Origin of the sequence: Amedibacterium intestinale (assembly GCF_010537335.1) — a bacterium.
In the GTDB taxonomy this organism is placed as follows: domain Bacteria; phylum Bacillota_I; class Bacilli_A; order Erysipelotrichales; family Erysipelotrichaceae; genus Amedibacterium; species Amedibacterium intestinale.
Genome location: NZ_AP019711.1, coordinates 576,714 through 634,384, shown reverse-complemented (window position 1 = coordinate 634,384; position 57,671 = coordinate 576,714). Strand labels below are relative to the sequence as shown.

The window sequence follows — 57,671 nt, the reverse complement described above, 5'->3', positions numbered from 1 at the left end:
CATCCTTCATCAATAACCTCAATAAAATAATATGCATCTTCTGTATAACTTCTAACTGTTATCGTACCAGTGTCACTGTATTTTATTGCATTACTTAATAAATTCAATAAAACCTGTAATATTTTTTTTGGATCGCAAAATAACAATTCATCTGTCTTTAAATCCGTAGTTAATACAATGTTTTTATCTTGTGCTTTTTTCTTTAAAGAAGAAAATGCTTTTTCTACTAATTTCTTCACATCTGTCTTTTCTCTTTCAAGAATAAGTGTAGAAAGTGATAGACGAGAAAGCTGTAATAAATCCTTAACCAGAATATCTAATCTTTCAATTTCAACTTCCATCTGTTTAAGGAATTCTTTTTGTGTTTCTTCATCATGAAAATCTTCCCTATTTAAAATCTCTATCATTCCCTTTAAGACAGCAATAGGTGTTTTAAGTTCATGAGATGCATCCGCAATAAAACGTTTCTGCATTTTTTCTCCTTCAAGTGTCTTAGATATGTCTTGAAACAGAACTAAACATCCGCTATAGTGCCCTTTTGCCGTAACAGGGACACTAATTGCCTGGTATTCAATATTCTTCACAGAAATGATTTTATCCATGTTTTTTTCAAGAATAAATGCATCTTTAATAAATTCACTTACAGAATGAACAAAATCATTATGTAAATAGGTTATTTTTTCATATGGTTTATCAGAAACACAAATTTCTTTAATTGTATTATGCATAACAACATTGCCAAACTGATCAATTAAAAGCATGGGATATGGAATGCTGGATACAACTGTCAGCAGCTGTTTGTTTTTTAAATGTGCATCTGTCGCAGTTGTACGTATTTCTTCCTGCAGCTCCTTATTTTCCCTTTTACTTAATGTATATTTAAACTGTGCAAAACATTCACTTAATACAAAAGATGAAGTACATACGATAAATAATAAAACATAAACATTTACAGAGAAAAAATACTGAATGACACTAGATAGCACAAACAGGATAACAAACCATAACCATCTAGGCTGCTTCATGAAGTTCCTCCAGCAAATATCCTACACCTCTGCTTGATTTTATTGTAACACTTGCTTTTTGAAGCTTATTTCTAAGCTTAAATACATGTACATCTACGATACGGGTATCTCCATCATAGTCAAATCCCCAAATATCATTTAAAATATTGTCTCTAGATAAAACAACCCCTTTATTTCTTACAAAATATTCCAGCAAATCAAATTCTTTTTTTGTTAATGTGATTCCTTCATTATCAATAAATGCCTCTCTTCTTTTCATATCCATAGAAAGTTTACCAGCCAAAAGTCTTTCTTCTTTCTTCTTTTGACGTTTTAAATGCGCATTTACTCTTGCCAGCAATTCTCTTGGAGAGAATGGTTTTGTAATATAATCATCTACACCATTTTCAAAAGCATATAAAACATCTGCTTCATCATCTCTGGCAGTAAGCATGATTAAAATACTGTCAACATTATTCGCACGTAATGCCTTAACAATATCAATACCACTGACATGAGGAAGCATCCAGTCAATAATATATACATCAAATTCTTCTCTTTTCGCCAGTTCAATTGCTTCTTTTCCATCCGCACATTCTACAATTTCATAATTTGCATTTCTTAAATCATAAGCTGTAATCTTACGAATATTTACTTCATCCTCTATTAATAAGATTCTTGCCATGTTCCTTCCTCCCTTTCATAACGTTCTATAATCTTTTGAACCAATGGGTGACGCACAACGTCCAAACTTGTTAATTCCACAAAAGAAATCCCTTCTATCCCATCTAAAATTGCTTTCGCATTGACAAGTCCACTATCTTTTTTACGTATCAAATCAATCTGCGAAACATCTCCTGTTATGACAATTCTAGAGTGATACCCCATACGTGTCAAAAACATCTTCATTTGTGCACGTGTTGTATTTTGAGCTTCATCCAGAATAATAAAAGCATTATCCAATGTTCTTCCTCGCATATATGCCAATGGAGCAATTTCAATAATTTCTTTTTCTAAAAGTTTTTCTACCTGTTCTTTTCCTAACACATCATATAAAGCATCATACAGTGGTCGTAAATATGGATCTACCTTTTCTTTTAAATCTCCAGGCAAAAAGCCAAGGTTTTCTCCAGCCTCAACCGCTGGTCTTGTTAAAACGATCTTACGAATTTCTCCTTTTTTTAACAATGTAGCCGCATACACAACAGCCAGGTAGGTTTTCCCGGTTCCAGCTACACCACTGGCAAAAACAATTTCCGATTTGCACATGCAGCAAAACAAATTTCTTTGTCCAATTGTTTTAGGATAAATCAGTTTTCCATTCACTGTTTTTCCTATTGGTTTTTGATATGTTAAAGATAAATCAGATAATCGATCCAGCTTTTCCAAACGAGTGATATATTGTATGTCTCTAGGCTGAATTTCATGTAAATGTTCCAACATTTCAAAAATAGCCTGCACAACATGCTGTACATGTATAAAATCTGTTTCTTGTTCACACAAGACTTTACAAACATTATTCCTTACAACAATCTCACAGGAAAAAGCTTCGCATATCATTGATAAATTCTTATCTTGTGAACCGCAAAAAGCTGCAATCCATTCCATTGGATATTCTTCTAAGGGTATTTGGTACTGTTTTTTCATAACTTCTCCTTTATGGTGATGTAATATCTTGAAGCATTGTATAATGAATCACCATCTTTATTTTACCCAGTTCTTTTGTGAATTGCAAAACATTTTCTGCTATGATTTCATCTTCTTTATGAAAATCTTTTGTAACTTCTCTTCTAGCTTCCATAAGCATTTCAAAATAAGAGAAAGCTTTTATATCCTGCGGCTTTGCATAAACTACTACATCTTTCCATGTATAAGCATACACTCTGCCCTCAACATCTAATTCCTGCAAACTCCCTTTACTGTCACTTAAAGAGTTTGCTACAAGCAAGTCTCCTTTATGAACGATCTGGTTTACCTTTGCGATTTTTTCTCCATGTTTAATATCAAATCTTGCAATCATACCATCTTTTAACGCATACAGCTGTTTTCTTGAAGTTTGCTTTATTTGCGCGTGTTCTTTTGGTGTATAAGCAATGTGCAGACTGCTCCCTTGTTTTTCAACTTCCAGCCATGCTACTTTATCAGACAATCTCATTTTCAACTCTTTTTTTATCTCGCTTTCATCTGCGGAAAAAGGAATGTTATAGCCTAAGGAATGCATCGTATCCTGAATTGCTTTTTTACACATTGAATCTTCCCCATGAATTTCCACCGAGAAAACAAACTGTGATAAAAACATCCACAATCCTATAGAAAGTAAAATAGAAATAACAAATGCAGGCTTTTTTAAAGAACGAAAAAAATATCCTAACATCCCTGTTGTATTAAGTAAAACTGCATCAGGAAATGTGTGATGTATATGCATGCGTTCAAATACAGGTGAATAAAAACTTATATGTGAATTCTTGAATGTACAGTCAAATACATCGATAGACTGTTTTTTACATAAATTCAAAAAAGAGCTTGCCTGCATTTGAATCTGCCAGCGATCAAGACCAATTTCTTTCTTATTCATGGAATGTTATCGACTGAAACAAACCTTTTAAAGCTACTTCTTCTTTTTCTAAAGCAGAAACCTGCAAATCTTCCCCTTGAATTTTCACTGTTTTTCCATGTACTTCAAGCACCACCATAGTATTTGTTACAAGACAGATTTTATCATATTGTGCAATCGTCATTTGATTTTTACGTATCGAAAGCATGCCCTCACTCCTTCAATTCAATATATGAAAGAAACAGCAGAATTATGTTTTTATATTGAACCAATCTCAAAAGCCATAAATATAATACTTTTTCAAATTCAACGCTCATAGGCACTTTATGACTTACGCCCAAAATCTCCAATTTATCTATATAATCAATCCATAAAATCACGATATATGCACACTTATGTGAATCCAAACAGATTTTCTTCCTTATCTTCACTAAATCCTCCATCACTCTGAGGACATCTTCTATATAAAGTTTTAATATCATAGATCATACTTAATTATTTTTCTTCTGTATTGATACCACCTAAATACATCTTACTATAATATTTCTCCTTTTCTATATCTCACAATTTTTTTAATTTTTCAGAAACCATTAATTAAATGTGTATTCCTTTCTGTTTCATTATTTAAAAATAGTATTTGAATTTTTGGATTTAAAAAATTGATCTGTGAAATTCCTTGCAAATACTAACCTCAAAAAAATAGACAGCTGATATAAAACCAACTGCCATGAAAAGTGTATGTTGTTTCTTATTTTCATGTTCTTTTATATTAGACAATAGATAAGATATAAAAGCTTTCCCCCTCAAGAAGAGATACTCTCTACCCTAAAACAGGAACTATTTATCTGCTTAAATAACTATTCAAGCATCATCTTATAACACTTTATCTTCCAATAAAAGTTTTTAGTTTATTAATGCCATTTTTCAATATCAAAATATCTTTATTTCCTATTGAAATCGTCTTCTACACGTATTACATCATCTAAATACGGAGTACTTACCTCTATAAATATACTATCTTCTAAGGCTGTTAAACGATGTTTATAATAAGGAAGTGCATGAACGATATCTCCTGGAACATAAATATGTGTTTCTAATTCTTTTTTATCATTATCTTCTTCAATAGAAATTTTCCCAGATAATACATAGCAATGTTCTTCTTTGTATTCATGATACTGTAAAGACGTTCGACATCCTTTTTTTAGAAAGATTTCTTTTAAAGCATAATTTTTCGTAACAGCTATCCATTTCTCATAGCCCCATGGTTTTTCTACAAACTTTTCTACTTCGGACTTCATAATATCACTCCATATTTGCATGACGTCCAAACATCGTATCACTCGTCATGTTTTTTCTTTCCATCAGCATCATAATAGCAATATCCATAAAGATTCCCTCACTTTGTTCAAACAAAGAACCCATAGGCTGAATAGAAACTACATCTCCCTGTTTTTCACTTTTTGGAGATGGTGCACTGATTTCTACTACTACATCCGCCAGTGATGCAATTGTTGATTTTGGATTAATTGTAATTATCGCAACTTTTGCGTTCATTTCTTTCGCTTTTTTTGTATGATTTACCAAACTTTTTGTCTCACCAGATCCGCTGCAGATAACCAATAGCCCTCCCTCTTTAATATTTGGAGTACATGTTTCACCAACAACATAACTGGAAATACCCATATGCATTAATCGCATAGCAAATCCTTTTACCTGGAATCCACTTCTTCCAGCCCCTGCACAGAACACCTCATCTGCCTCTTCAACAAGATTAACAAATGTTTTTGCGCTTTCCTGATCCACAGCTGTCAATGTGTGACGCAATTCATCTAAAACTTTATTTGCATATTCTTTATATAGCATATCGCTCTCTCCTTATTGTAAATGTTTTTTCATTTCTTTTGCAGTTTCGCTTTTATTTTCTGCATTGCAAATGGCTCCTCCAACTACAATGATTTCTGCCCCTTCCTCTACTATCTCATCAATAGTAGATAATTTTACACCACCAGCAACCGCTGATTTCGCATTGCAGATAACTTTGTTTATCATTTTTAATTCATCTAGCGGATCTTTTCCACTTTTCTGTACATCAAATGCAGTATGAACGCAAATATAATCCACTCCCATTGCATCAATCTCTTTTGCACGTTCTACAAGATTTTTAACCGCAATCATATCAATCATAATTTTACCACCATGTTGCTTTGCGGCTTTAATCGCTCCTAAAATCGTTTCATCATTGCTGACGCCTAAAACTGTAACGATATCAGCACCCGCTTTAAATGCACTGGAAGCTTCTAATTCACCTGCATCCATAATTTTTGTATCAGCAAGAATTTCAATTTCAGGAAATCTCTTTTTCAATTCTCTTACAGGCCGCATTCCTTCTTCAATGATAAAAGGAGTTCCTACTTCTGCAATATCAACATTTCCCTTTGTTTGTTCTAACAATATGATACATTCTTCCAATGATAATGTATCTAAAGCAATCTGTAATTTCATTTTTTCATCCTCCCTTTGTTGTCATTAGCATAATCCTTCTTTATATTTAACGTCAATATAAATTTGGTATTTCCTTAAAATAGAAAATAATTTTCTTTGTTTTATAAGAAATAATGCATGAATTTCCAAACAAAACAAATATATTCCCAATTTTTAATTGACGTTTTATAAAACTATTTTACAATAAAAAAGAAAGGACGATGATTATGTCGAAAAATACAGAAACAAGGAGAAATGAAATATATTCTTTACTAGTGTCCAGCGGAAAAGTTAAAGTAAAAGAGCTTGCTCAATATTTCCACGTAACAATGGAGACGATACGTAAAGATCTAAACATAATGGAAGATAGAGGATTATTAATTAAAAACCATGGTGGTGCAGAAGTACTTAACGAATTTTATCAATTGCCCTTAGACATAAAGATAACAGAGCATTCTTTAGAAAAACAAAAGATTGCCAAAGCTGCACTTCCTTTTATAAAAGATAATTCTATTATTTTCCTTGACCCCGGAAGCACAACATTATATTTGGCAAAATATTTGCGACTAAAAAAGGGATTAACCATTGTGACAAACTCTCTTGCAATAGCCCAAATCGTATCAGAAACAAATCATGAATTGTTATTTGCTGGTGGAAAACTGCAAAAGCAAGGAAAATCTTTTGTAGGCCCATTTACGACAGCTATTATTGATTCTATTGTTATTGATACAGCTTTTATGAGCTGTGATGGATTTATGGATGGTCCTACCACTTTCTCACATGAGGAAATGGAAGTAAAAAAGCATGTAATAAATAGAAGTACACAAAAAATATTATTAAGTGATTCCAGCAAATTTTCTAAACATTCAACCTATACTTTCGCAAAATGTAGTGACTATGACTATCTTATTTGTGATGACATTAAAAATCAGGACAAGAAAAGGATAGAAGGGATTAAATCTATAATTATCGCAGAGACATAAAACCTATAAACTTCTAGATAGAAAAAGAGAAGCGTTGATTTTCTAAAATATGAAGTTTTAAGAAACTCTTTTATAAAACAATCGCTTCACGCATAAAAGATACCTATCTAGATGGCCCAAAGATATAAGAAGAATTAGAAATCTAACAAAATCACTTATATAAGAACAACAGCAATATTTTCTGCCATCCTAACTATTTATATATTCTTTATTTATAGTTTTTATAGTGCCTTCGGCACTTTTTATTTTATCACTCCGAAATCTTTTCCTGTAAAACAAAAAAAGAGGCATAGCCTCTTTCCCTTATTTACCACGACGTGCTTTACGTGCAGCTTCTGACTTCAATTTACGACGAACGCCAGGTTTAACGTAAAACTCTCTTTTGCGAGCTTCAGCAAGGGTTCCATTTCTTGACACCTGACGTTTGAATCTACGTAGTGCGTCATCAAGAACTTCGTTTTCTTTTAATACTACTTTCGGCATGACTGACCCTCCCTTCTGATGCAAGCAAGTTAATTATACTGAAAACTTCATGAAAATGCAATAAAAATATTGCATTTTATCATATATTTGACCTTTTTTCTTACGATAGTAACATTTTAGATTTTATTCTTCTATTCCTAAAGTATATTTACGGATGCAATGTCTTGCGACATTATGATCTCCCATCCACTCTTCCCTGCCAAATTCACGATACATAAACACTTCGTCACCTTTTCCAAGTATCAAAACCGTATCGTTTACATTTGCACTTTCAATCGCCTGACGAATTGCCGCATAGCGATCTTCAATGAAAATACTGTTTGTATTTTTTATACCGCTTCGTATTTCATTTGCAATATCTTTTGCGCTTTCATCTCGCGGATCATCTTCTGTCAAAATAATGCTGTCACAATAGCGATCAGCAATTTCGCCAAATACTTTTCGCTTTTTCGTATCACGTTTTCCAGCAGAGCCAAAAACAGCAATAATACTGCAGTTATCAGGTGTTATCCCTTTTGCATATTCAAATACTTTTTCCATTCCATCTGGCGTATGTGCAAAATCTACAAAAACATTAAATGGCTGTCCTTCATCAATTCTTTCCAGCCTTCCTTCAATCTGCTTTAATGTTTCAAGATATGGAAGCATATCTTCCACCTTTATTCCACTTTCACACATTGCCGCAACAGCTGCTAAAAGGTTATAAATGTTATACAGCGCTACAAGGTTGGTAGTTACTTCAAAAGTACCTTCCTTGCATCTTAAAACAAAGCTGGAACCATCTGTTCCCATACGGATGTTATCCGCATGATAATCTGCATCATTTTGAATTCCATAGGTTACAACTTTTGCTTTCGTTGCATCTTTAAGTCTATCAAAATATTCATCATCTGCATTTAAAACAGCAATTCCTTCTGGTTTCAAATTTGTAAATAATTTTTTCTTTGCTTCAAAATAATTTTCAAATGTTCCATGAAAATCCAAATGATCATATGTAAGATTTGTAAAGATTGCAATATCAAAATCGACACTTTGCACTCTTCCAAGTTCCAATCCATGAGAACTTACTTCCAAAGCCACTGCTTCCATCCCATTCTCTACCATATCATGCATTGCATGGTGCAGTATAATAGGGTCTGGTGTAGTTAAATTTGGTGGTAATGTAACATTTCCATAACGAATAGAAATCGTACCGATATATCCGCATGGATGAAAATGAGAATATACATCCTGTATGATATTTGTTACAGAACTTTTTCCATTTGTACCAGTAACTCCAAACACCTTCATTTTTTTGCTGGGATTACCATAAAAACGACTTGCGACTGAATTCAGTGTACGATTTACATTTTCTACTTTAATGTATGCTACACCTTTTCGCATGTTTGATAATTCTTTGGAATGCACAATACATTTGACACCTTTATCTAGAACATCATCAATAAAATCATGTCCATCATGCACGATTCCTTCCATACAGAAATACATATCATTTTCTTTTGCTAGTCTTGAATCCAGACACAGACCTTCTATTTCCATATCTGGTGCATTTTCAAACAACTGGGATAATTTCATCAAATCTCCTCCTTGCCAACCGCAATAAGACGATCCAATTCTTCATCATAAGATACAACACAAACCTCTTGAATCGTATGTAAAAAAGCTTTATCTGCTTTGCAGTAAATTTCCAAATACTCACTTGTATGTCCAAATAAATATCCATCTTTTTCCTTTTCAAACAAAACGGAAACATGTTTCCCAATGAATTTTTGTTTATAAGCAGTATATAACTCTTTTGAGATTTTCGCAAGTCTTGATGCGCGTTCTTTCTTCATCTTATTTTCAATATGTCCGCTCATTTCAGCAGCTTTTGTATGATCTCTTTTTGAATATGGGAAGATATGCATAAAACTTAACTGCATATCTTTAAGATTATTACATGTATCTGCAAACTGTTCTTCGCTTTCCTGCGGAAAACCAACAATAACATCTGTAGAGATGCTGATATCTCCAACCGTTTCCCTTATCTTCTGTACACGCTCTTTAAACCATTCAACATTATATGGGCGATTCATATTTCTCAATACTTCATTATTGGCAGATTGAATAGGAATATGCAGATGTCTAGCAATTTTTTCTTCACTCTTCATCAATTCCAAAAGCTCATCACTAATCTCATTCATTTCGATACTTGAGATACGAATGCGTTTTAATCCTGTTACTTCCTCACACATACGTTTTAACAAATGCGTTAAATTTGTATTCAATCCATTTCCATATCTACCCGTATGAATACCACTTAATACGATTTCTAAATGTCCATTATTTACCAGCTCTTGTGCACTTTGCAGCACTTCATCCTCTGCAAGTGATCTTTCCTGTCCTCTAGCATATGGAATAATACAGTAACTGCAAAACTGGTTACATCCATCCTGAATTTTTAAAAATGCACGTGTCTGATGTTCGAATCGATGAACCGGAATTGCTTCAAAAGCACGCGGAGCACGAGCTTCCTGAATAACTTTGCGAGGACGATGATCTTTTAAAGCATCCTCTATCATATCTGCAAGCTGGCTTTTTCCTTCACTGCCGACTAAGATATCAACATGTTCCATTGTATTTAACGCATCAAATGCCGTCTGTACGTAGCATCCAACAACAACAATCAATGCATCTGGATTCAATGCAATTGCCGCATGAATTTTTTGACGAGACTTACTGCTTGCAGTGTTTGTAACTGCACATGTATTAATAATATAAATATCCGCCTTTTCTTTAAAAGAAACCTCTGTATATCCTCTTTCTATTAATGCACTTTCATAACCTTGAGATTCATAAGTATTCACTTTGCACCCAAGAGTTGCTAACGCAAAGGTTGTCATATTCCTACTCCTTTTCTTTCTTTAATTTTTTCTGTTTCTTTCGCTGGTATTTTTCCAGCCTTCTTTTTATTTTTTTACCCACCAATTCTTCTTTTAGAAGAATATTGATGACAGTATCTTCTTCATCATAAAAAATAGAAACTGCAAGTTTTCGCAAAGCTTCTTCACTACATTCTTTTTTGGGATCAAAAGATAAAACCTTTGCCCATGTATTATTTTTGTTTACATAAAAACGATGCATCAAAGGGTGATACAAAACAAAATCACCATCTTTTTGAAACAAAACTTCAGCAGAAGAAAAATCGTTTTTATAACATTGGGCACCATAAGGATGAAGCTTGATTTCCTGATGGCATGTACGAATATAGCGATGATATTGTTTTAAATCAAGCAATACGATTTCATCCGTATATAAATTGTTAAATCGTTCATCAAAACATGGCAAAAAAATACGCTGCCCTTTACTCATAAAATATGGAAGTTTTGCCATTAGCTTTTCTATCTCCATATTCATTTGTTTTTTTCTTTCCTGATATGTTAAATCATACCAGTAATCATACATAGATACATATGTATCAAAAAACACATCTTCAAACTGCTGTTTTGTTTTTAAAGAATGAAAAATAATTTCTTTTTCAAAACAATCTACATCACTTTTTCCCTCAACCAGTATATCATATGGTTTCAAAAAACGATCCATTTTCTTCACAGCTTTACGATAAGTCTTTGTTTTATAAAATGGTTTATCATATGCTCTATTCAGAATCATCTCCATGTTTTGCATGAAGTTCACCTGCCATTTCATCATAGTAGAATCCTATACGATCTATCATTGACATTGCAGCTGTTTCTGCACGAAGGATTCTAGAACCCAAAGAAACACGCTGATAGCCTGCATGTTCTAATTCTTCTACTTCTTCTAAAGAAAAACCACCTTCACAGCCAATAACTACAACTGCACTTTTCGCATTGGGATGCTGCTTTACAATATCACTAAGTTTACAGGAAACACGATCTGCATTTTCATAAGCAATTAATTTTAAATCCGCTTCTTCATTTTTCAAAGCAGAAAAAGAACATGTATCTTCTAATTCTACAAGGGTAGAACGTTTACACTGTTCACAAGCTTCCAGTAAAATTTTATTCCATCTTTCTTTTTTCTTATCCTGCCGATCCTCTTTTGCTTTTACTACACAGCGAGAACTTACAAACGGCAAAATTCGACTAACACCTAGTTCCGCACATTTCTGTAATAAAAAATCCCATTTTTCTTTTTTAATGAGTCCCTGTGCCAAGGTGATAGAAATGTTAGGCAATGTAATATCTACTATTTCTTCATCTACAACAGCAAACACCTTTTTATTTTTAAACATCACATGTGCCAGATATACATGACCAAAGCCATCCGCTATTCGAATTTTCTCCTCCGGTTTCATACGCATAACATTTGCGATATGATGTGACTGTTCTTTATCCATCTCTAAGACATCATTTATTTGTATAGATTTCATTAAAAAATACTGCTGCATATAAAAATCACCTCATACATCATACTACAAAAATATAATCCTTACAATTGAAAAAGCATTTCCTACGAAAGAGCTGGTATGATTATACGCTTCCTCCCTATTCTATACAAGTCATTTCCTCATGAATTTTAATAAATCTTTTCTAAACTTGATTACAAAAAAGGCATCAGCAAAAGATGCCCATAATCATTTATTTCTTACTTCACTAAATGTTTTTCTTTTCTAATATTCATAATGATATACAATCCAATAAGCAATATGATAAAGCCAATTAAGACTGCATACATCATTTCCATAGAAACTTTATGATCAAAAAAATACAAATTACAGTCTATCGCATCTTGTAAAGACTGTATAACTTTATCTGGTACTGCCTGCGCCTTCATTTCTTCAAAAACCCCATGCATTGCATGATTTCGCACCAAGGAAGTTCCATAGGTACCTGGCAAAAAAGAAATAACATACTGTACTCCTTTTGAAAGCTGAGAGATAGGCATGTAAGCTCCACATAAAAATCCATATCCTGCACTGATAATTGCACTGACTGCAGAAATTTGCCCCTGTGATTTCAAGCAGAAACTGACAACACTGGATATCGCTGTTCCAAACATTGTAAGCAGCACAACATCCAAAAATAACCCAAAAATATCTGCAACACTCATATACCAGCCTGTTACTGCCATAAAGATAAGCCCAGCTATTACAGCACAGAAAGAAACCAAAAGAGTCGTAATAAAATTTGCAAGATAATATCCAAACGCAAGAACAGATGGTTTCACCGGCGTTATCATTAAATCATGAATGCTTCCATTTACTTTGTCCTGTACCATGATCATATTGGCACAAAATGCTACCGACACACAGGATACGGCAAGAATCGAAGAAACAAGCTGTCCTCCTACAAATCCGTTCACAAGTGATTCAGAAAACTCCATCCCTTTTGGAGCAGCAGACAAAAAACTATCACGATATACATTTCCTAAAAATGTCGTATACAGTACCAGCAAAACGATTGGTGTAATCAAGGATGTAAAAAACATACCTTTATCTTTGAAAAACAATTTGATATTACGTTTTATCAGAATTCTTAACATCTTCATACTCATCACCGCCCATCAGCTGTTTTCCTGTAACCGCAAGAAAAACATCATCCATATTTCCTTTCGAAATTTCATAATCATGAAAAACATGTGGATACTGCATAATTAATTTTGTAGCTTCCTGCGTATTTTCTATTTCTATTTTATACGCATCACGAAGCTTTATATAAGGATGTGCAAGCATTTGAACTTCTTCTTCACTCGTATCATAAAGTGTAATGCAATCTTTCGTATAGGTGCTTTTTAACTGCAGTGGTGTTCCTTCCGCAAGAATTTTACCTTTATCCAAAATCACAACATAATCCGCCTCTGCAGCCTCTTCCATATAATGTGTCGTAAGAAAGACACTCATATTTTCTTTTTTCTGCAAATCACGAATAACCTTCCATAACAGTTTTCTTGTTTGTGGATCAAGCCCTGTTGTTGGCTCATCTAAAATCAAAAGCTTTGGTTTATGCAGCAAAGCACGGGCAATATCAATTCTTCTGCGCTGTCCTCCAGATAATTTCCCTAATGTTCGTTTCAACAAATCTTCAAAATCTAAAAGTTTCGCAAGTTCCTTTAATCGCATTTGAAATTCTTTTCCATAAATACCATATAATGCTGCACGACTTTCCAAATTATCATAAACACTTAATGCACTGTCCAGCACACTATTTTGAAACACGATTCCAATGGATTGTTTCATCTTGTTCATATCCTGTTCTAAATCATAGCCATCGACGATAATACTTCCACTGTCCTTACGAAGCTGTCCACAAATCATATGAATGGTTGTTGACTTTCCTGCCCCATTTATCCCAAGAAACGCAAACAGCTCTCCTTCCTTCACATGAAAGCTAATATCATCAACTGCATGAATATCTCCAAAAGATTTTTTTAAATGCTGGATTTCAATACAATGTTTCATAAGTACTCCCTTTTTCTATATAGCTGCACCTTTATTTATAACTTCATCATATCATTCCTTTGCTATTCGTCAAGTTTTTTTTTGATATTCAAAAAGGTTTGCATGACACAAACCTTTCTATCCTATTTATGTTATTTATTTTTTAGTACCCCTTTTTGTGAAAGACTTCTTAACTGCTGTACTTCAAATGGTTTTAATTTTCGATATTCTCCCTGTTTTAAGTCACTGCATTTTAAGAAAGCCAGCTCTTTGCGATGTAAACGGCGCACTTCATACCCTAAAGATTCCATCATACGTTTAATTTGACGATTTCTTCCTTCATAAATTGTCAAATCTAAACTGCACTGATTTTTTTCTTTATCAATTTCTGTCATTTTATATTTTGCAGGAAGTGTTTTGATACCATCATCAAGAACAATTCCTTCCTTGATTTTCTTTTTATCTTCTCCTGTCAAAATACCGTTGATCGTTAAATTATATACTTTTGGAATATGGTAGCGGGGATGAATGATTTCATTCGCAAATTCTCCATCATTTGTTAACAGAAGCAAACCACTTGTATCATAATCCAAACGTCCTACTGTGAAAATTCTTTCTTTGCAATCAATCAGATCTACAACTGTCTGTCTGCCAAATTCATCGTTGCTGGTACACATTGTTTTCTTCGGCTTGTTCATCAGAAAATATACTTTGTTTTCTTTTTCAATTGGATTACCATCTACTTCAATATAGTCTCCACGTTTTACCTTATATCCCATTTCACTTACGATTTCACCATTTACACGAACCCTGCCTGCCGCAATCATCTCTTCTGCTTTACGACGAGAAGCAATTCCTGCCTGTGCAATTACTTTCTGTAACCTTTCCATATGATCACCATCCTGTTATCTCGTACGTTATTTTACATGAAATCTATAACTTTGCAAGCATTATTTAAAGAAATACAGTGCCAGCCTTTTACTTTTGGTAAAGTTTTCAATAAATCTATATTCTTGACAAAATAATTTTTAATCCAATTTAAAATGAATATGTATAATTAAGCTAATTGAAAGTCTCTTATTTATTTGAAGTAATGAACGAATTTTCCATGCTTTTTTTCAGTAGGCAAGTTCATATCTTGAGAAATCCACAAAAATATCTATCAAAAATATGTTTTCTTCCTCATAGGATTTTTTAACTTAACCCTTTATTCACTCTGTATAGAGTTCATTTTCAATATGAAATGTTTTCCTTTTTAAGCATCAAAATTTTACTAATTTCATAAAATGTTTGTGGCTTTGCAAAATAATATCCTTGTATTTCATCACATCCACATATTTTTAGGAATTCGTATTGCTCTTTTGTTTCTACTCCCTCAACAACAATTTTCATATCCAATTTTTTCCCTAATTGAATCGTATACTGAATAATCGCATTTCCAGATGCAGTTCCAATAGCATCAACAAAACTCTTATCAATCTTAAGAATATCAAAATCTAATGAATGTATTGACATCAATGAAGAGTATCCTACACCAAAATCATCTAATAAAACTTTAAAGCCATACTCATGCATCTTAGTAACAGCCAAATTTAATGACTCTTCATTATCTATCATGTAGCTCTCAGTAATTTCTAATTGAATGAATTCACTCGACACACCATATTCATCCATTATCTTTTTAAGATGATTCAATGCACTTAATCCATTTAAATATGCTTGTGATAAATTAACTGAAACTGGTAAAATCGACAATCCTTGCAGCTCCCATTGTTTTATTTTTTTACAGACATCAATAAAAACCAGCTCATCAATATCTTGTATTAATCGGATTTTCTCACTTAATGAAATAAAATAATTTGGTAATAATATGCTGCCATCCTCTTTTTCCCATCGAGCTAAAGCTTCCATACCTGTAATTTTTTTGCTTTTTGCATCAAATTTAGGTTGAAACCATGCTTTAAATTCCTTATTCTCAATTCCTTTTTTAATAGCATCTTCTTTTCGTTTGATTGTTATTTGTTCATTGCCAAGCTCATCACAATAGTAAGTGAACAAATCTTGTCTTTCTTTATTTTCATTTTTCGCAATACTGGCGTAATTATATATTCGTTCAAACATACAATTCATGTTTTTTATTTCATAAATACCAACTGCAAAAGATAAATCAATCGGATAACTTAAATATTGAATATGTTTATTTATTGCCAATATTGATTGAATCCTTTTCTCCAGCTCTTCTTTATGATTATAGAAATATAATACAGCAAATTCATCTCCATATCCACGAACAACAATTTCTAATTCATTTGTTTTATATTGTTTTAGACTATTCGCAAAACTCTTTAGAATATAATCACCTGCCCCAGTACCATATATCTCATTAATCATTTTAAATTTGCGTATATTGTAAATAACTAAAGCACTCTTCTTCTCTGTATTTGCATTTATATTTTGGGTAAGTTTCTCTTCAAGATAGGCTTTATTATGGATTTCAGTTAATTTGTCATAGTAAGCAATTTTCTTTAAATGGCTTTGATATTTATTTTGTTTTAATACTATATAAGCAATCACACCTAATGATACTATAAAGATTGCTATACAGATTGCGATAACACCATAACTAATAGGTAAAATTCGTTGTTCCAATACATTTTTTGGAACAATCGTCACACACCACCAGTCATTGATGTTAAGTGGTGCATAATTGGCATATTTATAACCTTTGTAGTTGTAGCTGATCTCCCCTCCTTGTCCATTTTGAAAGTCTTTTTTCATTTGGTTGACAATTTCCTTATTTTCACTATATTTTTCAAGCGTTTTAAACATATTTTTTGTACCATAAATCTGCGCCTGTGGAGAATCTGAGATAACATTTCCCTTTGAATCTAAAATATAAGAATAGCCTTTCCCATTATAAGATGAAATTCGTAAAAATTTCTTAAAATCTTCATTCTTATAAGTTGTAAAAAAAACACCTTTTATATTTTTGTACTCATCATAGATGGGAACACTGTATACATTTATTTTTACATTAGGATCATAAATATCATCTAATGGTTCACTTACATAGTTTTTACCTTTCATACTCTCTTGAAAATACCTGCGCTGACTAACATCTACGACTTTTTTGTAACTTGTATATGCGGTTCCATCAGGCAAAGCAATACCGACCAATCGAAAGCCGAAAATTTGAGATAGTTTCTCTACTTTTTTATGATTTTGAACAATATCATAGTTTTTCTTATCCCCTACCTCATTTGTGAACATTTGAAGCAAAGAAAACTTATCCTCAATCTGGTGGTTTATAATAACAACGTTTTGTTGTGATAAATTTTCCAAAGAAGTCATGAGCTGGGATTCCAGTTTGTTATCAATATATTTGTTGAATAATAATAATGCATTAACTAATCCCATAATACTCAATATAACCAAAAAAATAATTCTCTTGTGTTTTTTCATATTCTAGCCACCATTCTTTTTTAATCATCAATTAAAAATCAAATTGATTGTATAATGGAAGATTTACTTGCTGCATTATTCGTCGATATTGTTCTTTATTATAAAAAACTTAATTATTAAACATCATTATTTCTTTACAACTTAAATATAACACTTTCTATTTTTAATTCAATTCATTTATCATTAATTCATTGCTTTTATTTAAAGAAATACAGTGCCAGTAAAATTGCCATGCTGATTCCTGCAAAATCTGCGAACAAACCAATGCTTAAAGAATTCTTTATTTTTGAAATTCCTACACTGGAATAATATAAGGTAATCACATAAAATGTAGTATCTGTAGAACCCTGTAAAATACTTGCCATCATACCTGCCAAAGAATCCGGACCATTTTCTTCAAATATATGAGAAAGTATTGCTAAAGAAGCATTTCCCGATATCGGCCGAAAGAAGATCATTGGCCATATATCTTTAGGAATTGAAGGAATTAGATTAGAAAAAAAGCTGCCTGCCATATCCATTAGTCCACTTTCTTCCAGCATGGAAATCGCAAACATCATAGCAAGCATAGCTGGATATATTTCAATAAACAGTCGAATTCCATCTTGTACTCCACATGTAAATGAATGATATGCATTTATCCTTTTGAAAAAAGCAATAAGCAGGATAACAATGACGATGATAGGAAGTATATAAATACTCTTACTCATGATAGTTTCTCCATCGATCCATCAACAAACCGGCAAAAGATGCAAAACAGGTGGCGATGATGGCATAAGGCATAAAGGAAGCAGGGTTTTGAGAATGAAAATTTGATCGTATCGCAAGTAGTGTCGTTGATAAAAGGGTTACACCTGCTGTATTTAATACAAGAAATGTAACCATAGATCGTGTAGCTTTTGTTTTATCATGATTATGCTTCTGCATACCTTCCATTGCTTTTAAGCCCATAGGTGTAGCAGCCGAACCAAGTCCTACCATATTCACAACCACATTGCTGGCAATATAACCTAGTGTTTGACGATCTTCTTTTATATCTGGGAATAAACGTCTTAACAAGGGATGCATGAGTTTTTCTAGAAACAATAAAATACCTGCATCCTTTGCAATATACAAAATACCATTCCAAAAAGCAGTTACACATAACAATGGCAGCACAAAATCAAAAGTGTCCTTTCCTACTTCCATAAACACATGATTTAATACTTCAACATCCCCATGATATAACGCTACAGCAAAAGATAATAAAAGCATTCCCATCCATACTATATTCATTTTCTAACTCCTTTGCCTGCCATATAAGAAAACACCTGCTCATTCCCTTTCTGAAGTACTTCTACATATAATTTTTTCTTATCAATATAAGAAAAGGTTTCTATTTGTTCTTTTGTATCTTTTTTTAAATTCATGGAAATTGCTTCATCTACTGTATAATTCCTTCCTAGAATACGATACGTACCTTTTTCTAGCACTTCCAGATTTTTGTAGTCATTTAAAAAAGCAGTATGTTTCTCTTCATGAAAGGCAAAATCATCTCCTTTATTTAATGTAACAACAATACTGTGCATATCATTGTAACTTGCAGCACTTACCAAGGTTCTTCCTGCCTTTTTCGTAAATCCTGTTTTCCCGCTTATTGTAAACGGATATTCAAACAGCAGTCGATTTTTATTCTTCCATGTCCCATTTTCTTTTGTTTTATAATATTTACTAGAACTAATTTTCACAAAGACTGGATTTTGTATTGCATAGCGCATAAGTATCGCCATATCATAAGCTGTTGAAAGATTTCCTCCATCTTCTTCATCAAGTCCGCTTGGATTTTTAAATACCGTATTTAACATACCTATATCTTTTGCCTTTTTATTCATCCTATCTACAAAGGCTTCTATACTTCCAGATTCATGGTGTGCCAGTTCTACTGCTACATCATTCCCACTTCTAAGCAGCAAGCCATACAGCAGCATTTCAACAGATACCTCTTGTCCTTTTTTCAAATACAACATAGAACCATAAGCTTTATCAATCGCATCGCTGCATTTCCATGTATCATATAAATTTCCATTCTCTATCACAATAATTGCCGTCATGATCTTTGAAATACTGGCAACACTTTGCTGTTTATGCATGTCCTTTTCTTCGATAATGTTTCCATCTTCCCCACTCATGACACAATAAGAATCTGCAGATATACTTGAACAAATGAACAAAATACTAACTACTATACTTACCAGTATTTTCATCATATCACCATTCAAAAATATATGAGACAAAAAGAAAAAGAAGAACTATTCTACGAACAGTTCTTCTTCTGTTTCTTCTTTAAATTCCGGCAATTCCGGCAATTCCTTTAAACTTTCAAGTTTAAAAGTATCCATAAACTCTTCTGTAACTTCATATAAAAAAGGTCTTCCCGGTGCATCACTTCTTCCACATTCTTTAATCAAGTTTCTAGCCATTAGCTTACGCACCATCATATCGCAGTTTACACCACGAATTTCTTCAACCTCAGCTCTTGTAATTGGCTGTTTGTAAGCAATGATGGCCAGAGTTTCCATAGCTGCATTCGATAACGTTGCCACATGAATTTTAGAGAATAACTTTTCCGCATATGGATGTACGATTGCCTTTGATACCAGTTTATATACGCCCCCATAACAAACAAGCTCAAATCCTCTTGCCTGCTCCATATATTCTTTCATCATTTCATCAAGCAGTGTTTCCAGTGTTTCTTGCGTTAATTCATCTTGAAACACCCCTAACAGCTGCGTCATGCAAAGGCCTTCATCCCCACTTAAAAAAAGAAGTCCTTCCAGTATTTGTTTATACTTCTCCATAACTGTTTTCTCCTTTAATAATCCAAATCGTTTCTTCTTCATCTACCGTAAAGGTGATTTCCTTATGTTTAATTAAATCCAATATAGAAAGAAAGGTAACGATAACCATATGCAAATCTGTACAGTCACTGCAAAGCTGTTCAAAGTTCATTTTTCCTACAAACCCCTCTAAACGTTTTTTTATTTGCAAGATACGCTCATCACTAGACAACTCTTTTACAGTCATACGAGTTTCTATCGGGTGTGCCAATGCCATACGGCGAAGCACTTTATTCATCGCTTTGATCAGATCATAAGGATTTCCTTCCAGTTTCTTTTCAATAGAAGTTTTCATCCATTTATTTGTTTCTTCACTGATTGGTTTGCTCATCAAAAGCTGTCGCTCTTCATATTTCTTTTCAAAATCGGCACTAACTTCTTTATAACGCTGATATTCTAAAAGCCTTTTCACAAGACGTTCTCTTTGATCTTCTTCATACTCTTCTTCTATTTCTACTTTTTCTCTTGGAAGAAGTTTTTTACTTTTATATTCCAGCAACCCTGCAAGCTCTGCAAGATATTCACTGGCAATTTCCAGATGCATGGATTCCATGGCATTTAAATATTGTAAATATTGTTCACTTAGCAAATTCATATCCAAATCAAACAGGTCAAGTTTATTTTCTTTAATTAGATGCAGCATTAAATCCAAAGGACCTTCAAACTGTTCAATTGTAATTGTAAATGCCATAAAATTCACCTCGCAAAGCATATTATAACAAGATTTCCTATCTTTTTGTAGGAAAAATAACGGAAATTCGCCTTGAATTGAAGATAAAACGTATTAGAAAACTAATAAATGATAAATCCTGCCTTATCTTTTCATAAGCGATACATAGCTAATTCTTGTATTTTTCATGTCAATTCGTTACTACTTTTTGTTTTTTTCATAAGATGAATCCATTGTTCCACAAGGTTTACCTATTGCACATCATAACACCTCCTTTCTTCTATCGTGTCTTAGCTACACCATCAAAATTAAAAGGTCAATCATCATGACCAACCTTTTACTTAAGTAACATAGTTACTTTTTAAAACATATCTTTAAACTCATCTTTTAAATATTTCTTTATAATATCTTTTTTGACACAAAATTCTGGTGTACCCATATAACCTGGAGAAACTTCATATTTATCAAATGGCACCACAAGATTTCCTTCTTTATCCCAGTAAAAATTATGCTTGGAATCAATCGAAACACAGTCTCCAAAAGTAGCATCTTTTACCCAGTATACCAAATTTTTATCCTCTTTCATTTTTTGCAGCATTTGCTTTTCTATATCCTTTTCTACTACTTCATAAAATGCTTCCTTTTCTACAATATCCCCTAGTTTTATAATTTTATCAGCTCTTTTATCCAAGTGATAATATTCATAGTATGTATTTCCACTTCCCGCTGCTTCAACAACCTGTATCTTCAAGGTAAACCAAAAATCCGTATTGGTAACTACATTATAATCAACATAAACAGAGCTGTGTCCCTTATCTTTGATTTGTTCCAGATCTGCATAAAACCGTTTTAAAACAGTATCCGTTAATTCTGTTATTTCCTCATTTATAGAATCTAATGCGCTGCTGTTTTCATGTTCAACTTTTGGCACTTTAATATCCATTTCATGTTTGTCATCAGAATAGAAATAATTCCTGATCGTAACAACATGGATGATATCCCCAATAAATGGAACTTTTTCCATCGTATCGGCATATACGACACTTACATTGGGAAGCAGGAATACCATCACAAACACCAAACATCCTGCCGCAAATGCAAATCGTGGAAGATGGAGGGATTTTTTTTCATTCGGTGTTGTCTGTGGCAGCGTCTGCAATGTTTCCTCAATTTTATCTTTCACAAGATTTGAAACTTCTCTTTGTTCTTTTGATATTTTATGTCTAAGGTAAGTATCAAATTTTTTCATACATGAAGTCCTCCTTCAAAATTTCCAAGAGTTTTTTCCTGGCACGAGATAATTGCTTCTTCACCGCTATGATATTGGTGTTAGTAATATGTGCAATCTGAGAAAGTGATAAATTTTCATAATAAAACAAAACGGTCACTGTTCGATATGGCTGTTTCAAACTTTCCACTGCTTCTCTTACTGTAATTTTGGTTGTTATGTCATGTTTGATACTTCCTCCAATATCTTCTTTTATTTCATCCATCGTTATAAATTTTGCATTTTTTCTAATCATTTCTACTGCCGTATTGTGTACAATTCGAAGAATCCATGTTTTAAAAGCTTTTTTATTTTTTAAACTTCCATAGTTTTTATAGGCCCGATATATCGATTCACTGATAATTTCGCTGGCATCGGCATCATTTCTTACAATAGAATATGCCAAATGATACATAGATTTTTCATAAAGTCGAATATTTTCACAAAACTCCTCCTTTATATTCAATGTAATTCCTCCTTTGTAAGCGAAGCACTCTGTGAAACAATCCACTTTCCCCAAACTTCATAATATTTGGCATAAAGATGTGTGTTATCTTCTGATTTATCTGCTGATAAATTTCCGTTTTCATCATCAAATATAGGATTTACATCTAAATAATAAATCTTTTTATTATCCGCCATCTTGGAAAGAGCCTTATTCAGTTTATTTATGGAGTGATTATTAAACGTATCATCACTATTAGAACGCTCGCCTGTCACATGTAAATTTGCCTGAAGAAAAATTGTTGTATCCGGTTGTTTCTGCTTTATAAAAGAAAGTAATTCTTTATATTTTTCTATTATCTTATCAAAGCGATATCCCATCTCATTAACTCCCAGCATAATGTATATTTTATCATACTTTTTATTCGTTAATAATTGTGATAAGGTTACATTTCCTACTTTAGGAACACGGGAGTTTGACACATATAAAATTTCATAAATTTACTATGGCGCTTTAAACAGGCGCTTTTCTTTTACTTTTTTTGTCAAATTTTATGTTCTATTATGTGCTATATTGTGCTATATGTGTTATTATTATATTGGGTGATGAATATGTACGTTGCAATCAATGGCACTGGCAATTCCAAAAGCATTTATATTATGAGTTCTTATCGCAAAAACAATGGTAAAACTTCTAGTCGCATTTTTAGAAAGCTTGGTCGATTAAATGACCTGCTTCCTCAATTTGATAATAATGAAGAAAAATTATTGGAATGGGCTCGTTCTGAAGCTAAAAAGGACACTTTATCCCATCAACAGGATACTGCACCTGTTCTCATACCTTTCTCTAGCGACAAAAAAATCAAAAAAAATGAAGTTTTGTTATTTAATGTTGGCTACCTATTCCTTCAATCCATCTGTTCCAATCTTCATTTTGACAATATTTGTCGTAATATTAAGAATCATCATAAATTCGAATATGATATCCATCGCATCCTCTGCGATCTTGTCTACGCTCGTGTTCTATATCCTTCCAGTAAACGCTCTTCTTTCTCTTTCGCTCATTCTCTGCTGGAACAGCCAAAGTATAAATTACAGGATATCTATCGTTCCTTATCTATATTGGCCGAGGAATCTGATTACATACAGGCGGAAGTTTATCGAAATTCTAACTTTCTTCATAAAAGAAACACAAAAGTTCTTTATTATGACTGTACGAACTATTACTTTGAAATCGAACAAGAAGATGAACTTAAAAAATACGGAAAAAGCAAAGAACATCGTCCAAATCCTATCGTAGGCATGGGGTTATTCATGGATGGAGATGGTTTCCCTTTAGCTTTTGATATCTTTCCCGGAAATCAAAACGAACAGAAATCCTTGAAACCATTAGAACATAAAGTTATTCAGGATTTCGACTGTTCCGAATTCATCTACTGCTCAGACAGTGGACTGGCATCACAGAATAACAAACTGTTCAATGATATAGGAGGAAGATCCTATGTCATTACACAGTCATTAAAAAAATTAAAGAAAGAAGATAGAGATATCGCTTTAAATACGAAACAATATCGAAAAGTAGGAAGCAGCACATTCATTGATTTGAAAGATCTTGATGAAAATGACCCAGAGGTATATGAATCCATCTATTATAAAGAAGTACCTATAGAATCTAAAAAGATATCGGAAACTCTTATCGTTACCTATTCTCCAAAATATAAAGCTTATCAGGAAAAGATAAGACAAGGGCAGATAGACAGAGCAAAAAACATGATAAGTAAAAATGGAAAAATCAAAAAGAATAGAAAAAATCCGAATGATCCAAGCAGATTTACAAAGAGGACTTCCATCACAGCGAATGGAGAAGTAGCAGAAGAAGAAATCTACGAAATCGATCAGGAGGCTATAGATAAAGAAGCAATGTATGATGGTTTCTATGCGGTAAGCACAGATATGGAAGGTGATGTAGCGGAGATCATCGCTATCAACAAACGCAGATGGCAGATCGAAGAGTGCTTTAGAATAATGAAAACGGATTTTGATGCACGACCAATCTATCTGCAAAGAGAAGACAGGATCAAAGCGCATTTCCTGATTTGTTTCTTGTCCCTTCTGATATATCGAATATTAGAATATAAATTAGAGAAAAAATATACATCTGAACAAATAATAGATACATTGAGAAAGATGAACGTAACAAAATTAAAAGAAGGATTAGGATATATACCTTCTTACACACGAACAGATTTAACAGATTTACTGCATGAGTTGTTTGGTTTTGAAACAGACAGAGAAATAATAAAACGATCCACAATGAGAAATATTATCAAATACACAAAAGAACATCATATATAGCACAATTCGTTACAAAGACAAAAAGTGCAAAAAAGCTTAATTCTAAAGTCTTTAATGCACTTTTTTCGCTTTCTAACTGTCAAAGACGAGAATGTATATTTTATCATACTTTTTATTCGTTAATAATTGTGATAAGGTTACATTTCCTACTTTAGGAACACTAAGTGCATCATCATATATATTAAAAACACTCATACCTACACTGCAGAAAAAATCTGGTTCTTTCATTTTTCCATATTCCATTAACCCTACTGTTCTGGAATCTCCAATAAACAGTGTATTTTGCATAGAAAAACTGGAAACCTGTTTCTTATCCTCTTCCACTTTGTCCTGCTTCTTTTCTTCTTTTTTCTTTTGCGGTTTTGAAACAGGTTTTTTAACTTTCGCTACAGAGTTTTCTTTCACAACTTTATGTACAGCTTCTTTATTGTAATCTTTGTTCATTACAAAGATACTTCCTGCAATAAACAGTGCAAATATTAGTATGGTGATAAAATTTGATTTTTTCATGTTGTTACCTCTTAAAATCTAAAATATAAAAACGGATCATCCAGTCCTTTATACATGCAATATGTACAGGCAAGAAAAACAAGCAGCAATATCACAGTAATAATGGTTTTATTTTTGATCTTTTTTAGTAATTGAAACGGTATTTTTGTTGAAAAAAGGATTCCCGCAATAAAAAACGGATAGTATAAATTCCAGTATTTTATGTAATCATTTGGAAAAATCGACTCCATGCCTTGCGATAAAAACGGAAATAACCTTGTAAAAAACACACCCATCTGCCCTATATCATCAATCGCAAAAACTGCCCAGGTTAGCGGAATTATGATAAACATATAAAGATGTCCTGCCATCGAATAACGATGCAGCCACTTTCCAATAAAGAATTTTTCTATAACCAAAATAATAAACAGCACGGCACCCCACAAAATAAAATTATATCCTGCTCCATGCCAAATCCCTGTTAACAGCCACACAATCATTAAATTTCTAATGGTTTTTATAAATCCCTTTCGATTTCCGCCTAATGGGATATACACATACTCTTTAAACCAGGAACCTAGTGTCATATGCCACCTTCTCCAAAACTGTGTCATACTTAGGCTTAAATAGGGATAATCAAAATTTTTAGGAAGTTGAAAGCCCAGCATTTTTCCAAGTCCAATTGCCATTAAAGAATATCCCCAAAAATCAAAATAAATTTGAAACGTAAACGCAAATATAGATAACCATGCAAGTGGAGTAGAGATACTTTCAAAACCAATTGCACAGGTTTGCGTCCACAATTTACCAATCGGATTCGCAAGAAGAACCTTTAATCCAAGTCCGATAATAAATGTACCTATTCCCTCCATTACAGATAAGCGATTAATTTTTTTGACATATAATTCCTTTCTAACCTGCTTATACGTAACGATGGGACCGGCAATCAACTGTTCAAACATAGCGATATAAACTGCATAATGCAGAAGACTTCTTTCTGCCTTTATATTTCCTCGATATACATCAACAATATAAGAAATACCTTGGAAAGTATAAAATGAAATACCAATAGGAAGAACGATATTCTTTGTAAAGTTAAAACTTTCCATCTGCTTGCTTAATTCCATCAAAACAAACCCTAAATATTTAAAAACAACAAGACTGCCAACATGAAAGAAAATCCCTGTAAGTAATATTATTTTTTTATACTTAACATGCTTTTCTATCCCTAAAGCTACTATGTAATCTATCAGGATACTTATAATAAAAAGTATTAAGTATTCTGGATTGTTTATCGTTCCAACAAAATAAAAACACAAGCTTCCAATGAGTAAAATATAATTTTTATTACGATTAGGCACCATATAGTAACACCCAAAAAAGATGGGTAGAAAAATAAATATAAATTGTAAACTGCTAAAAACCATGTGATATACTCCTTTCGACGTTACATATAATAGATGAAAGAATAACGCAAAAAGTGACAATATTATTTGTTTTATTTCTTATTTTGTATTTATTACATTTTATAATACGAAAAAAGGTTAATCACTCCGACTAACCTTTCCAACTTATATTCGATTTCCATTAACGGTGATCATAGTTCAACATTTATTTCATACGTATCATCAATAAAGACGATATTCAAATTGTATTTCTTGGCATTTTGTAAAAAATAAGCATTATCTTCTAAAACACTTTCTATTGTGCATCCTTCATCATCCATACGGTATTCAATACTGTTTGCATATTTCTTTATACTGTCAAAATGATGTTTTATATACTTCTCACTCATAACAAGACAAAAGTATTTTATATGTTTCAGATATTCCTTATCAAAATCCTTTGTCCAATCAAAAGGAATATAAATCCCCTCCACAATAAGATTCTGTTTATTTTCTATCGCAGTTTTTATCATCTCGCGAACTATCGGCCACAAATAGTGTGTAAGTTCACTATCATCTTCCACTGTAAGATTGGTATATCCACTACGAATCAAACCCATCTTTATATGATCTATTGATACATATGGGTATTTATATTTTTCTAACAGTTTTTGCGCAAGCAACGTCTTCCCTGTGTGTGATGCTCCTGTTATCAATACAACCATCTTCTAATCCTCCATATACACTTTATTTATTTAGTTTTTCTTTTTAAAAACTCCTGCGAATATTAAGAACATACCAAAAATTGCCACTGGAATATAAATGATATTAGGGATTCTATATACAAATCGATCGATTCCAGATAGGAAAATATAAATTATAATTCCAGCAATCATCCAAATATTTTTATCCTTCATCACACATCATCCTTTCTTGATTTCCTTCTTAACCTTACCTCGATATTTCTTCTTTCGGCAATTTCTTTCATTGCATTTACAACATACAAGGATCGTTCTTTTGCAGGTAACAAAGACAATTCCACATTCGATTGCAGAAGCTTCATGACTTCCTGTAATTCAGATACTTCCAGCAGATTGACCGCTATGCAAAAGAAATTTTTTCTGCGTCCATCGTTATAGTTAGAAAGTAAATAAGATAGAATTTGTATTTTTTCTTTCTGTTCAAGATTGTATTGTTTAATCCCAATGCGTTGCGCTTTTTTTAAGTCTTTTTTTTGATGTTTATGCGTAATAAAGGAGTCGTATTCATCGACATATTGATAATGTGCACAAGGATAATTCTTACATTCAAAACAATATTCAATGTTTCCATGTTCAAGACTGCACTTGGCAATTTTACACGAGGATTTACCGTTTCCACAACCACCGCAGTACTTTCCTAAAAACATTGGACAAAGCCCGCAGTTTAATCCACAAAGAGACAGCAATTGATTTTTCCTTTTAAATTCTTTCATGACAGAACTCCTCTTGATTCCAGCTGATTATTTTAGTATTCGTTTTAGATCTAAAACAAATTGTGTCTGTTGTTTCTTCAAGTATGATTTTACAAATAGCTTCATAAACCATTTTTTACAAATTACATCTTCTGTAAAATCAATTTGCGTTTTCTTATCAACGCAAGTAAAAATTCCTGTCCAATGTCCTTTTATATTACTATTTTCCATATCGAATTCCCATCGTTTATATGGCTCTATAAACGTAGTTGTAAAGGTAGTAGCATAACCCTCATTGTTATATTCAATAAATTTATGATCATCTATGATTTCTGTTTTACTTACATCACTTCGCCATGCACTATACTTATCAACTGCTAAAATAGTTTCCCAAACCTTATGAATATCACTATCTATAATATCTTTCATATACGAAGTTATCATTTTTTCACCTCCGTTCAATACTCACTTTTTTCAACAAACAGGATCTTATTTATTTCTTTTTTTCGTTTTTATGTAATTTCTTCTAATTCCGACAACTGTCCTAAAATAAATTGTAAATATTCTTTGCTTGAAGCCATAGTCCCTCCTTAACTACTTGTTCTCTATATAACTACATCCCCACTATTTTTCTAATCGTATTCGCTGTTCTTATTGTTAGTTTTATGCTTATACCTGCATTTGCTGTCTTAGACCACCAATTTGTTTTTTGATAATCTTTACGATAAAAAGACCAGAATATCACATCTTTATAATTCTCTATTTTTTCCAGTTCTTTTTTAGGTTCACCAATAGCAGCATATACATCTGAAAATTTTGCAGGCGGCATAATAAATATTAAATTATCATAAATTTCTTTGTTATCATTTCCCCACCAGTTAGGGGCATGATTTAAAATATCCTTTAGATTTTCTATTGTTATTACTAAAACAGGGATAGTTAAACCAAACTGCTGTTTTATCATTCCCTCGATTTGTTCTACAAACTCAGGTATATTTTCTTCTTCACTAGAAAATAACACATTGCCGCTGTTTAAATAGGTTTTAACCTCTTTAAATGAAAGTTTCTCAAACCTTTTCTTTAATTCTGCCATTGGCACCTTGTTTTTCCCGCTTATATTAATTCCTCGCAAGAAAGCAGCATATCTTTTCATCGCTATAAAAACCTCCAGATTTTCTCTTATCGTTCTTCCTTTAATAAAATAATGCCACATTTATCACAATAATCCGCTTTTGCATGATGCCCTAGAATTCCATTTTCTTCAATAATTTTATACAATCTTTTGCGTATGCAATTTTTAATAAACTTTGTCTTTTCCCATCAGGAAGCCACTGTGCAGGTATATTATCTGTTGGAATATAACCACTCTGCATTTCTTTTTCACAATAAGGACATTTGATATAGTTATCTCCAAATAAAAGAATATTTCATGTTTAAATTTCATATCTTTTTCCATGAGAAAACAATACTCCATCACTTATTTCAATACATAGAATAATCGTATTTGTATCACTAAAATCATTATGTCCATTATCAATCCAGTCTGAAAAAACATGTTTTAATTTTTCTGCTATTCTTTGATTTTCTTTTTTACAAAAATACCCCATATTCATTCCTTTTCCATGTGCTGTAAACCATTCACCTGCAATCGAAACAATAGGATTGTTTTTTATTTGCTGCATTTTATTAGAAAGAGCATGAGTTATGATATAAAAACAACCATCTTCATAATAAGCATCTACATATCGCACATAAGGAATAGCATTGTCAATCGTTGCAAGTGCCATGACAGTATCTTTTCCAAACCGCTCTACCATTATCTTTTCAGCTTCTTCACTCCATTTTTTCATAAACTATCTCCTCATCTTTTATAAATTATGTTTTATGTAACTTTTCATAAAAATTATACCATTAAAACGCTGTTTCAACTTCATAAAAGAAAACAATCATTTAGGAACATCTATATTTAAACATAACTAAAAAGTAAGATAGTATTTTAATTGATGGTCTTTTTTACCCGCAAATCTCTGTATTACTGTTTTATTTCAAAATAAATACAGTGATGTAATTCGCCTCTATATTCAACATCTTCCGTCTTATCAATAAGTTGCATTCCACTTTTCTCCATTACTCTTTTACTAGCTATATTGCTTTCAAAACAACCTGCTCTTACAACAAAATACCCCATTCTGAAAAGCTCCTGAATAGCTGATATTAGAGCTTCTGTTGCAAATCCTTGATTTTTCATATCAGGGCTAATTACATATCCAACTTCTATCAATTCAGCATCTGTTTCTGTATCATTTATGAAACCTATCAAGTTACCTCTATAATAGATACCGTATACAAAATGATCATCTGAAGTTGAAAAATCTTTTAAAGTACGAAACAATTTAATCACTTCTTCCTCTGAAGAAAAAGTAGGAATCATATAAGTCTTACTAATCTCATTATTACATAAAAGTGATTTCATTACTTCAAAGTCAGTGCTATCGAATGATTTTAAAAGTAGTCTTTTTGTTTTTATCTCTTTGCTTTTTTTCATTATACAAATCTCCCAGAACTTTTATTTTTATTTATATACATTATAATTAAACTGGATTTGATTATCAATCACATATATTAAAAAGGCCAATCATTATGACTAGCCTTTTATACTGAAGCAAACTATCTTATACGGATATATATTCCTGTATTCTTTTGGATAATTCTATAATTTTTGTATGAATTTGCTCTATTGTATATGCAAACTCTTCATCACTTTTCCCCGTAGGATCTTCCAATCCCCAATCTTCTCTGTATTTGCATGGAAGGTTTGGACAATCTACATTGCATCCCATTGTAATCACAACATCCACTGGTGGAATATCTGATAAAAGTTTGGAGTACTGCGTTTTTTCCATGTCAATCTGATACTTTTGTTTCATTAAACGCACAGCATCCTGATTGATTTGCGGTTTTGTTTCTGTTCCAGCAGAATAACTTTCAAACACATCACAAGCCAACCGTTTTCCCAGCGCCTCGGCAATTTGACTGCGACAGGAATTATGCACACATACAAATGCAACTTTCACTACATCTTTTTTCATCGTATCTTTAGGCCTCCATCAAATTTTTTTGATATATGCTTCATATATTCGATGACATCATCTGTCAATATAAACTACCTACTTCTATTGCTATAAGAAATATGGTAAAACGATAGACTTACTTCTTTTCTCTACTACGAAATTTCTTTTGCAGTTTTACACTTAAAATCATTGCCACACCTACAGAAGCCACGATTCCAATACTTAAACTTATGATCCAGTACAGTTTTGTGGAGTCGATATAGTATAGAAAAAGAGTTATTTCAAGGAAAAATAAAAATATGATAAAAAACGTATGGATGATTTTTGTATCTTCTTTCCAGTATCGTTCTTTAACTCCATCATCTAAAGAATCAAAAAATTCATAGCCATTATCCCATATACGCAATTCTTTACGTTTTGAAGTTCGTATTTTATATACTGCATACCATATCGCAAGATATACTGCATTCACAATAAATACCATAAGGATATTCGTTTCCATAACATTTCCTCCACTAACCATAACCTGTAACATTCATTTTCTATCCTAAATACATTACGTATATTTGACAGGGATTCCATTCATCCCATAAAGTAGGAAACACTTCAAACTCTTTAAAACCAAGACTTTTATAAAATTTATTTGTATCATCATAAATATCATAACATCCCATTTGTACGGTCTTAACCTGCATAAAAGAGAATCCTTTTTCCAGTGCATATTGTCTTGCGAGTGCAAATAATTCCTTTCCTATTCCCTGTCGGTGAAATTCTGGTAAAATACCCATCACGCTTACTTCAACCGTATCTTTTCCCGTTTGTTTCAGGCATAGAAATCCAATTGCCTCTCTATCTTTTTCTGCCGCAAAAAAATACTGGCTTTCACAATCTGAAATATATTCCTCTCTTGCCTCTTTAATTCCAAACCAATTAGGAAGTGCTTCTAGTATTTTGCGAGAAATTCTCTTTTTCTCTTCCTTATCTAATATTTCCCTTATCACGTTCATGCTCCTTTTTTAAATTCTTTATCCATATTATAGCATGATTATTCCACCACAACAAAAAAAGCAGCATGCACTGCTTCTATGGTGATTTTTTATGTTTGGATAAATGAATCGGCGTACCAAATAACAGTCGTTTACATTCTTTATAAGAAAAAGGAATGAAAGGATATAAATAAGGATATTTGATTGTTTTGGTTGAAAGCAATATGGAAATATGAATGACAACACTAATACAGAATCCAGGACTTCCTAATACCAGGGTAATCATGGTAGACATTATACGAAACACTTTATTTGCCATAGAGAGTTCATACGAAGGTGTTAACAAGTTTCCTATATTGCAGGCAGCTACCATAATCAAGATTTCTTCACTGTATGCACCAAGAGAAATTGCCATATCACCTAAAAGGAAAACCGCAATAAAGCTCATGATACTGGATAAGATAGATGGTGTGTGAATTAAAGACTGACGAATCCATTCTACCGCAATATCCGCAAGAAGAACCTGTATCGCAAAGGCAAACAGCCGAACTTCCTGAATGGGAATTTTTAACATTGTAGGATTTTGATCCATCATTAGTGCCACCCAAAGCGGTAATAAATATAAGGAAAACAAAATACCGATTATACGAATGATACGGGTAAAAAAAGCAACCAGTGTTGTCTGGGTATATTCTTCTACCTGTTTGATCTGTTCAAAAAAGGTGGTTGGCAAAATGATGATGGAAGGTGAATTATCTACGAAAACAAGCAGATACCCCTGCAGCAAATGGGTTGCGCATACATCAGGACGTTCACTGTAACGAACATGTGGATAAGGATTTAATGTTTTTCCATAAAGCTCTTCTACCAGATTGCGTTCATTTAAGATTTCGGCATCATCCAGCAAAGAAAGTCTTGATGTAAAATCATCCAGTACATCTACATCCACCAAATCTTCAATGTACATATAGGCAATATCACAATGTGTTTTTTTACCCCCCTGACGTAGGATGCACTTTAATTTTGGATCTCGTACTCTTCTTCGAACAAGCCCTACATTCAGCAGGAAATTTTCGACAAATCCATCATGAGAACCACGAACACTTCTTTCTACTTCCGGCTCTGCGGTTGTTCGTGAAGGATACTGTCTTGTTTCTATAATATAGTAGGCATCACTGTTTTCACATAACAAAACGCATTGTCCACTTAATATTGCGATTATCGCTTTATTTTCATCTGCTGTTTTTTCAACAGCCGCAGGATATACCGTCAATTCAACATCATGGGAAGCTGTAATGACAACACTTTCTACCAGATATGATAATAGTTTGCTGTCGGTTAAAGAGGATAAAAACAACAGATATACATGGGTATTTTGTATACAGAGATAGCGTGTCGCAAAGTCAAAAGAAGGGGCAATCTTTTCTTTAAAATCCTGAAATCGCTGATTTAAATCGTTCATGATTTTGGCCGTGCGAATAACGCGACAAAAAATGCCGCAAGAATTGCACTTGTGATACCTGCTGCAGTAAGATCAAACATACCTAATGCAATTCCTAAGATTCCCTGTTTTTCTGCCTGTGCCAATGCCCCATGAATTAAACTGTGTCCAAAACTGGTAATAGGAAGACTTGCCCCCATGCCTGCAATATCCAAAAACCAGTCATAAATACTAAAGGTATCTAAAAAAGCACCGATAACTACAAACAGGGAGGTAATATGGCCCGCTGTCCACTTTGTATTATCATATAGAATCTGTCCCAGCATACAAATCGTACCGCAAAATAAAAAAGCATTGATATATACCATCATACATCCCCTCTTTCATAAACAATCGCATGGGCTATACAGGGGATCGTATCTTTCTGCTGCAGCGCAACTGGGGATAACAGCGCCCCGCTGGCAATCACAAGAATACGATGATATACTCCTTCTTCCAATAGTTGTAATAAATGGGCAATCGTTACGACCATACTGCATGCACATCCACTTCCTCCGCAAAACACATGTTGTTTCTTTCTATCGTATATCAATAAACCACAGTCATTGAAACGATCATCTATATCATAGCCATCTTTTACCAGCAAATCCATCATGAAAGAAAAACCGATTTCAGATAAATCACCACTGACGATACAGTCATAATCCTGCATCGTTCTATTGGTGTCTTTTAAATGTGTCGTTAAGGTAGAAAATACAGCGGGTGCCATTGCCAGCCCCATATCATTGGCATCTGTATGCTGCCAGTCAACAATTTCTCCTGGTGTAAACGCAGTAACTTTTAGATTTCCTGGCTTATTTGATAAAAGTATTGCTCCTGCTCCTGTTACCGTACTTGTGGTTGTTTCTTTTTTTTGAATGCCATATTCATTAGGATAACGAAATTGTCGTTCTGCCGTTGCGACATGGGAACTTGTAAATGCCAATGCATATTGTGCATACCCATGTTCCACCCATATAGCCGCCTGTCCAATGAGTGCACTGCTGGTTGCACATGCGGCATACATACCAAGAAAAGGACGGTGAAAATCGCGAGCTACATAGTGAGAAGATAACAATTGATTTAATAAATCTCCTCCACACAGCAAGTCCACATCTTTCATCACCACTTTGCTTTTACGCATTGTCGCATCAATAGCGCTATACAGCAATTTCTGTTCTGCCTTTTCAAAGCTTTTTTCATTGCAGTACAAATCATCAAAACAAATATCAAATTTTCCTTTTAAAGGTCCGCTTGCTTCCAAAGGGCCTACTGCACATCCTCTTGAAGTTACATATACATTTTGAAACGTAATGGTTGTCATAGTCTACCCTCCAAACAAAAGAAATCGTGCCATACCAAACACAAATGCCGATACAACACCACACGTTAAAACAGAACCGGCCAGTTTAAACATGTTGCTTCCAATACCAAAAATCAAACCTTCACTTTTTCCTTCCAGAGCACAGGATGCCAGTGAATTCGCAAATCCGGAAATTGGTATAAATACCCCAGCGCCAAAAAACTGTGCAATCTTATCATATTTTCCAAGCGCTGTTAACAATGCAGTTACAAAAATAATCAGCACGATCGTCATGGATACTGCCATATCTTTTTTGACATTAAGAAATACCACAAAACTCTGCATAACAAGCTGAGCAGCCACTGCCAAACTTCCTCCGCCTGCAAATGCAACAAGCGCATTTCTTATTTTATGCTGTTTGGGTTTATGTATTTTAGAACGTTCTCTTATGACTTTTTCCTTCATACAAGAAGCCTCCTTCCTAAACGTAGTATGGCCTTTGCTATGGAAAATATAAAAAATCACATAATTTTCACATCTTTTGCTTGAAAAATAACGAAAGTTTTGTGTAAAATTATAAAAGTCATATTTTAAAAAAGATATTTTACATAGCAGTTCATTCAGAAAGGAATACATTTATATGAAAAATATAGTTACATACATGTGGATTACCCTGTTTAGTCTCTGCTTTGTTTATGCCGGTTTCTCTCCGGAGAAAAAGCCGGTAGAAGTGTACAGCAAAGAAACAGCACCTAAAAATACAACGGTAGTAAAAAAAGGAGTAATTACTCTAGATGCTGGACATGGCGGTTATGATGGCGGTTCTCTTTCCAGAAAAAATTTAAAAGAAGCTGACATCGCATTGTCTTTAACAATGAAAACCGGAGAAATACTAAAAAAGAACAATTATGAAGTCGTATACACAAGAACCAGTGATGATGTAGCATGGGAAAATGATAATCGACAGGATTTGTTATCCCGCGTACAAATTGCAAAAGATGCGAATGCCGATTGTTTTATATCCCTGCATTTAAACTATGGAGCTTACTACAATGATGGGGCAAGAGGCTTTGAAATCTATATCAAAGATAAAGAAGAGCTAACTACAAACATGGCGAAGACTTTGGAAACAAACCTGCAGGAGTTAAATTTTACACAAAATCGTGGAATCAAGACAACACAGGAAAACCCACTGCTAGTCATTGACGAAAATAATATTCCCGCAATGCTGGTAGAAATCGGATTTATCAGTGATGATAAAGATGTGGCATATATCACTTCCGAAAAAGGACAAGATGCGATTGCCAATGCATTGGCACAAAGTATTATGAAACATCCTTTATAAGATATCTTGCATATACGTTGATTTTTCGTATAATGGTATTGGTGATCAAATATGCAGAAAAAAATATCTTCAAAAGAAGTGTATCGTGGTTCTATCTTTACCATGAGTAAAGATGAAGTAGAAATCAAAGGCAAGATATATGAACGTGATGTCATTCATCATCATGGCGGTGTTGGCGTTCTTGCGATAAAAGAAGATAAGGTCTTGCTGGTAAAACAATATCGCTATGCGATTCAAAAAACGTCTTTAGAAATTCCTGCAGGTAAGCTGGAACAAGGAGAAGATCCTTATACATGTGGATTGCGGGAATTGGAAGAAGAAAGCGGCTATACAAGTGAGAAGCTATACCCTATCTGTGAAATGTACTCGACACCAGGTTTCTGTAATGAAAAGATTTATTTATATTACAGCAATGACTTGATAAAAGTAGAAAACCCAAAGGCAATGGATGAGGATGAAGAAATCGAGACCCTTTGGTTTTCCTTTGATGAAATCCAGAAGATGTTAGAAAATGGAGAAATTGATGATGCGAAAACGATCATTGCATTGCAATATGCATTGTTAAACAAAGGGGCTGTGACGAGTAAGAGAAATTATAGTTTCTCCGAAAATCACAGCTTTTTTTAATAATTCTTCCTGCTTTTGGGTATTTTAAAAACAACTATCCTTAAAATAGCTATTTTCTACCTTTGCTTTTCAATCTTCCCCCTGCTCATTGTGGAAAACTAATTCATATTTTTCACCTTTTTTCGATTATGGTACTTTCTTAGGTTATATCCTATACATACCAGAATCAATTCTACTTTTACTCCGCTTTCCCCTCGTCGATGAAGTCGCACATATTCAAAGTCCTGCTTGATATCCGCAAATGCCCCCTCTGCCTGTGCGCTGCGTTTCCTCATCAACATCTTTCCTTCTTCGCTCTTTAGATATTCATCTATTTCTGTATGCATCTTCTCTAATGCCGGTACGATCCTTGCACTTCTTCCATTTTTTGAAGTCGTGCATTTATTTCTTTGTGCACACCCACAACAGTTTTTATTTCTATAATACACTGTCATTTTTGGATACTGTCCCTGGAGATTTACTCCGATTCGCTCTTTTTCAAACACATGTCCTGCAGGACAAACTGGTGTTCCATCCTCCATGCGTTCCATATGCCGCAGCTGATAACGGTTCTTGTCAGTTACTTTTTCTTTCTTCTTTTCATATCCGCTATATTTCAATATGCCTTTGATCCCCTTGCTTTTACAGTAGCTGTAGTTTTCATAGCTCCCATATCCTGCATCCGTTACTTCCATCTTTGGATACTGCCCATACAGTTCTTTGTATCCTTCTGTAAATGGCTGCAGGGTTCTCATGTCGTTGGCATCACTGCTGATATACTGATAAGCGATGTACCCATTGTTTACTCCTATCTGTACATTATATCCAGGCTTGAACACATTCGTATGATTATAATAATCATATTTCATATGCATGAATGTGGCATCCGGATCCGTCTTGGAGAAACTGTTTCTTTCTCCAAGTATATCTTCCTGTATGGCATACTGCCACATCTTGACTGCACTTTTCTTCAGTTCATCGCACAATTTTGCGATCTCGTGTTTTCCTCTGCCTTTTCGGATATGTTCTTTTTCCTTCAGCCAGTTTTCAAGTGCTTCATCTATTTTTATCATATATTCGATATTTGGATATTTCAGAATCGAATAATGTATATCGATTTCATGTTTCTTAAAGTATCGGTTTACCTGTCTCAACAGTTCCATGCATTTCTGCCAGTGTCTTGGAAGATAACGCTTGCTCCAGCCTCTCCAGCAGAAAGTCATCTTATTGGCATTGGCCTCAAATTTCGTCCCGTCAATATAAAGAATCTGTTCTTCCAATGCCTTTTCATCTTGTACATACAGATAGATTTCTTTCGCAATGGTTTCTATCGATTCTTTCAGTGTGTTATTGATGAAGCGTTCAAAGCTCTTGTAGCTGGGAATGAAGCCGTTTGTGATACTGCGATAACGGACATCATAGCGGCAAAGTTTTTCCAGCTTGCGTAAAGAAGCGTAGCCGTCTTCAGCGAAGGCCATAAGAATGACGGTCAGCATCATGACAGGATCATAAGAACGAGAATCAAGATGATGGAAATCTATGAACTTACTCAGATCAATCCTCCTCAAGACTTCCAGGATCGTGATACTCAAATCATCCTTAAGGACATCGTTTTGAAAAGAAAATTCAAAATCCAGTAGCATATATGGCTGATATGCTGTATAATTTGGTTGGTTAATTTGAGTAATTGTCATACATAAATTATACCAAAAAAATACACCTTTTTCCTTATAGGATTGGGTGTATTTTTTTACCTTAGAGCTTTGATTTATCTGTCACAGCCCCTTTATGTCTTATACCTCTATTTAAAAACCCGCCATTTTCATTAGCTGTTTGGCATTTGTTGTTGTACAGCGTCCTTCTTTTAACGTATAGTCAAATAGAATTTTATCATCTTCATAATATTCAGAGAAATGATAATTTTCTGCATTCATTGTTTTATCCATATCGCACAATTCAAAATCATGTGTCGATACAAAGGTAATGATCCATGACAAATGCAGTTTTTCCAATGCCGTTTTGGCACATACGATACGATCAGCACTGTTTGTACCTTTAAAAATTTCATCTACCAGCACCAGCATTTTTTCTTTCTTTTCACTTGCCAGCATCATATCTTTAATGCGAAGAATTTCTGCATAGAAAGTACTAATTCCTTCACTTACATTGTCATGCACGCGCATACTTGTATATAGATTCATGGATGTTGCACTTCCAGATACTGCACAAAGTGGTGCTCCTGCATGAAACAAAATCATATTGATACCAATGGTACGAAGAAAGGTTGTTTTCCCAGACATATTGCTTCCAGTAATAATATACGTTTTATTATCTGCATCAAAACTGTTAGCCACTGCACGCTTTTCCTGAATTAGCGGATGATACATTTTTTCAAAACAGAAAGTCGGTGTTTCATGTTCTATAACTTTTGCTTCACAATATGTATCTTTCACTAGACCAATTTGTGCCAAAGAAACCATTGCTTCCATCTTCCCTATGGCACACAGCCATGTACGAACATGACTTCCATAGCGCTCTTTCCAATCTTCCAGTGCGAACACACATTGAAAATCAAGAAGTAAAAAACCATTTACAATGAAATGTAAAATAAAATTATTACGTACCTGCACCATCTGCAAAATATGCTGAAGCTTAAGAATTGCATGATCAGCTTGTGCACAATCTTTTTTCAACTGCTGAAGAAATGCACTTGTTACATCTGCATGCTCAATTTCTTCCAGCATGCGCTGATAATCCTGCATAATGGATGCATACATTCCTGTGGAAGATAACACTGCACTATTTTTCATATAGAATAAAAACGCAAGACATAAACTTCCCATAAAAAGAATAAGTGCATACGCCTGCAGCTGATGAAAGAAAAAAGAAGCAGCGGTTATCCCTACACAACATACAGAAATAAATATGCATATTCTTTTCCATAGTTTCGCATAAAAATGTTCATGAGTTTCCATTGCCTGATAAAAATGCTCCATCTGACATTTTTTCTTTTTCCCTGCATGCCATTCAAAAAGTTTTGACAGTTGCATAAAACGAAGTGATAAATCCGTGGAAGAAATACATTCTTTCACAGCCTCCTGTCGCTGTTTTATTTGCTCACTATCCTGCTGCTTCCAGCTTAACAGTGATGCTAGATATTTTCTTCCCTCCATTGTTTTTGCACAATTAAGATATTGAAACAAACTTGCTTTTCCAAAAATATCCAAATCAACTTCTTGTTTGGCATCTTCCACCAAGAACTCTTCGCCTGTATCTGTATATTCTTTCCAGCGATCATCCTTACGTTTTTCAATATCTTCATATACGAAAAAAAGTGCCTGTGTGTCCTCTATTTCTTTTTTTATACGATTATGTTTAATAACAAGATAAATAAAAACAACACACATCAAGATACTTACTATATAAAAATATGGATGATTTCCATAATATCCCTGATAAATACCAAAGATAAAACCTACAATAGATAGAAACCGCAGAAATGAAAACCTTCCAGATTCCTGTTTCTTTATTTCTATTTCTTTTCTTAATTTTTCTTTTTGTTCATGAATATAAGACAGCTGCATAACATACCTCTTTTCATTTTTTCATCATTATATCGCATATCTTACAAAAAAGAAACAGTGTATTCGTAAACAACTAATCTTGACTTTCAACATTGTACAAGGCACTTCAAATCTACATTTTAGTAAACAGTACATGCCCTATTAATTTTTGGATAAGAAAAAATAAGAACCATACTCTGTTTCATCATGGCCTATTAGTTTTTCTTTGGAAAGATTAAAACCTAAGGATTTCAATGCCTCAATACGCTCTTTTGCTGGTGCAATCGCCTTTGTCGCAATTTTATCACAGTGAAAAAGCGTATAGGCAGGTTCAATGATTAACGCTAGAATTTTAATAATCTCACTTGCAATTTCATAATCACTACGGATGTCCATTCTTAACAAACCACAGTTTGTAAAAAAATCATTCGCATCCCTATGAAAAAGTTCTATCGTACCTATTGCTTCCTTTGTCTTTTTTGAGATAATTGCCCAGCGAACAAACCCTTGTCTATTATACTCCCAAAGCCAGTATTCAATTGCCTCTTTCATTCTATCTTCTGTAGTATAGTGAAAATCATCTCCACCACAATTATCACTGTTAAAGAAAGGTACAGCTTTAGAATCAGAATATACTTTTAATAAGTCCTTCGCATCTTCCTTTTCTACCTTTCTTAACATATAGAATTCATTTTCAAATGTAGGACAATTCATATACACATCTATCATATACTTTCTCCTCATCTTTTTTAAATACATTATTGTTTTCAAATTCCGTAAGTTGTCCGAGCAATCCAACCTATGTATATTAAACTTAATGATTTCCCATATATAAATAATCTATTTTTATTTCTACTCATTTGACAAACCTTTCGTATAAAAATCATATCACGACTTCAATAGAATTAGTAACAGGCTGCATAAATCAATTTATTACAAAGTGTATAAGTCTCTGATTTCAATAAATCAAAGATTAAATAACTGATATTCTTTCAAAATCGTAATTCCTGATTCAATTGCTCTTTTAACTTTCGTACCATAATTTCCATTAGAATATTTAGAAGATCCATCTTCACCAACAACTAAATAATTGGTGTTCTTCTTTATATTTTTATCCACACTACCACCTTTTGATGTAATATATTCTTCAACTTTTGCTTTTGAACCATATTCAAAATTTCCGCTTAAACAAAATGACTTATTTTCAAACTCAATTATTGCATTATTAAGATTTTCTATTGGATTATTCAATTCATCAAATAGTTTCTTTAATTCTTCTTTTTCTTCCAATGTTATAATCTTGTCTTCAACAATTTCTTCGACTTTATGGATCAATTTATCATATGGATAATGCCCTTCCAAATAATCATTATCATATAACCACTTTTGAAGATTATAAATTTCAATATCTTTTATTTCTTTATCAGCTTTTATACCCAAGGTCAATCCTTGTAAAAATTGAGTTGCTAAAGTTTCTCTACTAGATTTTATCTCTTGAAGATACATTGAGATTACAGTTTTCAATGTATCAATTTCTTCCTTTGTGATAATATTGTCTTCCAAAATCATTTTTAATACCTTAATAATATGACCAACAGATTCATAATGAATATAATGCCTATGACTTTCTAACCAGTCCACAATATATTCATGTTCTTCTTGTACTATTTGATTATCTAACTCTATTCCACATAAAACACCATAAAGTGTATTCAATTCTCTCCTAAACTCAACAGAAGAAACATATTCAACAAAATCACCAGTATCTTTTATTTGATATTCTTCCACATAATCTTCTAAATTTAATTCAAATACATTAACAAATTCTTTTAATAAATCTGCACAAGCACAGGCATCATCAAATGCATCATGCTCATTATCAATATCTATTCCGAAATAATTGCACAATGTAGACAGTTGATAATCAGATATCTCAAATGGCTTTACAAGTTTCTTTGATAATTCATATGTATCAACACAATATAAAACAGGAATATCAATGTTATATCTTCTTAGATTCTTTACAATTGCATTTAAATCAGAACTCTTAACATTATGTCCGATAATTATAGAATTTGTAAAATATTTTTCTATTTCTGGCCACACCTCAGCAAAATTTGGACAATCTTTTGTCTTTGAGTTAGTAATATTATGAACCGCTACACAGTTTTCATCAAATTTATCCTCTGGATTAATATAAAGATTTAATTCAGGAAAAATAGGTTCTTCTGTTTCAAAATCTTCTGATACCAATCCTATTTGACAAATGCTTTTATTCTTAGGGTTTGCCCATTCAACATCTAAATATAATACTTTTTTCATACTAAAACTCCTCCGTGATCAATGTTATATTTATTATCTCATTTATTTATACTCTTGACAATAAATGAAACAACTTACCATAATATATATACTAAAAAAGACTAATTCTCGTGTTTTTCAAGAATGCCATAATTTACATCTTCGTCCATGTTATTTTCTCCATCAAAATATCTAATAATATCAAATAAAATCCCTCTCGAATCAATTAAATATATTATTTATGATTTTAATAAAGATACTGTCATAAAACATTTATAAGACTTATGTGCAATCTATATTTGAAAATAACATATCCTACAGTTTCTATAAAACAGGAATCTTTACATAGAAAAAACTGTGGCAATCCACCACAGTTTATTCCTCAAACAAGCTTACTTCTTCAAAGTCATGTTCATGTTCTTTTTTATTTGTATTTTCTGCTTCATGTACTTCTTTTACAACATCAATGCCATTTAATACATAAAAGTTCTGTAATGATTTTAGTGGCATTGAGAATGTGGAATCTTTGCTCATTAAAGAGATGTCTTTTCCAAGCATTTTATGGATTTCTTCTGCCATGATCGTAATTTCTTCATGCAAATCATACAATCCGATTTTTGAAACATAATATGGATTGGATTTTACCTTCTTACAAATCATCGTTCCTCTAGTAGGACGTCCAGTAATATCAATATCACTTGTTTTTATACGTTTTACAGCCCCATTCTCTGCAAAAATGACCAGTTGTTTATTTTGACTAGGAGAAAGTATGCAGGCAGATGCAATGACATCATCGGATAAGTTCATAGCTTTAACGCCTTTGGAACGAGGAGATGTTGCCGGAATTAATGCGATTGGATATCTTGTCATATATCCATTTCGACTGGCAAGAAGCATTTCATCTTTCTCATATGCAATGTAGCTATGAATCACTTCATCGTTTTCCAGCAGTTTCATATTGCTCATGGTTTTGTTGTTTCTGGATACTTCGTATTCAGACAGTTTTGTTTTTTTGATTAATCCATGTTTGGTCACAGAAATGATATATGCCTGTGATGAGAAGTCAGAAACAATAAAGGCATCTGTAATTTTTTCATTTGATGTCATACGAATTAACGAATTCACATGACTTCCAATTTCTTTCCATTTTCCTTCTTCCAGTGCATAAACAGGTACATATCCATAGGTTCCTGCAGTAGTAAAGAATAAAAGATGGTTAATGGTATTGCTTTGTACATAACCAAGAAGTTCATCGCCTTCTTTAATACCCGTCATGGCTTCCCCTGCTGCACCATAGCTTCGTAAAGAAACACGTTTTGCATATCCATCACGACTTATCGTAACCATAACATCCTCATGAGAAATCATCGCAGTTTTATCAATAACGATTTCTTCGATGTTTTCTTCAATCACGCTTAAGCGCGGAGTTGGAAATGCTTTTTTCACTTCGTTTAATTCCTGTATCATTACTTTGCGTAATTTTTTTGGATTGGCAAGTATTTCTTCCAGTTCTTCAATTTCATTGCATAACTGTTTAAATTCTTCATTCAACAAGGTTACATCCGTATTGGATAAGCGATACAAACGCATCGTAACAATGGCTTCTGCCTGTACTTCACTGAAAGAAAAACGATCAATGATATTTGCTTTGGCATCCGCTTTATCCTTGCTGGCACGAATGATCGCAATAATTTCATCCAGTACGGAAACAGCACGAATTAAACCTTCCAAGATATGACAACGCTCTTGTTTCTTTTTCAAATCAAAGCGGCTTCTTCGCTCAATCACGATACGGCGATGATCAATAAAAGCATCCAGCATAGCCGCAAGTCCCATCTGTACCGGACGTTTATTTTCAATCGCAATCACATTGTAGTTATAAGAAACCTGTAAATCCGTATTTTTATAAAGATAATTTAATATCAGCTGTGCATCCACATCTTTTTTTATGTCGATGACAACACGAAGTCCGTTACGATCACTTTCATCACGTACATCTAGGATACCATCAATTTTTTTATTTAAACGTACATCGTCAATTTTCTTGACCATGCTGCTTTTTACAACTTCATAAGGGATTTCTGTTACAACGATTTGCTGAAGCGTTTTTGTTTGTTCAATGGATACTTTACTTCGAACAATAATTCTTCCCTTGCCTGTTTCAAAAGCTTCTCTAATTCCACTCACACCTTGAATAATACCACCAGTTGGAAAATCCGGTCCTTTCACAAGGCCCATCAATTCTTCCAAAGTACACTGTGGATGCTGAATACGATATACACAGGCATCCAGTACTTCATTTAGATTGTGAGGTGGAATATTTGTTGCATATCCTGCCGCAATCCCAGTAATTCCATTTACCAAAAGATTTGGATAACGAGCAGGTAGCAGAGTTGGCTCCATTGCGGTATCATCAAAGTTTGCTGCCCACTGCACAGTATCTTTTTCAATATCTTTTAGTAAATATTCACTAATTTTACCAAGACGTGCTTCCGTATAACGCATCGCGGCTGCCGGATCATCGTCAATTGAACCATTATTTCCCTGCATATCGATCTGCGGTGTACGAATTTTCCATTCCTGTGACATACGTACCATCGCATAATATACAGAAGTATCTCCATGTGGATGGTAGTTACCAATGACAAGACCAACTGTTTTCGCAGATTTACGATATGGTTTATCCCATGTATTGCCATCTTCATACATGGCATACAAAATACGTCTTTGTACAGGTTTTAAACCATCTCTGGCATCTGGCAATGCACGATCTTGAATAATATATTTAGAGTATCTGCCAAAGCGATCTCCCATAATTTCTTCTAATGGAGAGGCAATGATGTTTGCCTGATGCATGCTTTGTTCTTCATTTTCTTTCTTTTTCATTATGCACCCTCCACTTCATAATCATCTTCCAGTGTAAAGGAAACATTTTCTTCAATCCAGTCACGACGAAGATTTGCCTTATCACCCATTAAGACAGAAACACGTTTCTCTGCCACAACTGCATCTTCAATCGTTACCTGAATCAAAGTTCTTGTTTCCGGACACATGGTTGTATCCCATAACTGATCGGCATTCATTTCCCCAAGCCCTTTATAGCGCTGTAATGTATAGCCTTTAGGAAATGTTTTACGCAGCGAATTCAGTTCTTCATCGGTCCATGCATACGCAACACTTTTCCCTTTTTGAAGCTTATATAAAGGAGGAAGTGCAATATACACCATTCCCTTTTCTACAAGCTCACGCATATAGCGATAGAAAAATGTTAAAAGCAGTGTTTGAATATGTGCCCCATCCGTATCGGCATCGGTCATGATGATGACTTTGTGATAATTTGCATCATCCGCATGAAAGTTTGCACCAACCCCTGCTCCTAATGCATGAATGATCGTATTTAACTCTTCATTTTTTTCAATACTGGAAATGCTTGCTTTTTCCGTATTCAGCACTTTTCCTCGAAGAGGAAGAATGGCCTGATAACGACTATCTCTTCCCTGTTTTGCACTACCACCGGCAGAATCCCCTTCGACTAGGTATAATTCTTTTTTACGCGCATCACGAGATTGTGCACTAGCAAGCTTTCCAGAAAGAATCTTTTCGCTTTTTCCTTTTGTTTTTCCTTTACGTGCATCTTCTCTTGCCTTGCGTGCAGCCTCTCTTGCCATGCTGGCACGCTGCATTTTCTTGACAAGTGTTGTCGCAAGCTCTTTATTTTCTTCCAAGAAAAAACTTAATTTTTCACTGACGATCGTATCCACTGCATTTTTTGCTTCCGGTGTTCCCAGTTTTCCTTTTGTCTGTCCTTCAAACTGTAAAAGTTCTTCTGGGATTCTCAAAGATAAAATAATTGTTAGTCCTTCTCGAACATCGCTTCCTTCAAAGTTTTTATCCTTATCTTTTAATAAACCATTTCTTCTCGCAAAATCATTGAATACTTTCGTAAAGGCATTTCTCGCCCCCGTTTCATGGGTTCCCCCATCTTTGGTACGCACGATATTGACAAAAGAAAAAATATTTTCCTGATATTCATCTGCATATTGAAATGCGCAATCTACTTTAATTCCATTTTGTACTCCGCTAAAAGAGATTGGCTTATGAAAAACTTCCTTATCTTCGTGAAGATAATTCATAAAGGCAACAAGACCTTCTTCATAATGATAGATCTCTTCTCTTTCTTTACCTTCTCGCTCATCACGAACGATCAAACGCAAACCTTCTAAAAGGAATGCATCTTCCTGAGCACGTTCTGCAATCTGTGAAAAAGAGAATTTGGTAGTTGAGAAAATTCGTTTATCCGGTAAAAAGCGTACTTTACTTCCAGTTTTTGTCGTTTTTCCCAATACTTTTAATTCACTGATATTTTTTCCTCCATCAGAAAATTTCATCTGATAGATTTTCCCATTGGTATGTACAGTTACTTCTACCCACTCACATAAAGCATTTACAACACTGGCACCGACTCCATGAAGACCACCACTTGTCTTATAACCTCCGGCAGAAGTAAATTTACCACCAGCATGTAAAACCGTAAAAATAACCTGCAAGGTAGGAACTCCACTTGCATGCATGTCACAAGGCATTCCTCGCCCTTCATCTTCTACCGTAACACTGCCATCCTTCTCCAGTGTGATCGTTATTGTATCTCCATGACCATTCAACGCTTCGTCAATGGAGTTATCTACAATTTCCCAAACCAGATGATGCAAGCCTCTGCTGTCAGTAGAGCCAATATACATCCCTGGACGTTTTCGTACAGCCTCCAGTCCTTCAAGAATCTGAATCGAACTTCCATCATATGTCTGTTCTGCCATACCTTCACCTCTTTCTATGCTTAATTACCTTGATTAGTTTACCAAATTCTTTTCATAATCGCAAATAAAAGTCGTAGAAAATCCTAAAAACTTATAATCCTTCTATTTCTTTTGATAACTGTATTTTTTCAGTCTTAGATTTGCAGGATGATACGATATCCTTATATTTTAAAGTATGCTGTATCTTTTCATGTGTATAAAATAATGATAAAATAACAAAGAAGAAACGAGGAGTGAAAATATGAATATATATTGGATTTTATATATCCTTTTAGGATATTTGTTAGGTTCTATTCCATTTGCTTTAGTTATTGGAAAACTTTTTTACAAAACGGATATAAGAAATTTTGGAAGTGGAAACCTTGGCGGTACAAACGCTGGCAGAGTACTAGGTAAAAAAGCTGGTATCTCCGTTATTGCCTGTGACATTTTAAAAGTTGTTGCGGCAGTTGGCATTGTTTCTATTTTTGATCGAGAAGCAAGCATCTGGGCAGGGCTAGCAGCAGCATTTGGACACTGTTATCCTATCTTTGCAGGATTTCGCGGAGGAAAAGCAGTTGCGACAATGTTTGGATTTTTATTAAGTACTTCTATTTTTACCTTTCAAAATGCATGGTATGTCATTGTCCCGCTGATTTTCTTTTTAATCGTATTGTATCTTGGTAAAATGGTTTCTTTAGCAAGTATGATTGCCGCTTTTACAAGCAGTCTTTATATTACTTATATGCAAATGAATACAAGTATTGAAGTTGTTCTAGCAAGCTGGCTGTTAACTGTCTTGGTTATTTATCGTCATCGTTCCAATATTAAAAAAATCCGCGAAGGAAACGAAAATAAAATCACATGGCTATAAATACAAAACACTGGAAACAGCGTAGTCTGTTCTTTCTGAGCGGACTGCTTTTTATTTCTTTAGGTATCAATATCACCATTTCTAGCGGATTTGGAGTTGGTGGTTGGGATGCAGCTGATATTGGAATGGTAAATCATTTTGGTATGAGCATAGGTTTTTGGCTGAATGCATTTTCCTGTATTTATTTGTTAATCAGTTCCATATTAGTAAAAGAAAGATTGAAACTGGAATGTTTTATTACTTCCATTGTTTTAGGATTTGGTATTGATTTATGGAATATTATATTTTCTCACATTCATATTGAGCCTGTATATTTACAGCTGCTTGTATTTCTGATTGGAATCAGCTGTACAAGTTTAGGAGCAGGATTATATTTAGTAAGTGATTTTCCTGTAAATCCAATTGATCATATGATGGTTTGTATCTCTGAAAGATTTCATATATCAATTGCTGTTTCCAAATATATCGTAGAAGGAAGTGGAATGGCTTTAGGGTTGTTATTGAAAGGTCCTGTTGGGATTGGTACGATTTTAATGATCCTTGTATTTGGGCCCATGATTCAGTTCTTTAAAAACAAAAGCGAAGTTTTGCTTCAGAAAATATGTAAATAGAATAGGAGTTATGATGAAAGAATATATAGAGTTATTTAGTACATTTGCAAAAATTGGTACTTTTACCTTTGGCGGAGGATATGCCATGCTTCCATTGATTCAAAAAGAAGTCGTTGAAAAGAAAAAATGGGCCAGCGAAGAAGAAATCATGGATTATTATGCGGTAGGGCAATGTACTCCAGGAATTATCGCTGTAAATACTGCAACCTTTATTGGATACTACCAAAAAGGAATCTTAGGAGGAATTGTAGCAACATTAGGCATTGTATTTCCTTCTATTGTGATCATCTTATTCATCGCTGGTTTTCTACAAAATTTTTCAGATTTGGCTGTTGTACAGCATGCCCTGGCTGGCATAAGAGTTGCCGTATGTGTCCTTGTATTAAATGCAGTAATCAAAATGTTTCATACAGGGGTAAAAGATGTTATCGGTATCTGTATTTTTATTATTTGTCTAGGTATCACCTATTTCAGTAAAGTTCCTACCGTTTTGATTATCGTAGTATCTGCTTTGTTAGGCTTAGGGATACAGGCTATTCGTACAAGAAATGGAGCAAAGAAATCATGAGTATTTATATTATCTTATTTCTAGAATTCTTTAAAACAGGTTTATTTGCCTTAGGTGGAGGATTGGCTACTGTTCCTTTTCTTTATGAAATGATGGAAAAATATCACTGGTTTACCTCTGAAATGCTGACGAATATGATTGCTGTATCAGAAGCGACTCCCGGTGCTATGGGCGTCAATATGGCTACTTATGTAGGCTTTCATACATCAGGATCTATCTTAGGTGGTATTACCACAACATTAGGTCTAGTTGCACCTAGTATTATCATTATTTGTATCATTGCACATTTTCTAAAGAAATTTAAAGATTCCCCCTATATCCAAAATGCGTTTTATGGATTGCGTCCTGCCGTTACTGCCATGATTGCTTCTGCAGGATTAGGTATCTTTATCACAACGATGTTTCAATCAGATGTACAAATAACAAGTTTTTGGAACTATCTGCAGCCTTTATCCATCCTTCTGTTTTTTATCGTATTCTTTATTTCTAAAAAATTTACAAAAATTCATCCCATTTTATTAATATTGGGGTGTGGAATTGCCGGAATCATACTGCAGTTATAAAAAAAGATCTGATGGATTCTTCTTTATCATTGATTCTATATGGAATATATTTAAAAAAGTGAGAAAACTGAAATGAAATGAACCCCGTTATTTGGACACCAAATAATGGAGGTTCATTTTTATTATGGCAAAACTGACAAGAGAACAAAAAATAGAATTATATAAAAAACGAAAACAAGGAGAAACTGTATCGTCTTTATCTAAAGAATATCAAATAAAATCTAGTAAGATTAATTATTTAGTTAGATTAATAGATAGACATGGATTTGATATTTTAAGATCTAACAAAAATAATTATTATTCACCAGAATTAAAATTAGAAATTATTAATAAAGTCCTTATTGACGGTCAATCATCAACGAGTACAGCTATTGAATTTGGTTTGACTAGTGATGGATTATTAAATAACTGGATTAACTCGTACAAAGAGAATGGATATGTTATAGTAGAAAAAAAGAAAGGAAGACCATCTACTATGAACAAAGAAAATCAATTCAATAAAAAATATGAAGATATGTCACCTGAAGAAAAAATAAAATATCTTGAAAATAAAAATCAGTATCTAGAAGCAGAGAATGAATACTTAAAAAAGCTGCGTGCTGCAGTTCAGAAAAGGAAAAATCAACAATCGAAGAAAAAGTAACGATTGTTTGTGAACTGCAGCTTAAATATTCATTAAAGATTCTTCTTAAAATATCAGGATTAAAACGTTCAACTTATTACTACACATTATCAAAGACTAACAAAGATATGAAAAATGATGAAATAATGAATATTATCATCCATATCTTTTATACACATAAGGAACGATATGGGTATCGTAGAATAACTTTGGAGCTAAGAAATATGGGTTATACGATCAATCATAAGAAAGTCAAACGATTAATGTCTATAATGGGATTATATGGACAAACACCAAAAGCAAGATATAAATCATATAAAGGCGATATGAATGGTACAACAAAAAATTTATTACTTAGTAAAGTAGTAGACGAAGAAAAACATAAAACATATTATGATAGAAACTTCAATACAACAAGATGCAATGAAATATGGTCTACAGATGTATCAGAGTTTCATATAGCAGCAGGCAAGCTTTATCTATCACCGATATTAGATTTGCATAATCGAGAAATAGTATCATTCAATATATCAAAAAGTCCAAATTTTGAACAAATAAAAGATATGCTTAAACAAGCATTTGATAAATATGACAATTTAGAAGGATTGAAATTTCATAGCGATCAGGGCTGGCAATATCAGATGCAGTCATATCATGAAATGCTTGAAGAAAAAAGAATTCAACAATCGATGTCAAGGAAAGGGAACTGTTTAGATAATTCACCAATGGAGAATTTTTTTGGAAGGATGAAGAATGAAATGTTTTATGGGTATGAATATAGTTTTAAAACATTAGATGATTTAAAGGTTGCGATGGAAGAATATATTGATTATTATAATACACAAAGAATAACAGCAAAATTAAAAGGACTAACTCCTGTCCAATACAGGAATCAATCCTTAATAACTGCTTAAAAACAAATTTAATTAAGTGTCCAACAAATTGGGTTCACTTCAAAAAATTCTCACTTTTTATAATATTTTTGTTGTCCATTCTTCTAAGTTCCATACTTCATCTACAAGTCCTTCATAGAAATCTGGATCATGGGATACAAGTAGAACTGTTCCTTTATATTCTTTTAAAGCTCTTTTTAATTCATCTTTGGCATCTACATCCAAATGGTTGGTAGGCTCATCCAGAACAAGTACATTGCATGGTCGATTCATAATTATACATAAACGTACCTTTGCCTGCTCTCCTCCACTTAATACACACATTCCAGACTCAATATGATCGGTTGTTAAACCGCATTTTGCCAAAGCTGCACGCACTTCACCATTGGTATAAGATGGATATTCTTTCCAGAAATAATCTAGCGCACTTTCACTTTCCATAGGAGTTTCCTGTTCAAAGAAACCAGTTTCCGCAAATGGATCTACTTCCACCTGTCCAGCTACTCCAGGTATCTTTCCCATTAATGTTTTTAAAAGCGTCGTTTTTCCTAAACCATTTACCCCTTTTATAGCGACTTTTTTATTTCTTTCCAGCTGTAAAGACATTGGTTTTGTTAAGGGTTCATCATAACCGATAACTAAATCTTTCGCATCAAACACGATACGCCCTGTTGTACGTGAACTCTGAAAAGAAAAACTAGGTTTTACCTTTTCTTTCGGCTTGCTGATCAATTCCATTTTATCCAGTTTCTTCTGTCGGGAATGTGCCATATTTCTAGTTGCGACTCTTGCCTTATTTCTCGCAATAAAATCTTCTAAGTCTTCAATTTCTTTTTGCTGCTTATGATAAGCTGCCTCTAACTGTCGTTTCTTCAATGCGTGCTGTTCCAGGAAATAATCATAATCCCCTACATATCTTGTTAATTCGCAGTTTTCGACATGGTAAATAATATTCACAACATTATTTAAGAAAGGAATATCATGCGATACAAGAATAAAAGCATTTTCATAATTGGATAAGAAATTTGTCAGCCAGTGAATATGTTCCTCGTCCAAATAGTTTGTAGGCTCATCCAGTAATAAAATCATCGGATTTTCTAAAAGAAGCTTACAAAGCAATACTTTTGATCGCTGTCCTCCAGATAACATGCTGACATCTTTGTCCAATCCAATATCCATAAGCCCTAAACCATTGGCTACTTCATTGATTTTCGTATCAATCATATAAAAACCGCTATGTTCCAATATATCCTGAATCTCTCCTACATCCTGCATATACTGGTTCACTTCTTCTTCACTGCAATCACACATTTTTTCATACAGTTCCATCATTTCTTTTTCCAAATCAAACAAATGATGAAATGCATCCTGCAAGACTTCCTTTATTGTTTTCCCTTTCTGTAATACCGTATGCTGATCAAGATATCCAACGGTAATACGATTGCACCATTCTACCTTTCCTTCTTCCGGTGTTAATTTTCCAGTAATAATATTTAAAAATGTAGATTTTCCTTCTCCATTGGCACCAATCAAGCCAACATGCTCACCATTCAATAGACGAAATGATACATTTTCTAAAATCTGTCTGCCTCCAAAACTGTGCGATACATTGGATACTGTTAAAATACTCATAAACTACCTCCAAACATATCCAACATTGTAGCATGCTTTCCATGAAAAATATACCTATTATTTATGGAATATTTTTAATAAAATAAAACGATGAATTCATGATCTTATCTTTTCGACAATATTTTCTTTCCTTCAACACATAAAAAGAAAAAAATGTTAAAGTTATCTTAAATATTTCATAAATGTAAGGGCTCTATCAAAGAATTCTGTTATAATAAAGGCACAGGATTTGAGGTGATTGGATGCTGGATGAAAACAAGCATATTGATCTCTCTATAGGATTAAATGATAAACAGGTAGAAGAACGTATCCAAAAAGGATTTATGAATACACAGGAAACAAACATCACAAAGTCCTATAAAGAAATTTTTCGAGATAATATTTTTACTTTATTTAATCTTATCAATGCCATTCTTGCCGGCTTGATTATATTTATCGGCTCCTTTAAAAACCTTTTGTTTTTAGGAGTCGTAATCAGTAATCTTGTAATTGGAATTTTTCAGGAAATTCGCGCAAAACGTGTACTTGATAAACTTTCCTTAATTACACAGCCATATTTAGATGTCTTGCGAAATGGAAAAATCGTACAGCTACATATGGAAAAGCTGGTGCTAGATGATGTCATGTTTTTAAAAAGCGGTTCTCAAGTTTGCGCAGATTGTGTAGTAAAAGAAGGAAAAGTAGAGGTAAATGAATCTTTACTAACTGGTGAATCCGACAGTATTGTAAAAAATACAGGTGACACCTTATACTCTGGAAGTTTCGTAATCAGCGGGAATGCAAAGGTACAAGTTACTCATGTTGGAAATGACAGCTATGCACAGTCCATTTTATCCGATGCGAAAGTTTTTAGAAAACATAAATCCCAGCTGCGTGATTCCATTAACTTTATCATAAAAACAACCGGAATCATCATTATTCCCGTTGGTATTTTATTGTTCACAAAGCAGTATTTCATTTCCGATGCGACATTTGCGGATGCCATTGTATCTACAGTTGCAGCATTAATTGGTATGATACCGGAAGGTCTTGTCCTGCTAACAAGTATAGCTCTTGCCGTAGGTGTTATCAACCTTGCTCGACGTCAAACCCTTGTGCAGGAATTATATTGTATCGAAACATTGGCACGTGTCGATACCTTATGTCTGGATAAAACAGGTACGATAACAGAAGGAAATATGCGTGTAGAAGATGTATTAACACTAATCCCGCATGCATATCCAACTGAAGAAATCCTTGCAAATATGATGGAGGTATTAAGCGATGACAATGCTACCGCACAGGCAATACGCAGCTATGCCCCAAAACCATCACACCTCTATACTGCAAGCTCTTTCCTATCCTTTTCCAGTGCAAGGAAGTATTCTGCTGTTACTTTTGAAGGAAAAGGAACCTATATTTTAGGAGCTTATGAGTTTATATGTGATCACTGTGATGAAGAACTAAGAAAGATGATAATAGAACAATCTTCCTTAGGAAATCGTGTTCTTGTATTAGCTCACAATGATCAAAAGATTGTAAGGGATAGTATTTCTAAACAAAATGATATCATTGCACTTCTTATTTTAAGCGATCCTATTCGTCAAGAAGCTCCTGCTACCTTGGATTACTTCTTGTCTCAGGGAGTCGATTTGAAAATTATCAGTGGTGATGATCCTAAAACGGTTTGTGCGATTGCTCGAAAAGCACATTTAAAAGGTTATGAAAACTTTATTGATATGAGCAGTATTTCTGATGATGAAATTCCCCGTATTGTAAATCGTTATACCATTTTTGGAAGAGTTTCTCCGATACAGAAGAAACTGTTAATCAAAGCATTAAAGAATCATAAACATGTTACTGCCATGATTGGAGATGGCGTAAATGATGTCATGGCATTAAAGGAAGCTGATTGCAGCATCTCTGTTGCGCAAGGCAGTGAAGCAGCAAAAAATATTGCCAATCTGGTACTTTTGGATAACAATTTCGCAAATATGCCAAGAATTGTTGATGAAGGAAGGCGTGTTATCAATAACATTCAAAGAGCGGCTTCTTTGTTTCTTGTGAAAACAACCTTCTCCACTATTTTAAGTATTTTGACATTATTCTTTATCAGCCGCTATCCGTTTGAACCTATCCAGCTGACTTTAATTTCCTCTTTAACGATTGGAATTCCTTCTTTCTTCCTTGCCTTAGAAGCAAATCATGCACGAGTAGAGGGCAATTTCCTGCTAAATGTATTAGGAAGAGCATTGCCTGGTGCTTTGTGTGTTGTATTAAGTATTATTTATGTAAATATCATTTCAATGTTTATTATGCCGATACCACAGGATAACATGTCTACGATGTGTGTGATTTTGACCGGTACAAGTTCTCTTATCGTACTATATAGAGTTTGTCATCCATTTACCACAAAACGCTTATGTATCTTTCTAACAATGAGCATTGGATTTACCTTAGCAATCATCTTTATGCCAAAACTGTTTTCTTTGGTGCGCTTATCTTACATGCAATTTCTATTTACTATTATTGCCATGGTTATCATTCCAATCGCAATGGATTTCTTCTTTCGATGCGGGAAATGGATGAAAATCAAAGAACACCTGCTTAATGTTGGAAAAGAATAAGGGATATTGAAAGGAGAAATTACATAGAATATGTAACACTTAATACAGGAAATAAAATGCCTCTTGTTGGTCTTGGAACATGGAATCTTAGAGGAGAAGAATGTGTACAGGTTGTATCAAAAGCAATTCAGCTTGGATATAGACTAATTGATACGGCGCAAATGTATGAAAATGAAAAAGAAGTTGGACAAGGAATCTTGAAAAGTGGGATTGATCGTAATCAATTATTTATCACATCGAAAATCTATCGCATCAGCAACAGTTATGAAAAAGCTAAGCATGCAATTGAAGAGACACTTAATAATCTGCAATTAGATTATATTGATTTACTTCTTATACATGAGCCTTATCCGCAAGGACCCCAGATGTATCAGGCTTTAGAAGAGGCATATCTAAAAGGTAAAGTTAAGGCCATTGGAATTTCGAATTATGATGAGAACAAGTATCAGGAATTCATCAAAAACTGTAAAATCATTCCTGCAGTGAATCAAGTTGAAAATCATGTCTATTATCAAAAATGGGAACTTCATGAATTACTGATGAAACATGGGACTGCCATGCAGGCATGGTTCCCACTTGCTCAAGGACTGCTTAATTTATCCGATGAAACAGTTTTGAAAAAAATCACTTCAAAATACAATAAAACACCTGCACAGATTTCCTTACGTTTTTTAACTCAGCGAGGAGTATCCGTAGTTCCTAAATCAAAACATGAGTTAAGACTAAAAGAGAATATAGATATTTTTGATTTTCATCTCACAGAGGAAGAAATAAATCAAATTCGTCAGATAGATCAAAATGATACTTTATTTTCATGGACAAAAAACTTCTAAATAAAAGATAAAGACAAAATCATATACAAGAATCTTTACAATTATTATATTGAAAATTACATAAGGTTTCATTTCTAACGATTACATAACTTATTTACTTTTTATAAATGCAAAAAAGGTTGTGATTTTTAGAGAAAGTTTAATTTCTCTTACTTGTCACAACCCTTTTTATATTTATTTTTTGTCTTGATTGATTTCATATAAAATACGTTCGATTTTATTTCCTCTTTCTAAAGAATCATCAATAAGGAAATGTAATTCCGGAACTTTACGCATTGACATGCGTTTTGCAAGTTCACTACGAATATATCCTTTACTACGTTCCAGTGCTTTCATCCCTGCTTCTTCTCTAGCCTTTTGTCCAAGAAAAGAAACATAAACTTTCGCAATAGACAAATCATTTGTCACTGTCACATCCGTAATGGTAATGAAACCAATTTTAGGATCTTTAAGCTGGAATTGAATAATTTCTGAAACTTCTTTCTGAATAATTCCAGCAACCTTTTCTGCTTTTAATGTCATGTAGAAAACCTCAACTTTTAGGCAGGATCAACCTGCTGATCTTCATAAGCTTCAATGATATCTCCTTCTTTAATATCATTAAAGTTTTCAATTGTCATACCACATTCAAATCCGTTCTGAACTTCTTTTGCATCGTTTTGGAAACGTTTTAAAGAACCTAATTTCCCAGTGTATATAACGACACCTTCACGAA

62 protein-coding genes and 1 pseudogene (2 of these 63 cut by a window edge) are annotated in these 57,671 nt (G+C 33.6%); 11 read left to right on the top strand and 52 right to left on the bottom strand.

Going from position 1 to position 57,671, the window contains the following annotated elements:
- The 8 genes from A9CBEGH2_RS03210 to hxlA form a co-directional block, all read right to left on the bottom strand.
- Positions 1-1,025 carry the 5' portion of a sensor histidine kinase gene (locus A9CBEGH2_RS03210; RefSeq protein WP_115714798.1) on the bottom strand. The gene continues 196 nt to the left of window position 1, outside the view, so 1,025 of the gene's 1,221 nt are visible here — the first part of the coding sequence; the start codon lies at positions 1,023-1,025; the stop codon falls past the left edge of the window.
- Positions 1,012-1,689 (bottom strand): response regulator transcription factor, encoded by a 678-nt coding sequence (locus A9CBEGH2_RS03205; protein ID WP_115714797.1) that lies wholly within the window; start codon positions 1,687-1,689, stop codon positions 1,012-1,014. Before A9CBEGH2_RS03205 ends, A9CBEGH2_RS03210 begins: the two co-directional genes overlap by 14 nt.
- On the bottom strand, positions 1,671-2,651 hold the full coding sequence (locus A9CBEGH2_RS03200; RefSeq protein ID WP_115714796.1) for a PhoH family protein: 981 nt from the start codon (positions 2,649-2,651) through the stop codon (positions 1,671-1,673). The genes A9CBEGH2_RS03205 and A9CBEGH2_RS03200 overlap by 19 nt, the downstream gene beginning before the upstream one ends.
- 10 nt (positions 2,652-2,661) lie before the next feature.
- On the bottom strand, positions 2,662-3,579 hold the full coding sequence (locus tag A9CBEGH2_RS03195) for a sporulation protein YqfD (RefSeq protein ID WP_115714795.1): 918 nt from the start codon (positions 3,577-3,579) through the stop codon (positions 2,662-2,664).
- Positions 3,572-3,766, bottom strand: a complete 195-nt coding sequence (locus A9CBEGH2_RS03190) for a YabP/YqfC family sporulation protein (RefSeq protein WP_115714794.1) — start codon at positions 3,764-3,766, stop codon at positions 3,572-3,574. Before A9CBEGH2_RS03190 ends, A9CBEGH2_RS03195 begins: the two co-directional genes overlap by 8 nt.
- A gap of 733 nt (positions 3,767-4,499) precedes the next feature.
- A complete protein-coding gene (locus tag A9CBEGH2_RS03185) occupies positions 4,500-4,856 on the bottom strand; it encodes a cupin domain-containing protein (protein ID WP_115714792.1) in 357 nt (118 codons plus the stop codon).
- Positions 4,857-4,860: 4 nt separating this feature from the next.
- Positions 4,861-5,421, bottom strand: a complete 561-nt coding sequence (hxlB, locus tag A9CBEGH2_RS03180; RefSeq protein WP_163104248.1) for a 6-phospho-3-hexuloisomerase — start codon at positions 5,419-5,421, stop codon at positions 4,861-4,863.
- 12 nt (positions 5,422-5,433) lie between these two features.
- On the bottom strand, positions 5,434-6,060 hold the full coding sequence (gene hxlA / locus A9CBEGH2_RS03175; RefSeq protein WP_118277186.1) for a 3-hexulose-6-phosphate synthase: 627 nt from the start codon (positions 6,058-6,060) through the stop codon (positions 5,434-5,436).
- A gap of 200 nt (positions 6,061-6,260) precedes the next feature.
- On the opposite strand from hxlA, the gene A9CBEGH2_RS03170 reads away from it, so the two are divergent.
- On the top strand, positions 6,261-7,022 hold the full coding sequence (locus A9CBEGH2_RS03170; protein WP_456298103.1) for a DeoR/GlpR family DNA-binding transcription regulator: 762 nt from the start codon (positions 6,261-6,263) through the stop codon (positions 7,020-7,022).
- Between the two features lie 303 nt (positions 7,023-7,325).
- Here A9CBEGH2_RS03170 and rpsU read toward each other — a convergent pair whose 3' ends face one another.
- The 17 genes from rpsU to A9CBEGH2_RS03085 form a co-directional block, all read right to left on the bottom strand.
- A complete protein-coding gene (rpsU, locus tag A9CBEGH2_RS03165) occupies positions 7,326-7,505 on the bottom strand; it encodes a 30S ribosomal protein S21 (RefSeq protein WP_002609166.1) in 180 nt (59 codons plus the stop codon).
- Between the two features lie 123 nt (positions 7,506-7,628).
- Positions 7,629-9,080 carry a UDP-N-acetylmuramoyl-L-alanyl-D-glutamate--2,6-diaminopimelate ligase gene (locus tag A9CBEGH2_RS03160; RefSeq protein ID WP_118277184.1) on the bottom strand — a complete coding sequence of 484 codons (1,452 nt, stop codon included), beginning with the start codon at positions 9,078-9,080 and terminating at the stop codon, positions 7,629-7,631.
- A complete protein-coding gene (mtaB, locus tag A9CBEGH2_RS03155) occupies positions 9,080-10,387 on the bottom strand; it encodes a tRNA (N(6)-L-threonylcarbamoyladenosine(37)-C(2))-methylthiotransferase MtaB (protein ID WP_118277183.1) in 1,308 nt (435 codons plus the stop codon). Before mtaB ends, A9CBEGH2_RS03160 begins: the two co-directional genes overlap by 1 nt.
- A 4-nt stretch (positions 10,388-10,391) precedes the next feature.
- Positions 10,392-11,171: a hypothetical protein gene (locus A9CBEGH2_RS03150; protein WP_115714767.1), complete on the bottom strand. Its 780-nt coding sequence runs from the start codon at positions 11,169-11,171 to the stop codon at positions 10,392-10,394.
- The gene (locus tag A9CBEGH2_RS03145; RefSeq protein ID WP_118277182.1) at positions 11,143-11,916 is read right to left on the bottom strand and encodes a 16S rRNA (uracil(1498)-N(3))-methyltransferase; all 774 of its coding nucleotides are present in this window, start codon (positions 11,914-11,916) and stop codon (positions 11,143-11,145) included. The genes A9CBEGH2_RS03150 and A9CBEGH2_RS03145 overlap by 29 nt, the downstream gene beginning before the upstream one ends.
- 197 nt (positions 11,917-12,113) lie before the next feature.
- Positions 12,114-13,016 (bottom strand): ABC transporter permease, encoded by a 903-nt coding sequence (locus A9CBEGH2_RS03140; RefSeq protein WP_115714765.1) that lies wholly within the window; start codon positions 13,014-13,016, stop codon positions 12,114-12,116.
- Entirely contained in the window at positions 12,985-13,926 is a 942-nt protein-coding gene (locus A9CBEGH2_RS03135; RefSeq protein ID WP_118277181.1) for an ABC transporter ATP-binding protein, read from the bottom strand. The genes A9CBEGH2_RS03140 and A9CBEGH2_RS03135 overlap by 32 nt, the downstream gene beginning before the upstream one ends.
- Positions 13,927-14,057: 131 nt before the next feature.
- Positions 14,058-14,795: a pseudouridine synthase gene (locus A9CBEGH2_RS03130; RefSeq protein WP_115714763.1), complete on the bottom strand. Its 738-nt coding sequence runs from the start codon at positions 14,793-14,795 to the stop codon at positions 14,058-14,060.
- 343 nt (positions 14,796-15,138) lie between these two features.
- Positions 15,139-17,367: a bifunctional diguanylate cyclase/phosphodiesterase gene (locus A9CBEGH2_RS03125; protein WP_163104247.1), complete on the bottom strand. Its 2,229-nt coding sequence runs from the start codon at positions 17,365-17,367 to the stop codon at positions 15,139-15,141.
- A gap of 197 nt (positions 17,368-17,564) precedes the next feature.
- Entirely contained in the window at positions 17,565-18,077 is a 513-nt protein-coding gene (locus tag A9CBEGH2_RS03120; protein ID WP_115714761.1) for a spore maturation protein, read from the bottom strand.
- A complete protein-coding gene (locus A9CBEGH2_RS03115; RefSeq protein ID WP_115714760.1) occupies positions 18,070-18,642 on the bottom strand; it encodes a nucleoside recognition domain-containing protein in 573 nt (190 codons plus the stop codon). The genes A9CBEGH2_RS03120 and A9CBEGH2_RS03115 overlap by 8 nt, the downstream gene beginning before the upstream one ends.
- Entirely contained in the window at positions 18,639-19,610 is a 972-nt protein-coding gene (locus tag A9CBEGH2_RS03110; RefSeq protein WP_163104246.1) for a D-alanyl-D-alanine carboxypeptidase family protein, read from the bottom strand. The genes A9CBEGH2_RS03115 and A9CBEGH2_RS03110 overlap by 4 nt, the downstream gene beginning before the upstream one ends.
- A 45-nt stretch (positions 19,611-19,655) precedes the next feature.
- A complete protein-coding gene (scpB, locus tag A9CBEGH2_RS03105; protein ID WP_115714758.1) occupies positions 19,656-20,204 on the bottom strand; it encodes an SMC-Scp complex subunit ScpB in 549 nt (182 codons plus the stop codon).
- Positions 20,191-20,934: a segregation and condensation protein A gene (locus A9CBEGH2_RS03100; protein ID WP_115714757.1), complete on the bottom strand. Its 744-nt coding sequence runs from the start codon at positions 20,932-20,934 to the stop codon at positions 20,191-20,193. Before A9CBEGH2_RS03100 ends, scpB begins: the two co-directional genes overlap by 14 nt.
- Before the next feature lie 340 nt (positions 20,935-21,274).
- Positions 21,275-22,162, bottom strand: a complete 888-nt coding sequence (locus A9CBEGH2_RS03095; RefSeq protein WP_115714756.1) for an RsiV family protein — start codon at positions 22,160-22,162, stop codon at positions 21,275-21,277.
- Complete coding sequence (locus tag A9CBEGH2_RS03090) at positions 22,149-22,646, bottom strand: RNA polymerase sigma factor (RefSeq protein WP_115714755.1); 498 nt, start codon at positions 22,644-22,646, stop codon at positions 22,149-22,151. The genes A9CBEGH2_RS03095 and A9CBEGH2_RS03090 overlap by 14 nt, the downstream gene beginning before the upstream one ends.
- Positions 22,643-23,107, bottom strand: a complete 465-nt coding sequence (locus A9CBEGH2_RS03085) for a GDSL-type esterase/lipase family protein (protein ID WP_163104245.1) — start codon at positions 23,105-23,107, stop codon at positions 22,643-22,645. Before A9CBEGH2_RS03085 ends, A9CBEGH2_RS03090 begins: the two co-directional genes overlap by 4 nt.
- Positions 23,108-23,236: 129 nt before the next feature.
- On the opposite strand from A9CBEGH2_RS03085, the gene A9CBEGH2_RS03080 reads away from it, so the two are divergent.
- Positions 23,237-24,979, top strand: coding sequence for an IS1634 family transposase (locus A9CBEGH2_RS03080; protein ID WP_118277053.1), 1,743 nt, complete (start codon positions 23,237-23,239; stop codon positions 24,977-24,979).
- Positions 24,980-25,051: 72 nt separating this feature from the next.
- Here A9CBEGH2_RS03080 and A9CBEGH2_RS03075 read toward each other — a convergent pair whose 3' ends face one another.
- The 18 genes and pseudogenes from A9CBEGH2_RS03075 to A9CBEGH2_RS03000 form a co-directional block, all read right to left on the bottom strand.
- Positions 25,052-25,489, bottom strand: coding sequence for a hypothetical protein (locus A9CBEGH2_RS03075; RefSeq protein WP_163104244.1), 438 nt, complete (start codon positions 25,487-25,489; stop codon positions 25,052-25,054).
- A gap of 11 nt (positions 25,490-25,500) precedes the next feature.
- Positions 25,501-26,832: an MBOAT family O-acyltransferase gene (locus tag A9CBEGH2_RS03070; protein ID WP_232057305.1), complete on the bottom strand. Its 1,332-nt coding sequence runs from the start codon at positions 26,830-26,832 to the stop codon at positions 25,501-25,503.
- A 233-nt stretch (positions 26,833-27,065) separates the two neighbouring features.
- Positions 27,066-27,578: a zeta toxin family protein gene (locus A9CBEGH2_RS03065; RefSeq protein WP_115714752.1), complete on the bottom strand. Its 513-nt coding sequence runs from the start codon at positions 27,576-27,578 to the stop codon at positions 27,066-27,068.
- A 30-nt stretch (positions 27,579-27,608) separates the two neighbouring features.
- Positions 27,609-27,770: a hypothetical protein gene (locus A9CBEGH2_RS12335; protein WP_164503360.1), complete on the bottom strand. Its 162-nt coding sequence runs from the start codon at positions 27,768-27,770 to the stop codon at positions 27,609-27,611.
- Entirely contained in the window at positions 27,770-28,327 is a 558-nt protein-coding gene (locus A9CBEGH2_RS03060; protein WP_163104243.1) for a DUF3795 domain-containing protein, read from the bottom strand. The genes A9CBEGH2_RS12335 and A9CBEGH2_RS03060 overlap by 1 nt, the downstream gene beginning before the upstream one ends.
- A 27-nt stretch (positions 28,328-28,354) precedes the next feature.
- Positions 28,355-28,750 carry an SRPBCC family protein gene (locus tag A9CBEGH2_RS03055; protein WP_118277757.1) on the bottom strand — a complete coding sequence of 132 codons (396 nt, stop codon included), beginning with the start codon at positions 28,748-28,750 and terminating at the stop codon, positions 28,355-28,357.
- Between the two features lie 71 nt (positions 28,751-28,821).
- Positions 28,822-28,887: pseudogene (locus tag A9CBEGH2_RS03050) on the bottom strand (TfoX/Sxy family protein); the annotation flags it as partial.
- A gap of 32 nt (positions 28,888-28,919) precedes the next feature.
- Positions 28,920-29,459, bottom strand: coding sequence for a DUF1697 domain-containing protein (locus tag A9CBEGH2_RS03045; protein ID WP_115714750.1), 540 nt, complete (start codon positions 29,457-29,459; stop codon positions 28,920-28,922).
- Between the two features lie 91 nt (positions 29,460-29,550).
- Positions 29,551-29,679, bottom strand: coding sequence for a hypothetical protein (locus A9CBEGH2_RS12485; protein ID WP_232057304.1), 129 nt, complete (start codon positions 29,677-29,679; stop codon positions 29,551-29,553).
- Between the two features lie 60 nt (positions 29,680-29,739).
- Entirely contained in the window at positions 29,740-30,156 is a 417-nt protein-coding gene (locus tag A9CBEGH2_RS03040) for a pyridoxamine 5'-phosphate oxidase family protein (protein WP_115714749.1), read from the bottom strand.
- A gap of 182 nt (positions 30,157-30,338) precedes the next feature.
- Positions 30,339-30,851, bottom strand: a complete 513-nt coding sequence (locus A9CBEGH2_RS03035; protein WP_115714748.1) for a GNAT family N-acetyltransferase — start codon at positions 30,849-30,851, stop codon at positions 30,339-30,341.
- 127 nt (positions 30,852-30,978) lie between these two features.
- Positions 30,979-31,395, bottom strand: coding sequence for an arsenate reductase ArsC (locus A9CBEGH2_RS03030; RefSeq protein ID WP_115714747.1), 417 nt, complete (start codon positions 31,393-31,395; stop codon positions 30,979-30,981).
- Positions 31,396-31,513: 118 nt separating this feature from the next.
- Positions 31,514-31,912 carry a hypothetical protein gene (locus tag A9CBEGH2_RS03025; protein WP_115714746.1) on the bottom strand — a complete coding sequence of 133 codons (399 nt, stop codon included), beginning with the start codon at positions 31,910-31,912 and terminating at the stop codon, positions 31,514-31,516.
- Between the two features lie 7 nt (positions 31,913-31,919).
- Entirely contained in the window at positions 31,920-32,384 is a 465-nt protein-coding gene (locus tag A9CBEGH2_RS03020; RefSeq protein WP_118360922.1) for a GNAT family N-acetyltransferase, read from the bottom strand.
- Between the two features lie 76 nt (positions 32,385-32,460).
- Positions 32,461-33,825, bottom strand: a complete 1,365-nt coding sequence (locus A9CBEGH2_RS03015) for a spore germination protein (protein WP_115714744.1) — start codon at positions 33,823-33,825, stop codon at positions 32,461-32,463.
- On the bottom strand, positions 33,822-34,175 hold the full coding sequence (gene spoVAE, locus A9CBEGH2_RS03010) for a stage V sporulation protein AE (RefSeq protein WP_198668128.1): 354 nt from the start codon (positions 34,173-34,175) through the stop codon (positions 33,822-33,824). The genes A9CBEGH2_RS03015 and spoVAE overlap by 4 nt, the downstream gene beginning before the upstream one ends.
- Positions 34,172-35,167: a stage V sporulation protein AD gene (gene spoVAD, locus A9CBEGH2_RS03005; RefSeq protein WP_118277755.1), complete on the bottom strand. Its 996-nt coding sequence runs from the start codon at positions 35,165-35,167 to the stop codon at positions 34,172-34,174. The genes spoVAE and spoVAD overlap by 4 nt, the downstream gene beginning before the upstream one ends.
- Before the next feature lie 3 nt (positions 35,168-35,170).
- Positions 35,171-35,611 carry a SpoVA/SpoVAEb family sporulation membrane protein gene (locus A9CBEGH2_RS03000; RefSeq protein WP_115714742.1) on the bottom strand — a complete coding sequence of 147 codons (441 nt, stop codon included), beginning with the start codon at positions 35,609-35,611 and terminating at the stop codon, positions 35,171-35,173.
- Between the two features lie 175 nt (positions 35,612-35,786).
- Here A9CBEGH2_RS03000 and A9CBEGH2_RS02995 point away from each other — a divergent pair, with 175 nt between their 5' ends.
- The gene (locus A9CBEGH2_RS02995; RefSeq protein WP_115714741.1) at positions 35,787-36,491 is read left to right on the top strand and encodes an N-acetylmuramoyl-L-alanine amidase; all 705 of its coding nucleotides are present in this window, start codon (positions 35,787-35,789) and stop codon (positions 36,489-36,491) included.
- A 51-nt stretch (positions 36,492-36,542) separates the two neighbouring features.
- Positions 36,543-37,118, top strand: coding sequence for an NUDIX hydrolase (locus A9CBEGH2_RS02990; RefSeq protein WP_163104242.1), 576 nt, complete (start codon positions 36,543-36,545; stop codon positions 37,116-37,118).
- Between the two features lie 98 nt (positions 37,119-37,216).
- Here A9CBEGH2_RS02990 and A9CBEGH2_RS02985 read toward each other — a convergent pair whose 3' ends face one another.
- The 6 genes from A9CBEGH2_RS02985 to parE form a co-directional block, all read right to left on the bottom strand.
- Positions 37,217-38,791, bottom strand: coding sequence for an IS1182 family transposase (locus A9CBEGH2_RS02985; protein WP_115715574.1), 1,575 nt, complete (start codon positions 38,789-38,791; stop codon positions 37,217-37,219).
- Positions 38,792-38,902: 111 nt separating this feature from the next.
- Positions 38,903-40,681, bottom strand: coding sequence for a MutS-related protein (locus tag A9CBEGH2_RS02980; RefSeq protein ID WP_163104241.1), 1,779 nt, complete (start codon positions 40,679-40,681; stop codon positions 38,903-38,905).
- 141 nt (positions 40,682-40,822) lie between these two features.
- Complete coding sequence (locus A9CBEGH2_RS02975; protein ID WP_115714738.1) at positions 40,823-41,389, bottom strand: GNAT family N-acetyltransferase; 567 nt, start codon at positions 41,387-41,389, stop codon at positions 40,823-40,825.
- Between the two features lie 237 nt (positions 41,390-41,626).
- On the bottom strand, positions 41,627-42,982 hold the full coding sequence (locus tag A9CBEGH2_RS02970; RefSeq protein WP_115714737.1) for an exonuclease domain-containing protein: 1,356 nt from the start codon (positions 42,980-42,982) through the stop codon (positions 41,627-41,629).
- Between the two features lie 354 nt (positions 42,983-43,336).
- Positions 43,337-45,847, bottom strand: coding sequence for a DNA topoisomerase IV subunit A (gene parC / locus A9CBEGH2_RS02965; protein ID WP_163104240.1), 2,511 nt, complete (start codon positions 45,845-45,847; stop codon positions 43,337-43,339).
- Entirely contained in the window at positions 45,847-47,775 is a 1,929-nt protein-coding gene (gene parE / locus A9CBEGH2_RS02960) for a DNA topoisomerase IV subunit B (protein WP_118277999.1), read from the bottom strand. Before parE ends, parC begins: the two co-directional genes overlap by 1 nt.
- A 241-nt stretch (positions 47,776-48,016) precedes the next feature.
- Here parE and plsY point away from each other — a divergent pair, with 241 nt between their 5' ends.
- The 5 genes from plsY (at position 48,017) to A9CBEGH2_RS02935 (ending at position 51,906) form a co-directional block, all read left to right on the top strand.
- Positions 48,017-48,628 (top strand): glycerol-3-phosphate 1-O-acyltransferase PlsY, encoded by a 612-nt coding sequence (plsY, locus tag A9CBEGH2_RS02955; protein ID WP_118277998.1) that lies wholly within the window; start codon positions 48,017-48,019, stop codon positions 48,626-48,628.
- Positions 48,619-49,239, top strand: coding sequence for a YczE/YyaS/YitT family protein (locus A9CBEGH2_RS02950; RefSeq protein WP_115714733.1), 621 nt, complete (start codon positions 48,619-48,621; stop codon positions 49,237-49,239). The genes plsY and A9CBEGH2_RS02950 overlap by 10 nt, the downstream gene beginning before the upstream one ends.
- Before the next feature lie 13 nt (positions 49,240-49,252).
- Positions 49,253-49,807 carry a chromate transporter gene (locus tag A9CBEGH2_RS02945; RefSeq protein ID WP_118277997.1) on the top strand — a complete coding sequence of 185 codons (555 nt, stop codon included), beginning with the start codon at positions 49,253-49,255 and terminating at the stop codon, positions 49,805-49,807.
- Positions 49,804-50,370: a chromate transporter gene (locus A9CBEGH2_RS02940; protein ID WP_118277996.1), complete on the top strand. Its 567-nt coding sequence runs from the start codon at positions 49,804-49,806 to the stop codon at positions 50,368-50,370. The genes A9CBEGH2_RS02945 and A9CBEGH2_RS02940 overlap by 4 nt, the downstream gene beginning before the upstream one ends.
- A 124-nt stretch (positions 50,371-50,494) precedes the next feature.
- Positions 50,495-51,906 (top strand): IS3 family transposase gene (locus tag A9CBEGH2_RS02935; RefSeq protein WP_118278058.1). Its coding sequence is split into 2 segments (ribosomal slippage): positions 50,495-51,004 and positions 51,007-51,906, totalling 1,410 coding nucleotides; the frame shifts between segments, so codons are not numbered across the junction.
- 57 nt (positions 51,907-51,963) lie between these two features.
- Here A9CBEGH2_RS02935 and A9CBEGH2_RS02930 read toward each other — a convergent pair.
- Positions 51,964-53,517: an ABC-F family ATP-binding cassette domain-containing protein gene (locus A9CBEGH2_RS02930; protein WP_118360919.1), complete on the bottom strand. Its 1,554-nt coding sequence runs from the start codon at positions 53,515-53,517 to the stop codon at positions 51,964-51,966.
- A gap of 242 nt (positions 53,518-53,759) precedes the next feature.
- Here A9CBEGH2_RS02930 and A9CBEGH2_RS02925 point away from each other — a divergent pair, with 242 nt between their 5' ends.
- Positions 53,760-56,123, top strand: a complete 2,364-nt coding sequence (locus A9CBEGH2_RS02925; protein ID WP_163104239.1) for an HAD-IC family P-type ATPase — start codon at positions 53,760-53,762, stop codon at positions 56,121-56,123.
- 56 nt (positions 56,124-56,179) lie between these two features.
- Positions 56,180-56,956 carry an aldo/keto reductase gene (locus tag A9CBEGH2_RS02920; protein WP_232057303.1) on the top strand — a complete coding sequence of 259 codons (777 nt, stop codon included), beginning with the start codon at positions 56,180-56,182 and terminating at the stop codon, positions 56,954-56,956.
- 174 nt (positions 56,957-57,130) lie between these two features.
- Here the strand turns inward: A9CBEGH2_RS02920 and rbfA are convergent, their stop codons facing one another.
- On the bottom strand, positions 57,131-57,478 hold the full coding sequence (gene rbfA / locus A9CBEGH2_RS02915) for a 30S ribosome-binding factor RbfA (RefSeq protein WP_115714727.1): 348 nt from the start codon (positions 57,476-57,478) through the stop codon (positions 57,131-57,133).
- A gap of 17 nt (positions 57,479-57,495) precedes the next feature.
- A protein-coding gene (gene infB, locus A9CBEGH2_RS02910) for a translation initiation factor IF-2 (protein ID WP_118277846.1) crosses the window boundary here: on the bottom strand, positions 57,496-57,671 show its 3' portion. The gene runs 1,669 nt beyond the window's last position; the window shows 176 of its 1,845 coding nt (coding positions 1,670-1,845); its start codon lies beyond the right edge, outside the window; its stop codon occupies positions 57,496-57,498.

What these genes read in the sequence shown, in the direction of transcription:
- A9CBEGH2_RS03205 (WP_115714797.1), bottom strand. Translation starts at nt 1,689, where the DNA reads ATGGCAAGAATCTTATTAATAGAGGATGAAGTAAATATTCGTAAGATT.
- A9CBEGH2_RS03200 (WP_115714796.1), bottom strand. Translation starts at nt 2,651, where the DNA reads ATGAAAAAACAGTACCAAATACCCTTAGAAGAATATCCAATGGAATGG.
- A9CBEGH2_RS03195 (WP_115714795.1), bottom strand. Translation starts at nt 3,579, where the DNA reads ATGAATAAGAAAGAAATTGGTCTTGATCGCTGGCAGATTCAAATGCAG.
- A9CBEGH2_RS03190 (WP_115714794.1), bottom strand. Translation starts at nt 3,766, where the DNA reads ATGCTTTCGATACGTAAAAATCAAATGACGATTGCACAATATGATAAA.
- A9CBEGH2_RS03185 (WP_115714792.1), bottom strand. Translation starts at nt 4,856, where the DNA reads ATGAAGTCCGAAGTAGAAAAGTTTGTAGAAAAACCATGGGGCTATGAG.
- hxlB (WP_163104248.1), bottom strand. Translation starts at nt 5,421, where the DNA reads ATGCTATATAAAGAATATGCAAATAAAGTTTTAGATGAATTGCGTCAC.
- hxlA (WP_118277186.1), bottom strand. Translation starts at nt 6,060, where the DNA reads ATGAAATTACAGATTGCTTTAGATACATTATCATTGGAAGAATGTATC.
- A9CBEGH2_RS03170 (WP_456298103.1), top strand. Translation starts at nt 6,261, where the DNA reads ATGATTATGTCGAAAAATACAGAAACAAGGAGAAATGAAATATATTCT.
- rpsU (WP_002609166.1), bottom strand. Translation starts at nt 7,505, where the DNA reads ATGCCGAAAGTAGTATTAAAAGAAAACGAAGTTCTTGATGACGCACTA.
- A9CBEGH2_RS03160 (WP_118277184.1), bottom strand. Translation starts at nt 9,080, where the DNA reads ATGAAATTATCCCAGTTGTTTGAAAATGCACCAGATATGGAAATAGAA.
- mtaB (WP_118277183.1), bottom strand. Translation starts at nt 10,387, where the DNA reads ATGACAACCTTTGCGTTAGCAACTCTTGGGTGCAAAGTGAATACTTAT.
- A9CBEGH2_RS03150 (WP_115714767.1), bottom strand. Translation starts at nt 11,171, where the DNA reads ATGCAAAACATGGAGATGATTCTGAATAGAGCATATGATAAACCATTT.
- A9CBEGH2_RS03145 (WP_118277182.1), bottom strand. Translation starts at nt 11,916, where the DNA reads ATGCAGCAGTATTTTTTAATGAAATCTATACAAATAAATGATGTCTTA.
- A9CBEGH2_RS03140 (WP_115714765.1), bottom strand. Translation starts at nt 13,016, where the DNA reads ATGAAGATGTTAAGAATTCTGATAAAACGTAATATCAAATTGTTTTTC.
- A9CBEGH2_RS03135 (WP_118277181.1), bottom strand. Translation starts at nt 13,926, where the DNA reads ATGAAACATTGTATTGAAATCCAGCATTTAAAAAAATCTTTTGGAGAT.
- A9CBEGH2_RS03130 (WP_115714763.1), bottom strand. Translation starts at nt 14,795, where the DNA reads ATGGAAAGGTTACAGAAAGTAATTGCACAGGCAGGAATTGCTTCTCGT.
- A9CBEGH2_RS03125 (WP_163104247.1), bottom strand. Translation starts at nt 17,367, where the DNA reads ATGAAAAAACACAAGAGAATTATTTTTTTGGTTATATTGAGTATTATG.
- A9CBEGH2_RS03120 (WP_115714761.1), bottom strand. Translation starts at nt 18,077, where the DNA reads ATGAGTAAGAGTATTTATATACTTCCTATCATCGTCATTGTTATCCTG.
- A9CBEGH2_RS03115 (WP_115714760.1), bottom strand. Translation starts at nt 18,642, where the DNA reads ATGAATATAGTATGGATGGGAATGCTTTTATTATCTTTTGCTGTAGCG.
- A9CBEGH2_RS03110 (WP_163104246.1), bottom strand. Translation starts at nt 19,610, where the DNA reads ATGAAAATACTGGTAAGTATAGTAGTTAGTATTTTGTTCATTTGTTCA.
- scpB (WP_115714758.1), bottom strand. Translation starts at nt 20,204, where the DNA reads ATGGAGAAGTATAAACAAATACTGGAAGGACTTCTTTTTTTAAGTGGG.
- A9CBEGH2_RS03100 (WP_115714757.1), bottom strand. Translation starts at nt 20,934, where the DNA reads ATGGCATTTACAATTACAATTGAACAGTTTGAAGGTCCTTTGGATTTA.
- A9CBEGH2_RS03095 (WP_115714756.1), bottom strand. Translation starts at nt 22,162, where the DNA reads ATGAAAAAATTTGATACTTACCTTAGACATAAAATATCAAAAGAACAA.
- A9CBEGH2_RS03080 (WP_118277053.1), top strand. Translation starts at nt 23,237, where the DNA reads ATGTACGTTGCAATCAATGGCACTGGCAATTCCAAAAGCATTTATATT.
- A9CBEGH2_RS03075 (WP_163104244.1), bottom strand. Translation starts at nt 25,489, where the DNA reads ATGAAAAAATCAAATTTTATCACCATACTAATATTTGCACTGTTTATT.
- A9CBEGH2_RS03070 (WP_232057305.1), bottom strand. Translation starts at nt 26,832, where the DNA reads ATGGTGCCTAATCGTAATAAAAATTATATTTTACTCATTGGAAGCTTG.
- A9CBEGH2_RS03065 (WP_115714752.1), bottom strand. Translation starts at nt 27,578, where the DNA reads ATGGTTGTATTGATAACAGGAGCATCACACACAGGGAAGACGTTGCTT.
- A9CBEGH2_RS12335 (WP_164503360.1), bottom strand. Translation starts at nt 27,770, where the DNA reads ATGAAGGATAAAAATATTTGGATGATTGCTGGAATTATAATTTATATT.
- A9CBEGH2_RS03060 (WP_163104243.1), bottom strand. Translation starts at nt 28,327, where the DNA reads ATGAAAGAATTTAAAAGGAAAAATCAATTGCTGTCTCTTTGTGGATTA.
- A9CBEGH2_RS03055 (WP_118277757.1), bottom strand. Translation starts at nt 28,750, where the DNA reads ATGATAACTTCGTATATGAAAGATATTATAGATAGTGATATTCATAAG.
- A9CBEGH2_RS03045 (WP_115714750.1), bottom strand. Translation starts at nt 29,459, where the DNA reads ATGAAAAGATATGCTGCTTTCTTGCGAGGAATTAATATAAGCGGGAAA.
- A9CBEGH2_RS12485 (WP_232057304.1), bottom strand. Translation starts at nt 29,679, where the DNA reads ATGCAGAGTGGTTATATTCCAACAGATAATATACCTGCACAGTGGCTT.
- A9CBEGH2_RS03040 (WP_115714749.1), bottom strand. Translation starts at nt 30,156, where the DNA reads ATGAAAAAATGGAGTGAAGAAGCTGAAAAGATAATGGTAGAGCGGTTT.
- A9CBEGH2_RS03035 (WP_115714748.1), bottom strand. Translation starts at nt 30,851, where the DNA reads ATGAAAAAAAGCAAAGAGATAAAAACAAAAAGACTACTTTTAAAATCA.
- A9CBEGH2_RS03030 (WP_115714747.1), bottom strand. Translation starts at nt 31,395, where the DNA reads ATGAAAAAAGATGTAGTGAAAGTTGCATTTGTATGTGTGCATAATTCC.
- A9CBEGH2_RS03025 (WP_115714746.1), bottom strand. Translation starts at nt 31,912, where the DNA reads ATGTTACAGGTTATGGTTAGTGGAGGAAATGTTATGGAAACGAATATC.
- A9CBEGH2_RS03020 (WP_118360922.1), bottom strand. Translation starts at nt 32,384, where the DNA reads ATGAACGTGATAAGGGAAATATTAGATAAGGAAGAGAAAAAGAGAATT.
- A9CBEGH2_RS03015 (WP_115714744.1), bottom strand. Translation starts at nt 33,825, where the DNA reads ATGAACGATTTAAATCAGCGATTTCAGGATTTTAAAGAAAAGATTGCC.
- spoVAE (WP_198668128.1), bottom strand. Translation starts at nt 34,175, where the DNA reads ATGATGGTATATATCAATGCTTTTTTATTTTGCGGTACGATTTGTATG.
- spoVAD (WP_118277755.1), bottom strand. Translation starts at nt 35,167, where the DNA reads ATGACAACCATTACGTTTCAAAATGTATATGTAACTTCAAGAGGATGT.
- A9CBEGH2_RS03000 (WP_115714742.1), bottom strand. Translation starts at nt 35,611, where the DNA reads ATGAAGGAAAAAGTCATAAGAGAACGTTCTAAAATACATAAACCCAAA.
- A9CBEGH2_RS02995 (WP_115714741.1), top strand. Translation starts at nt 35,787, where the DNA reads ATGAAAAATATAGTTACATACATGTGGATTACCCTGTTTAGTCTCTGC.
- A9CBEGH2_RS02990 (WP_163104242.1), top strand. Translation starts at nt 36,543, where the DNA reads ATGCAGAAAAAAATATCTTCAAAAGAAGTGTATCGTGGTTCTATCTTT.
- A9CBEGH2_RS02985 (WP_115715574.1), bottom strand. Translation starts at nt 38,791, where the DNA reads ATGACAATTACTCAAATTAACCAACCAAATTATACAGCATATCAGCCA.
- A9CBEGH2_RS02980 (WP_163104241.1), bottom strand. Translation starts at nt 40,681, where the DNA reads ATGCAGCTGTCTTATATTCATGAACAAAAAGAAAAATTAAGAAAAGAA.
- A9CBEGH2_RS02975 (WP_115714738.1), bottom strand. Translation starts at nt 41,389, where the DNA reads ATGATAGATGTGTATATGAATTGTCCTACATTTGAAAATGAATTCTAT.
- A9CBEGH2_RS02970 (WP_115714737.1), bottom strand. Translation starts at nt 42,982, where the DNA reads ATGAAAAAAGTATTATATTTAGATGTTGAATGGGCAAACCCTAAGAAT.
- parC (WP_163104240.1), bottom strand. Translation starts at nt 45,847, where the DNA reads ATGAAAAAGAAAGAAAATGAAGAACAAAGCATGCATCAGGCAAACATC.
- parE (WP_118277999.1), bottom strand. Translation starts at nt 47,775, where the DNA reads ATGGCAGAACAGACATATGATGGAAGTTCGATTCAGATTCTTGAAGGA.
- plsY (WP_118277998.1), top strand. Translation starts at nt 48,017, where the DNA reads ATGAATATATATTGGATTTTATATATCCTTTTAGGATATTTGTTAGGT.
- A9CBEGH2_RS02950 (WP_115714733.1), top strand. Translation starts at nt 48,619, where the DNA reads ATGGCTATAAATACAAAACACTGGAAACAGCGTAGTCTGTTCTTTCTG.
- A9CBEGH2_RS02945 (WP_118277997.1), top strand. Translation starts at nt 49,253, where the DNA reads ATGAAAGAATATATAGAGTTATTTAGTACATTTGCAAAAATTGGTACT.
- A9CBEGH2_RS02940 (WP_118277996.1), top strand. Translation starts at nt 49,804, where the DNA reads ATGAGTATTTATATTATCTTATTTCTAGAATTCTTTAAAACAGGTTTA.
- A9CBEGH2_RS02930 (WP_118360919.1), bottom strand. Translation starts at nt 53,517, where the DNA reads ATGAGTATTTTAACAGTATCCAATGTATCGCACAGTTTTGGAGGCAGA.
- A9CBEGH2_RS02925 (WP_163104239.1), top strand. Translation starts at nt 53,760, where the DNA reads ATGCTGGATGAAAACAAGCATATTGATCTCTCTATAGGATTAAATGAT.
- A9CBEGH2_RS02920 (WP_232057303.1), top strand. Translation starts at nt 56,180, where the DNA reads ATGCCTCTTGTTGGTCTTGGAACATGGAATCTTAGAGGAGAAGAATGT.
- rbfA (WP_115714727.1), bottom strand. Translation starts at nt 57,478, where the DNA reads ATGACATTAAAAGCAGAAAAGGTTGCTGGAATTATTCAGAAAGAAGTT.